A 57,074-nucleotide genomic window follows, 5' to 3' on the forward strand; every position below is an offset into this window, starting at 1 on the left:
GTTCGGGTGGTTCCGGCAGTTCGGGCGGGGCTCGGCCGGCGAGTCGTGGTTCGTCGGGTGGCGGGATGTTCGGTGGCGGTGGTGGTTCGGGTTCGCGTCGCCCGGCCGACGAGCCGACGAGCCGCTCCTCCGAGGCGCCGCCGCTCTGGTTGCCGAGCGGTCGCCGCGGCAGCGGCTCCGGTGGTGACGAGCCGTCCGTGCCGTTCTGGCTCAAGCCCAGCAGCCCGGACAGGGACTGATCATGGCGCAGCCGGGTGACAAGCGGGGAGTCGCCTTCGCCGCCATCGTGGCGGTCATCGCCGCCGTCGGCATCTACCTGACGATGTGGCCGGACTCCGGTGACACGGACGCCGGGCAGCCGTCCGCCGGCCGCACCACGACCGTCTCACCGGCTGCGCCGAGCAAGCCGCTGGCCACCGCCAGCGGCAAGCCGTTCGACATCTACTCCTACCTGCCGATGACGAAGGAGCAACTCGCCGCGGCGGCCGACCTGGCCGAGCGGTTCACCGCCGCGTACGGGACGTTCCGCTACGACGAGGAGCCGTCGGCCTACGCGGATCGGGTCAAGGTGTTCACCACCGCCGACTTCGGCAACGTGCTGGCCAGGACGCGCACCTCACCCGGCACCGTCGACCATGACCGAGCCGACGAGGTCGTGGCCGCGGGGGCGGCCAAGATGAAGGAGATCAGGCAGGTCGAGAAGTCGTCCGTCGTCTTCGTGGTCACCGGGACGCAGCAGATCACCGCCAAGAGCGGCAACAAGCAGCTCGTGGACGACTACGCGGTCACGGTGAGTCAGATGGGCTCCGACTGGCGGGTCTTCGACCTGCAACCCGCCGGCGATGGCCAGGATGGGGACATTCAGGGGTGAACACCTCCCGCGCCCACGTCGCCCTGGCGGTCGGAGTCGCCGGGGTGCTGCTCCTGGCCGTCGTCATCATGTCGCCGATGCTCATGACCTCGATCCCGTCGTTCCTCGGCAGCGGAGGCACCGGCCGTACCGACTGCCTCGACGGCGGCACACCCGCGCAGGAGGTGTCCGACACCGGCGCCGCGGACATCCCGGTCGACTACCTGGAGCTCTACAAGAAGTTCGGCAAGAAGATCGGCGTCCAGTGGAACATCCTGGCCGCCGTCGGCAAACGCGAGACCGACCACGGCCGTTCGAACATGGCGGGCGTCAAGAGCGGCACCAACTATGCGGGCGCGGCCGGGCCGATGCAGTTCCTGATCAGCACGTGGGGCGGCAAGGCGCAGATCGCGATGTCGTCGAAGTTCAGTGGGTACGCCTCCGACGGCAACGGCGACGGCGTCGGTGACGTCTACAACCCCGCCGACGCCATCCTGGGCGCCGCGAAGATGCTCAAGCGCAACGGCGCTCCGGAGAAGGTACGGCAGGCGCTGTTCATCTACAACCGCGCCTGGTGGTACGTCGACCAGGTCGAGCAGATCGCCAAGGGCTACGCCAAGTCCGGTGACGTCGAGGTGCCGCCGCAGGCCGACGACGCCTGCGACGATCCGCTGGTCGAGGCCGCGCCGAGCGATGTGGTGGCCAAGATCCTGGAGTTCGCGCTGGCCCAGCGCGGCAAGCCGTACCTGTGGGGCGGGACCGGCCCCGACGCGTTCGACTGCTCGGGCATCATCTACGCCGCCTACAGGGCGGCGGGGCTGTTGATCCCGCGGACCACGTTCGGGCAGTGGCCGTTCGGCGTGAAGATCTCGCAGGGCGAAGAACAGGCGGGCGACCTGGTGTTCTTCAACGCCGGGCCGGGCACGGGACCCGACAGCCCCGGACACGTCGGGATGGTCGTGTCGAAGGGCAAAATGGTCGAGGCGCGCTGCACGCTGTGCGGGCCGATCAAGGTGACGAGCTACCAGGCGCGCGACAATATTGTGGGTTTCACCCGACCATTACAGAACCCAGATGTGCTCGAGCAGCTTAAGAAGCTGCAGAATGCCGCACTATGACAGTGATCGTGGTTGCGGCGGTGATCGTTTCGTCAGACGGGCGCGTGCTCGCCGCGCAGCGGGCCGAGCCGCCCGCGCTCGCCGGCGGGTGGGAGTTCCCGGGCGGCAAGGTGGATCCCGGCGAGGGTGAGGCCGCGGCGCTGATCCGGGAGTGCCGCGAGGAGCTCGGGGTGACCGTGTCCGTGGGCGCGCGGGTCGGCGGTGACTGGCCGCTGTCCGAGGGATACGTGATGCGGGCCTGGCTGGCCAGGGTGGTCTCGGGTGTGCCGGAGGCCAAGGAGCATCTGGCCCTGCGGTGGCTCGGGCCGGGTGAGTACTACGACGTGGCGTGGCTCCAGGCGGACCTGCCGCTCATGAAGGCCGTGGAAGTTCTGCTCCGGCAGGATTAACCGTCTCCCCTGAGTGACATAACGATTACCGAGAGTAATGTCACTCGACCGGGGGGAGGCGACGTGGTCAGACATGGCTGGATCGTGGCGGGGGCACTGGCCTTCGCCGGGGCGTCGGTTGTGGTGGGCATACAGTGCGAGCCCGTGGCGGCCGGGGTCTTCAGGGCCGCTGGAGCGGCTGGGATGGCGCTGGTGTTCGAGCGGCTGGGCGATCCGGCTGACTTCGGGAAGTGGGTACGGACCGGGGACGCGCTGCGGTTCCGGGTAAGTCTGGACGGGTTCGGGCGTGACGCCCGGCTCGCGGTGGCGACCAGCCCGGCGCGGGCCCTCACGTCGATGACGTGCCCCGGCTTGCCCGCTGCGACCCCGGGGGGATGGGGCGCGGGGCTCGGTGAAAGCGGGCTCCAGGCGGGCGGGCTTCAGACAGGCGGGGTTCAGGCAGGCGGGGTTCAGGCAGGCGGGCTTCAGGCAGGCGGGCTTCAGGTGGGCGGGCGGCCGGTGGGCGGCGAGCCGGCACCAGACGGCGCCCTGGCGGCCCGGACCTCGGCGGTGAACGCGCTCGCCGGTGAGGCGGCTGGCGGACAGGCGATTGACCAGGCGTCAACGGGTGGACAGGTTGACCGGGCGTCAACCGGTGGACAGGTGGTTGGCGGGGCGTCTACGGGTGGGCAGGCGACTGTTGGGGCGGCTGCGGGCGGGCAGGCGGCTGGACAGGGGTTCGGGCCGGTCGGCGCCGGGCCGGCATCGGTCGGTGTCCTGGCGTCTGGGCCATCGTCGAGGATGACCGCGTCGGTGGTCACCGCGCCGGCGGCGACCGCGCCGGGCGGGGTCGGGTCGGAGGTCGTTCCTCAGGCTCGGGTGTGCGCGCTGGGTGACGCGGCGGGGGATCGGTCCGTGGACGTGCTGCTCACCGTGCCGCAGGGGCCGAGGGAGGTCGTGCTCACGGCGGCTGCTCGGGCGCGTGAGGTGGCGGGCGGTGCTGCCACGACCGTCGTAGGCTCCACCGCGACGCCCGTCAAAGCGCCAGTGAGAGCGCCTGCCAAGGCGACCGGCAGGACGGGGGCATCTACCGAGACCCTTTCAAAGGGGGCGAGGGCATCTGTCGAGGGCCTCTCGAACAAGACGCCGACAACCGCTGAGGGCCTCTCGAAGAGAACGCGCGGTGAGGTCGCGGCCCGCGGGAAGTCCGCCGACGACCGCACGGGGACGTTCGTCGAGATCCCGCGCGGTGACCTCGCGCTGAACGGCCGGGCGGTGCGTGTCAGACCCGGGACCGACGATGCTCACCTGGCTGCTGCTGGAAGGCCGAGCCCCGTAAACGGCCATCCGGGCAAGTCCCATCTGCGGACCGTCTCGGCCGGTCGCGGGCACGCGTCTGGCGGAGCCCCGGCGACCGTACGGGCCCAGGTGCTCCCACCGGAGACGCACCGCGAGCCCGCACTGAGGCTGCCTCAGGTCGCTTCCCCCGTGACGCCCGGGACCGTCATCGGCGGCACCCCAGGGCTTGCCACTCCGGGGAGCGGCACCGCAGGGACTTCGGGACTCGGCACTGGCGGTACTCCGAGACCCGGCACCCCAAGGCTCGGCACCCAGGGACTTGGTACTCCCGGTTTCGGTGCCGGCGCGGCAACCGGGTGGGGCGCGATGACTTCGGCCGAAGAAGTTGGGGCGCCACTGCCCCTCGCCATTTCCGGCAACCGCTTTCACCCGGCCGAGCGGGTGAATCCCCTGGCAGGCGTACGAGGACTGCCGTGGGCCGCGGGCGGGATCGCGGTGCTGCTGGGAGGGCTGTGGCTGGTCGCCAGAGCACAACGCTCGCGATTGTGGCGAAAGGTGTTCTAATTCGGCCTTTACTGTGACTTTTACCCGGCTAGTATTCCCTTGACCATGGTTTCGGGACTGCGCGGAGGGCACAGGTGGCACGTACGCGAGCGACGGCCGTGTCCGCACTGATCCTGGCCTTGGGATTGACCGGTGCCGGCGTGGCCCCCTTCGTCATCCAGAGCGCGAGCGCCTCCGCGGTGGCCTACGACCCCGGCGTCGATCCTTGCGATGCCGGGGAAGTGTGCGACACCACGCCGGAGACCACCGTCACCATCACCACGACGATGGGCACTCCCACGCCGGACCCGGAAACGACGATCACCAGGACCGTCACCGCGCCCACGAAGACGACGACGAAGACGGCCACCGCGAAGCAGTCGAAGAAGCCGAGCGCGTCCAGCACCCCCAGCACCCCGAAGACCACGCCTTCGCCGCTGCAGCCGGTCCCGTCGCAGAGCGTGGACGTGCCGTCCGTGAGCGCCTCCGCCACGCCCGAGGACACGGCCCCGGCCGTCATCCTGCCCAGCGTGGCGCCCACCGAGACTCCCCCGACGACGCCATCGCTGACCTCGGCGGAGAGCCCGACGGACGAGTCGATCCCGCTCGAACTGCGTAACGCGGCTCCTGAGTACGACCAGCAGACGGTGGCCCGGCAGCTCAGCATCCCGGCGCTCATCCTGGTGCTGCTCGCGCTGTTCGCGGTGCTCATCTTCGAGGGGCGCCTGCGCCGGATGGCCCACGCGGCGGCCGTGCGCAAGGCGGGCCCGCAGAGCGGCCCGGGCCAGCCCGGCTTCCCGGGAGTCCCCGGTGGGCCGGGAGCCCCTGGTGGGCCGGGCCCGACGGGCTACCCGGCCGGTCCCGGCTATGCCACGGCGGCCTTCCCGGCGCCCGGTTATCCGGGTGGTACGGCGTACGCGCCGATCATCAGCTTTGTCCCCGTACAGACCTATCCGGGCGGACAGGTCCAGTACGGCGCCGTCTACCAGGACCCGAACATGTACGGGCAGCCCGGCTACGGCCCCGAGCAGCCGCCCATGGCGGCGGGCGAGCCTGTGGTGCTGCACCCGGACGAGTTCGACTCGTTCAGCCATGAGCCCGCCAAGCCCGACTTCGATGCCTTCAGCCGCCCCGAGGAGGAGCCGTACCGGGCTCCGTTCGAGGCTCTGGTCCCCGCTGAGCAGCCGCCGGCCGACATCCCTCCCGGAGGCTCCGGTCCGTACGAGGACTCGCCTGAGCGGCCCCTGGGCGCCGCCTCGGCCGCCGAGACCGGCGACGCCGAGCCGTGGGAGGCATTCGGCCCCGCCGTCCCGGTCGACGCGCCACCGGTCGAGGCGCCTCCGGTCGACGACGTGACCGCCATCCAGCCGCTTCCTCCGCAGGAGCCCAAGCGCCGCTGGGGCCGTAGCTCGTAACTCGGTCATACGAGTCCGAAGAAGGCGGCCAAGAACGAGTCGTTACGGCGAGTGCCCCGTGAGCGTTCACGACCGGCGCTGGAATGTCGCGCGCCGACGTCGGTGGTGCGGGTAACCCATGCGAAGCCGTACAGGATGAAAAAAACTAAACGCCTGCGCGAGATCGCCGAGAGCACCGAAGCATAAGTTGGTTATTCGGTCACGTCCGGGTGACGAGTTTGTCGAAGGCGCGGTCGGAGAGGAGCCGGTTGACCCGCAGGAGGAGTTTCGCCAGGTAGCCGACGGCGTAGCGCGGCTTCGGGGACCGGGACTCGATGGCGGCGCGGATGGCCTGGGCGACCACGGCGGGTTCCGAGGCCTTGTTCTTCCCGGCGAAGGCCTGCTCCGCGCGGTCCGCCATCGCTTTCGCCACGGCGGCGTAAGCCCCCTTGCCGGAGACCTCTCTCAGCTCGTGGGGCGTGCTCGACTCGAATTCCGTCTTGATGAGGCCGGGCTCGATGACCACCACATTGATGCCGAACCGGCCGACCTCCTGGCGGAGAGTGTCGGAATACCCTTCCAAGGCGTGTTTCGAGGCGTGATACCAGCCGCCGAGCGGGAGCGAGATCACCCCGGCGATCGAGGAGACGTTGACGATCGTGCCGGAGCCGCGCTCGCGCATCTGAGGCAGGACCAACTGGATCAGCCGGGCGGGCCCGAACAGATTGACCTCGAACTGCCGGCGCCCGCTGTCGATCGGCACGTCCTCGGCGGCGCCGTACACGCCGATGCCGGCGTTGTTCACCAGCACGTCGATGCCGGGCTGCTCGTCGAGGACGGTGTCGACGACGCGCCGCAGGTCCTCCTCCTTGGTGACGTCCATCGCGAGGGTGTGGCCACCGGCCTCGCGGATGTCCTCCATCCGGTCGACGCGCCGGGCCACGCCGTACACCGTGTGGCCAGCGCGCAGCAGTTCGAGCGCGGTAGCGCGGCCGATGCCGGCCGAAGCGCCTGTGACGAGGCAGATCATGAAACGACCTTTCCTTCAGGCATCACCCATGCGGTAGCGGAACAGCGACATGGCGTTCCGCATCCAGGCCATCCTCGTGAGGACCTGGAGGGTGACGCGGTAGTGCGGGGCGGCGATCTGTTCGAGGTCCGACAGGACGGGGACGTGGTCGAGCAGGGTGAGCCTGCCCGTCCAGCGCTCCGGCTCGTGCGGGTCGGCGAGTGACGAGAGCTTCCAGCCCAGCGTTCTGGAGAATGCGGCGAGCCAGGGGGCGATGGCGTCGAAGACGAGCTCGCCGTGCGGGATGCGTTCGGTCAGCCGGACGAGGAGTCGCCTGACGTCCGGCTCCATGAGGTACATCAGCAGTCCCTCGGCGATCACCAGCACGGGACGGTCGGCGTGGATCGACTCCAGCCAGCCGGGCTCCGTCACCGAGGAGGCGATCATCCGGTAGTGGTCGCGCTCGGGGTAGAGGCGCCCACGCAGGTCGATGACCTCGGGAAAGTCGACGTCGATCCACTCGACGCCGGCCGGCGGGTCGATGCGGAAGACCCGGCTGTCCAGGCCGCAGCCCAGGTGCAGGACGGCGGCGTCGGGATGATCGGCGAGGTACTGCCTGGTCCAGGTGTCGAGCCGCTTGGCACGCAGCAGGCCCAGGTAGCGGTCGCCGGTCGCCATCTTGATCTTGAAGCGGTTGTAGTCGAGGCGGTCGAGCGTGTCGGCGGCCCAGGGGTCGTCGAGGATCGGGTGCGCCGAGCGGCTGTCGAGTGCCCTGAAGTACAGCGTGTACAGGAGGGTCTCCTTCGCGCCGGTGAGTTCCACCTTCTCTGTGCGCATCGGTCAGTCCTGTCTGGTGGGGTGCACGCCGTAGAGCAACTCCCGGTAGGGCGGGATCAGGGTGCTGTAGAGGGCGATGATCTCCGCCGCGGCGGCGGCGATCACCTGCGGGCCCGGCGGCACGGCCGGTTCGTACGCGTGCCGGACGATATGCGCGAGCGCCTCGGCCTTGGCCTCCAGGCCCGGCTCGTCGGGCACCGGGGCCACGGTGTCGAGGAGGTAGAAGCCCGCCTGCATCGCGGTCAGGCCGTACCTCAGGTGCTCGACGTCGTCGCGGAACAGGCCGTAACGGAGCATCACCTCGTGGAAGCGCGCGGTGGCGAGCAGCTCGTTGCCGCGCATCGCGCTGTCCGCCATCCTGCCCTGGAGCAGCGGCAGGCTGCCGGTGAGGAGCGCGCGCAGCACCGGCCTGCGGCTGACGACCAGGAACAGCGTGCTGATCATGCGGTGCGGCAGCACCACGGACGGATCGCGGCGCAGCTCGTCGAGCAGCGTCTCGATGTAGATGACGGCCTCGCGCACGAACAGGGCCTCGAAGAGCTGCTGTTTGGTACGCCAGTGCAGGTAGACGGTGCCCTTGCCGATGTCGGCCCGCTGGGCGATGTCGTCGATCGTCACCTTGCGGGAGCCGAGGCGCACGGTCAGCTCGGCCGCCGCGTCGAGGATCCGGTCGGCGCGGTCGGCGGCCTCACTCGGTCTTCCTGGCATCCGGCCTCCCTGGTGACTTGTTGACCAGTTTAGCAAAATCAGTCAACAAGTCATATCCCCGCGACAAGAAAGGCCGGTGAGGGGAGCCCTCACCGGCCTTGGGTTCAGTACGCCGTTACTTGGCGCGCTTGAAGATCTTGTTGCCCAGCCACACGATCGGGTCGTACTTGCGATCCGCCACGCGCTCCTTCATCGGGATGAGCGCGTTGTCGGTGATCTTGATGTGCTCGGGGCAGACCTCGGTGCAGCACTTGGTGATGTTGCAGTAGCCCAGGCCGTGTTCCTCCTGGGCCGACTCCTGCCGGTCCGCCACGTCGTACGGGTGCATGTCGAGCTCCGCGATGCGCATGAGGAAGCGCGGCCCGGCGAAGGCGGGCTTGTTCTCCTCGTGGTCACGGATGACGTGGCAGATGTTGTTGCACATGAAGCACTCGATGCACTTGCGGAACTCCTGGGACCGCTCGACGTCGACCTGCTTCATCCGGTACTCGCCCGGCCGGACACCCGCCGGCGGGGTGAACGACGGGATTTCTCGCGCTTTTTCGTAGTTGAACGAGACGTCGGTGACGAGGTCCTTGATGACGGGGAAAGTCCGCATCGGGGTGACGGTGATCGTCTCGTCCTCGGTGAAGGTGGACATCCGCGTCATACAGCCCAGCCGCGGCTTCCCGTTGATCTCCATCGAGCAGGAGCCGCACTTGCCGGCCTTGCAGTTCCAGCGGACCGCCAGGTCGGGCGCCTGCGTGGCCTGCAGGCGGTGGATGATGTCGAGGACGACCTCGCCCTCGTTCACCTCGACGGTGAAGTCCTCGAGCTTGCCCTCACCGCCCTCACCGCGCCACACCTTGAACTTTGCCTTGTAGCTCATGACTTTGCGATCCCGTCGAACTCGGTCATCTCTTCGTCGGTGAGGTATTTCGTCAGCTCGTCCCGGTCGAACAGCTTGATCAGGTGGTCGGCCATCGAAGGCTGGACCTTCTCCTCGACCGTGACGGACGAGCCGTCCTCCGTCGAGCAGACGAGCAGCTTGCGGCGCCACACCGGGTTCATGCCGGGGAAGTCGTCACGGGTGTGCCCGCCGCGGCTCTCCTCGCGCAGCAGCGCGGCCCGCGCCACGCACTCCGAGACGAGGACCATGTTGCGCAGGTCGATCGCGAGGTGCCAGCCGGGGTTGTAGATGCGTGAGCCGGCCGCGCCGACCAGTTGCACCCGCTCCTTGAGCTTCTCCACGGCCTCCAGGGCCTCGGACACCTCTTCGGCCTTGCGGATGATGCCGACCAGCTCGTTCATCGTCCGCTGGAGCTCGTGGTGCACCTCGTAGGGGTTCTCGCCGGAGCGGCCCAGTGGCGCCAGGGCCTCGGTGTGCGCCTCTTCTACGAGTTCCTGGACCACCTTGGGCCTGGCCGGCAGGGAGTCGATGTACGCGGCGGCGCCGGCGCCCGCGCGGCGGCCGAAGACCAGCAGGTCGGACAGCGAGTTGCCGCCCAGGCGGTTGGAGCCGTGCATGCCGCCCGAGACCTCGCCCGCGGCGAAGAGCCCTGGCACGGCCGCCGCACCGGTGTCGGCGTCGACCTCGACGCCGCCCATGATGTAGTGGCAGGTCGGGCCCACCTGCATGGGCTCGGCGGTGATGTCGACGTCCGCCAGCTCCTTGAACTGGTGGTGCATCGACGGCAGCCGCCGCTTGATCTCCTCGGCCGGGAGCCGGGTGGACACGTCGAGGAAGACGCCGCCCTGGGGCGAGCCGCGTCCCGCCTTCACCTCGGCGTTGATCGCGCGGGCCACCTCGTCACGCGGCAGCAGCTCCGGAGGACGGCGGTTGTTGGCCTGGTCGGTGTACCAGCGGTCGCCCTCCTCCTCGGTGGTGGCGTACTTGTCCTTGAACACCTCGGGGATGTACTTGAACATGAAGCGCTCGCCGTCGGAGTTACGCAGCACGCCGCCGTCGCCGCGGACCGACTCGGTGACGAGGATGCCGCGCACGGACGGCGGCCAGACCATCCCGGTGGGGTGGAACTGGATGAACTCCATGTTGATCAGCTTCGCGCCGGCCAGCAGGGCCAGGGCGTGGCCGTCACCGGTGTACTCCCAGGAGTTGGAGGTCACCACGTAGGACTTGCCGATGCCGCCGGTCGCCAGCACGACCGCGGGCGCATCAAAGACCACGAAATTTCCGGACTCGCGCCAGTAGCCGAAGCCACCCGCGATGCGGTCGCCATCCTTGAGCAGGCGGGTGACCGTACATTCCGCGAAGACCTTGATGTAGGCCTCGTGATCGCCGTGTGTCTCGAAGTCCTCCTGCTGCAGCGCGACGACGCGCTGCTGCAGCGTGCGGATCAGCTCCAGCCCGGTGCGGTCGCCGACGTGGGCCAGCCGGGGGTACTCGTGCCCGCCGAAGTTGCGCTGGCTGATCTTGCCGTCCTTGGTGCGGTCGAACAGCGCACCCCACGCCTCCAGCTCCCAGACCCGATCGGGGGCCTCTTTGGCGTGGAGTTCGGCCATCCGCCAGTTGTTCAGGAACTTGCCGCCCCGCATGGTGTCACGGAAGTGCACCATCCAGTTGTCGTCCGGGTTGACGTTGCCCATCGCGGCGGCCGCGCCGCCCTCGGCCATGACCGTGTGGGCCTTGCCGAACAGCGACTTGCAGACGATCGCCGTCCGCTTGCCCTGCTGGCGGGCCTCGATCGCGGCCCGCAGTCCGGCGCCGCCCGCGCCGATGACGACGACGTCGTATTCGTGACGCTCGATTTCCACAGAATGTCCTAACAGAAGAGGCCTTACGCGTACGGGAAGGCGATGATGCCCTTGGCGACGAGGCGGACGTACAGGTCGGCGCCCATGACGGAGAACATCGAGGCCCACGCGAGGGGCTGGTGCTTGGCGTTGAGCTTGGAGACGAAGGTCCAGGCCCGGTAGCGAAGCGGGTGCCGGGAGAAGTGGTTGAGCCGGCCCGCGGTGATGTGCCGGCAGGAGTGGCACGACAGCGTGTAAGCGACGATCAGGACGGCGTTGGCGATCAGGACCCAGGAGCCGAGGCCCAGCGGCTTGTGGATGACCGCGAGGATCGCGTCGTAGCTCAGGATCGCGCCGATGACGATGGCCGCGTAGAAGAAGTACCGGTGGATGTTCTGCATGATCAGCGGGAAGCGCGTCTCACCGCTGTACTTGCCGTGCGGCTCCTGTACGGCGCACGCGGGCGGCGACAGCCAGAACGACCGGTAGTAGGACTTGCGGTAGTAGTAGCACGTCAGCCGGAACCCGCCGGGAAGGCCGAGAATCAGCAGGCCGGGCGGCAGCGTGTACCAGTCGCCGATCGGCGCCCAGCCGAACAGCCGCGCTCCCTCAGCACACGAGGTCGTGAGGCAGGGCGACGAGAACGGGGCGATGTACGGGTCGAAGTAGTAGCTGCCGTCGATGATCGCCCACACGCCGTAGACGAGGAAGGCGCTGAGCGCCAGGAACGTCAGCAGCGGGGCCAGCCACCATCTGTCGGTGCGCAGCGTACGCACCTTGATCTGCGCACGCTGCCTTCTGACAGGAGCATCGGGCGTCGTCTGGGTCATCGCGGACCTCTCCACCTCCCGCGGACCCTGCTCACAGGGAATCCGGGTCGTTCGGTTGGCGCGTACACGGCGGGGCGGTGCCTCCGCTCGCGGCGCGCGTTTGGTGGGGGATACGTTACGACGACCGCCTCGGGATTTGTGAGGAGGGTCACTCACTTTTTCGATGACTCGCTGTGATTCCTGTCACGTACCCCTGTCACGTGGGCTGCCCTTTGCTCGGCAGCTTAACCACAGTCACGAAAAAATCATCTATTTGCCGGACAACCCGGATAAATTGCTCAAAATCCACCGGCTTGGAGACATAAGCGTTGGCGTGCAGCCGGTAGCTGTGCAGGATGTCCTCTTCCGCCTCCGAGGTCGTCAGGATCACCACCGGGATCGTCCGCAGGTCGGCATCGGCCTTGACCTCGCTGAGCACCTCCAGGCCACCCATTCTGGGCAGGTTCAGGTCGAGCAGCATGAGGTCGGGCCTGGGGGCGTCGTGGTAGGCGTTCTCCCGGCGCAGGAAGGCCATCGCCTGCTCGCCGTCGTTGACCACGTGCAGGCGGTTGCGGACCTTGTTGAAGTCGAACGCCTCCTTGGTGAGGAGCACGTCACCCTGATCGTCCTCGACCAGGAGCACCTCGATCGGCCGCCAGTCAGTCATCATCTTCATCTCCAGCCGCGGGCAGGGTCCACCGGAACGTCGCGCCCGGCCCGTCGGCCTCGCCGTCGAGCCAGAGGTGTCCGCCGTGATATTCGACGATCTTGCGGCAGAGCGCGAGCCCGATGCCAGTCCCTGGATACACGTCTCTCGCATGCAGGCGCTGAAATATCAGGAAGATGCGGTCCGCGTACTTGGCCTCCACCCCGATCCCGTTGTCGGAGCAGCTGAACTCCCACATCGCCCCTGCCCGCTCGACACCGATGTGCACGCGCGGCGGGAGGTCCGAGCGGAACTTGACGGCGTTCTCGATCAGGTTCTGGAAGAGCTGGGTGAGCTGGCCCCGGTTGCCGACGACCTTGGGCATGTCGTCGCGGGTGACGACCGTCCCGGTGTCCTCGATCGCGGCCGAGAGGTTGTCCAGGGCCGTGGAGAGCGCGGCGCCCGTGTCGGTGGTCACCCGTTCGCCGGTGACCCGGCCGACCCTGGAGAAGTCGAGCAGGTCGTTGATGAGCAGCTGCATGCGCTTGGCGCCGTCGACCGCGTAGCGGATGTACTCCTTGGCCCGGTCGTCGAGCCGGTCTCCGTACCGCTGCTCCAGCATCTGCGTGAAGCTGGCGACCTTGCGGAGCGGCTCCTGCAGGTCGTGACTGGCGACGTAGGCGAACTGCTCCAGCTCTCCGTTGGACCTGCGCAGCTCGTCGGCCTGCTCCTCGGCCCGGCGCCAGGCCGTCACGACCCGCCTGCGCATGGAGTCGACGTGGCTCGACAGCTCGGCCAGCTCCGCCGGCCGCTCCACGCTCAGCTCATGGTCGAAGTCGCCCGCCGCGACCTTGCGCACCTGGTCGGTCAGCTGGGCGATGGGCTTCAGTACGGCGAAGCGGATGATGAACACCAGCCCGATCCCCGCCGCGGCCATCACGGCCAGCAGCACGATCAGCGCCAGGTTCAGCCGGTCGAGCTGGGCCGCGACGTTGGGCCGCGGCCCCTGCGCCCGTACGTCGGCGACCAGCATCATGATCAGCGCGGAGCCCATCACGAACGCCACGGCGGTCACCACGCCGATGGCGACGAACCAGCGGGCCATCGGCAGCCTGCCGAGGCCCGTCGCCGGTTTCGGCGGGGGCAGCGGATGGATCCTCACTCCGACCTCCTGCTGACGAGTACCACGGCGAGGTCGTCGCTGAGCGTGCCCACGTGCCTGATGAGCCGGTCGAGGTCGATCGAGCCGTGCTCGCGTACCAGGTCGACCAGTCCGTCCACGCCGAGGAGTTCCTTCTGCTCGCCGACCGCGGCCTCGATCAAGCCGTCGGTGTAGAGCATCATCGACCATTCGTCGCCCAGGGGCACGTCGAGGATGGTCCATTCGGCGTCGGAGAAGATGCCGAGCGGCGGCCCCGAGGGCGCGCCGTCGACCACGCTGACAGCGCCGTCGCGGACCAGGACCGGCGGTGGATGGCCGACCACCCGCATCCTGGCGTGGCGCAGGTCGGGCGTGATCGTCGCCATGCAGAGCGTGGTGAAGATCTCCGGGGCCTGGCGCTCCGCACGCAGCACGGCGTCCATCGTCCGCAGCATCCGCTCGCCGGTCTGCCCGGCCAGCACCAGCGTGCGCCAGGCGATGCGGAGCGCCACGCCGAGCGCGGCCTCGTCGGGGCCGTGCCCGCAGACGTCGCCGACCACGATGTGCACCGAACCGTCGGGCGTCTGCACGGTGTCGAGGAAGTCGCCGGCCAGCAGTGATCCCTGGCTGCCCGGCAGGTAGCGGGTGGTGTGGTCCAGCGCGTCGGTGTGCAGCAGGGCGACGGGGAGCAGGCCGCTCTCCAGCCGGGCGTTCTCCTTGGCGGTCAGCTCGGCCTCGACCAACCGGAGCTGCGCCAGATCGGCCCGCTTGCGTTCCATCGCGTAACGGATGGCCCTGGCCAGCAGCCGCGCGTCGACGTCCTGCTTGACCAGGTAGTCCTGCGCGCCGGCCTTGACCGCGGCGACCCCCACATGGGCGTCGCGCAGTCCGGTGAGCACCAGGACGGCCGCGTGCGGTGCCGCCGCCAGCACCTGCTCCAGCGCTTCCAGGCCGGTGGCGTCGGGGAGCGAGAGGTCGACGAGTACGCACTGGATCCGGGAGTCGAGCTTGGCCTTGCCCTCCTCCAGGCTGCGTACCCAGGTGATCCGCGGTGGGGCCTCTGCCTGCTTGAGGAGCTCCTCGACCAGGAACGCGTCACCGTCGTCGTCCTCGATGAGGAGGAGCGTCAGCGTTTCGTTGAGAGTTGCCGTCACACGCGCCTCTTCATAGAAGTTGGACCTGTTCTGGTTCATTCTGCGATGAGCTCGACCCCTTGTGGAAGCGTGCGCTCGTGACCGGCCTCGACGATGAAGGAGAGCAGCGTCGCCCGGAACGCCTGCGCCGCCCTCGTCGGCTCCACATCCTTGCGGTGGGCCAGCGCGATGGTCCGGCTCAGCCCCGGCGGCGCCAGCGGAGTGCCGGTCAGCCCCGGCCGTCCGTCGAGCACCATGGACGGCACCACGGCCAGCCCCAGCCCCGCCTCCACGAACCGCAGGACGGCGTCCATCTCCCCGCCCTCCACCGCGAACCTGGGCTCGAACCCGGCCTGGCGGCACGCCGCCAGCGTCGCCTCGCGCAGGTCGTAGCCGCGCCTGAACATCACCATCGCCCGGCCGCGCAGATCCTCCATACGCAGGTACGGCTTGCGTTCCGGCTGGTGGGACGGGGTCGCCACGACCAGGTTCTCGCGCAGGATCTCCTCGGTCACCAGGGACGGGTCGTCGCCCTGCAGCGGCGTGATGATGAGCGAAAGGTCGAGCTGCCCGCGGGCCAGCGCTCTGACCAGGTCACGCGAGCCGTCCTCCTCGACCAGCAGCTCGATGCCCGGGTAGGCGCGGTGGAAGCGGGCCAGGGCGTCGGCCAGCAGCCCGGCGCACAGGGACGGCGTGGCGCCCAGCCGTACCCTGCCTCTGCGCAGCCCGGCGAGCTCGGCCACCTCCTGCCTGGCGGTGCCGGCGTCGGCCAGCATCCGGCGGGCGAGCGGCAGCAGCGCCTCTCCCGCCGGGGTCAGCGTGACGTTGCCGCGCGCTCTGGAGAACAGCGGGGCGCCGAGGTCGCTCTCCAGGGCCTTGATCTGCTTGCTGAGTGACGGCTGGGCGACCCGCATCCGCTCGGCGGCCTGGGTGAAGTGCCTGGTCTCCGCAACGGCGACGAAGTAGGAGAGTTGCTGCAACTGCATGTGATTTTCCTCGCACCGGCTGACGGGATTTCCTTACGTCGGCCGTACAAACCAAGCATCATAGCCGAAAGCTATGGAAACCAGGCCCGTCATGACTTGGACGGATCATGGCTGGATATCTAGCGTCAGAAGGCGTGACAGCCACGATTGAGCGAGGCGCCGCTACCGCGCCAGTCTCGAAGCCCGCATCGAAGAAGCCAACGCCCGGAAAGCGCGGCGGGTTCCTGCGCTCGTCGAACGGCAAGAAGGTCATCATGGCCGTGACGGGCGCCGTGATGGTGCTCTTCCTGGTCCTCCACATGCTGGGCAACCTCAAGATCTTCCTGGGCAGGGACTCGTTCAACGAGTACGCCGAGGCGCTGCGCACGCTGCTGGAGCCGATCGCGCCGTACCGGACGGTGCTGACGATCCTGGAGGTCGGCCTCGTCGTGTCGGTGGTCCTGCACATGTGGGCGGCGATCTCGCTCGCTCGGCGGGCCCGCCACGCCCGGCCGGTGAAGTACGTGGCCAAGAAGTCGCAGGCCCAGGGCTACACCACACACATCATGCGGTGGGGCGGCGTCACGATCCTGCTCTTCGTGATCTGGCACCTGCTCGACCTGACCTTCGGCGTGGTGAACCCCAAGGGCTACGACTCCGCGCCGGCCGACCGGATGATCGCCGGGTTCGACCTGTCGCGCTGGTGGGTCACCCTCTTCTACATCGTGGCCGTCGCCATGGTCGGCCTGCACCTGCGGCACGGCATCTGGAGCATGTTCCAGACGCTCGGCTGGGCCACCCGTGTCAAGGCCCTTCGCCCGCTCGCGGCGCTGGTGTCCGCGGTCCTGGTCATCGGCTTTCTCGCGCCGCCGCTCGCCGTCACGTTCGGAGTGATCAAGTGAAGTACACCGAAGGCCCGGAGATCCAGGACACCAAGGCTCCCTCGGGTCCCATCGAGGACCGGTGGGAGAAGCGGAAGTTCGGCGCCAAGCTCGTCAACCCGGCCAACAAGCGCAAGCTCAACGTGATCGTGGTCGGCACCGGCCTGGCCGGCGGTTCGGCTGCGGCGACGCTGGGCGAGCTGGGCTACAACGTCAAGTCGTTCTGCTACCAGGACACGCCGCGCCGCGCGCACTCCATCGCCGCGCAGGGCGGGATCAACGCCGCGAAGAACTACCGCGGCGACGGTGACTCGATTTATCGCCTTTTCTACGACACGGTGAAGGGCGGGGACTTCCGGGCCCGCGAGTCGAACGTCTACCGCCTCGCCCAGGTCTCCGTGAACATCATCGACCAGGCGGTCGCCCAGGGCGTCCCGTTCGCCCGTGAGTACGGCGGGCTGCTGGACACCCGCTCCTTCGGCGGCGCGCAGGTCTCCCGCACCTTCTACGCGCGCGGCCAGACGGGTCAGCAGCTGCTGCTCGGCGCCTACCAGGCCCTGGAGCGGCAGATCGCGGCCGGGACCGTGGAGATGTTCACCCGGCACGAGATGCTCGACCTGATCGTCGCCGACGGGCGGGCGCGCGGGATCATCGTCCGCGACATGGTCACGGGCGAGATCGAGCGGCACGTGGCCGACGCGGTCGTGCTGGCCTCCGGCGGCTACGGGAACGTGTTCTTCCTGTCCACGAACGCCAAGGGGTGCAACACCACGGCGATCTGGCGGGCGCACGAGCGCGGCGCGTACTTCGCCAACCCCTGCTACACGCAGATCCACCCGACCTGCATTCCGGTGTCGGGCGAGTACCAGTCGAAGCTGACGCTGATGTCGGAGTCGCTGCGCAACGACGGCCGCGTCTGGGTGCCGAAGGTCGCGGGTGACTCGCGGCCCGCCGGGGAGATCCCGGAAGCCGACCGCGATTACTACCTGGAGCGGATTTATCCGGCTTTCGGGAACCTCGTCCCTCGGGACATCGCCTCCCGCGCCGCCAAGAACGTCTGCGACGAGGGACGCGGCGTCGGCCCCGGCGGGCTGGGCGTCTACCTGGACTTCGCCGACGCGATCAACCGCCTCGGGCGCGAGGCCGTGGAGAAGAAGTACGGCAACCTCTTCGAGATGTACGAGCGCATCACGGGCGAGAACCCCTATGAGACGCCGATGCGCATCTACCCAGCCGTCCACTACACGATGGGCGGCCTGTGGGTCGACTACGACCTGCAGTCCACGATCCCCGGCCTGTTCGTGATCGGCGAGGCCAACTTCTCCGACCACGGCGCCAACCGCCTCGGCGCCTCCGCGCTGATGCAGGGCCTGGCCGACGGTTACTTCGTGCTGCCCACCACACTCGGCGACTACCTGGCGGCCGGGCCGTTCGGGGAGGTCTCCGACGAGGCCGTGGCCGAGGCCGAGATCAAGGTGCGTACCAGGATCGACAGGCTGATGGCGGTCAACGGCACGCGCACCCCCGACTCCTTCCACCGGGAGCTGGGCAAGCTCATGTGGGACTACTGCGGCATGGAGCGCACCGAGGAGTCGCTGCGCAAGGCGCTGGAGCGCATTCCGGAGCTGCGCGAGGAGTTCTGGCGCGACGTGAAGGTGTCGGGGACCGCCGAGGAGCTGAACCAGGTCCTGGAGAAGGCCGGGCGGGTCGCGGACTTCTTCGACCTGGCCGAGCTCATGTGCCTCGACGCGCTGATCCGTACCGAGTCGTGCGGCGGCCACTTCCGCGCCGAGTCGCAGGACGCCGAGGGCGAGGCCCTGCGCGATGACGAGCACTTCGCCCACGTGTCGGCCTGGGAGTTCTCCGGGGACGGGCCGGTGCTGCACAAGGAATCGCTCGAGTACGAGTACGTCAAGATGACCCAGCGGAGCTACAAGTGAACCTGACCCTTCGCGTCTGGCGCCAGAGCGGCCCCTCGGCACCCGGAAAGATGGTGACTTATCGGGTTGAAGAGGTCTCGCCGGATATGTCGTTCCTGGAGATGCTCGACGTGCTGAACGAGCGCCTCATCCTCTCGGGCGACGACCCGGTGGCCTTCGACCACGACTGCCGCGAGGGCATCTGCGGCATGTGCGGCATGGTCATCAACGGCGTCGCCCACGGCGAGCAGCGCGCCACCACCACCTGCCAGCTCCACATGCGCCACTTCGAAGACGGCGCCACCATCACCATCGAACCGTGGCGCGCGGCGCCGTTCCCGGTGGTGAAGGACCTGGTGGTGGACCGGTCGGCGTTCGACCGCATCATCCAGGCCGGCGGCTTCGTCTCGGTCCCGGCGGGTTCGGCCCCTGACGCCCACAGCATCCCGGTCCGCAAGGAGGACGCCGACGACGCCTTCGACGCCGCCACCTGCATCGGGTGCGGCGCCTGCGTGGCGGCCTGCCCCAACGGGTCGGCGTCCCTCTTCACGGCCGCGAAGATCACCCACCTGTCACTCCTTCCCCAGGGCCAGCCGGAACGGCTGACGCGGGCCAAGGCGATGGTGGACCAGATGGACGCGGAGGGGTTCGGCGGGTGTACGAACACGGGTGAATGCACCGCCGTCTGCCCTAAGGGGATTCCGCTGGACACGATTGCCCAGATGAACAGCGACTACCTCAAGGCCAACTAGGCCGGTTTGTCGCGTGACCCTGGGGGCGGAGACCTCCGTCCCCAGGGCGTGGCGCCTTGGGGGGTGAGATCGCTCCCGTCCCGGCCGCATCCCGAACCACACTTCTGGACGGCGACGCTCGAGCCGCGTTCTGAGACCGGCAGAGACTCGCTCCACGACCTGGGCCGGCCTTCCTGGGCACCCGGATGCCCACCTTCACCGTCATGGACACTCCAGCACTCCACGACGCCCTGCGCCCCCTCGCCGACCGCTATGGGGCCGCTGCGGCTCGATGAGCGACGTCTCGCGACGCACGCGACCGATCACAGCGACGTGTGGTGAGCCCAGCAGACTTCGCGCGACCTCCTGCGCGCACTGCCTGCCGAGGTCCGCCACCGGCCCGGCTTCGGTCACCCGCCCAGTCCGGCCACCGGTTCGACCCGGCCCCGCCCGGCCCCGCCCGGCCCTCCGGCCCCTGTCGGGCCCCTGCCCAGTCTGGGAACCGATTCGGTCCGACCCCCGCTCGGTCCGACACCCGCCCCGCCCGATCCACCCGCCCGGTCCACCCGCCCGGTCCACCCGCCCGGTTAGGTCCGGCCACCCGTCCGGTCCGGGCACCGGTTCAGTCGCGGGGCAGAGTCGCCGCCGTCCCTGGGGTGTCGTTGGGGTGGGTGTCGGTGGAGCCGGGTGTCAAGGGCGGGCAGCGTCAAGGGGCGTCGGCCACCACCATGAACAGCGTGCAACTGACCACGAACGGTGCCGAGCCGATGTCGGCGGGGGCCAGGTAGCCCGCGTCCACCGCCCTGGAGAGGGTCCGGCGGAGGCCGAAGAGTTGTTCGGCCGTCTCCAGGTCCCGGATCACCGGGCTGAACACCACCGCGGTCCGCACCGTCAGCCCGGTCTGTTCGGCGAGGCGGACGAGGCTGCGGCCGATGGCCGGGTTCCGGATGACTTCGTGGTGATGTGCCGGACGAGGCCCTCGCTTGCCGGCGAGTCGATCAGCAGGCCGTGCCAGTCGGGTTCGGCCATGGCGATGACGGCGCCCGGTCGGGCCACGCGGCGGAACTCCGCCAGCACTCGCCCCGGATCTGGCACATGCTGCAGCATCCTATCCGTGCGAGCCCGGTCGACGCTGCCGTCGGCGAGCGGCATCCCTTGGGCGTCGCCGACGAGGATCTCGACGTTGGTACGGTCGGCGAGCCGTACCCGGGCCTGGTCCGCCATGACCGGATCATGGTCGAGGCCGATCACCGTACCGGAAGAGCCGACGCCGTCGGAGAGGCCGGCCAGGTCGGTGCCGGGCCCGCAACCGATGTCGAGCACGGTCTGGCCAGGCCGCAGGTCCATCATGGTCAGCAAATCCGCTTGTACGCGCGACCCGGGGCGCTGGCGGCAAGTTGGTCAAGATACGCGATGGTCGTCATGACCTGAGCCAAGCAGGTGAGTGTGCGGTTTCCGAGGAGAGAACGACAAGATCCAGCGCATTGTCGTACTGCCTAGTTGCAGACCTGCAAGACGTCAGGTGATTCCGAATGATGGACACCACGTCCGGTGAGCTCTGCTCCTCTGGGTCTCCTTACCTCCACGTCACAGGCGGCGGCCGATGGTGAGGACGACCGACCAGTGGCGGGTAAGTCGTCCGTCCGGGCGTGCGGCGAGGCGGCGGCGGATCTCCTGGTAGAGGTGTTCGTTCTTGGCCGGCTCCATGGCGATGTGGCCGGAGAACGTGTTGAGCAGGGCGATGTATTCGTCTGCCGTGTAGCGCAGAGCCCATACGTAGAGCCTCGTCCCGACCACCGTGAAATGCCCGGAGGCCTCGAACTCGGCGGCGATGGGGTTGGGCAGGTCCTCGGGCGGCGGCCCTGGCCACGGGCCGTCATGGCCTTCGCCGATCTCCTCGTAAACCTGCTGGATCTCGGTGAAGAACGGGTCGAAGTCGGCCGGCATCGCGTGGTCGGCGTTCCACACGGCCAAGTGCCCGCCCTGGGTGAGCAGCTTGGCGGCTTTCGCGTACTTGACCTCCGGGTCCACCCACTTCCACGCCGTGGCCGCGTAGGCGAGATCGAAGCGGACCCCTGTCGGCGGCTCCCAGTCTTCGAATGATGAGGTGATCACGGAAGCGTCGGCGAATTCGGCGAGGCGGTGCCGTGCCTCCGCCGCCAGGGCGGCACCGAGTTCGATCGCGGTGATCCGAAAGCCCATCCGTGCCAGTGGCAGCGTGGCTTTCCCCGGACCGCATCCGACTTCGAGCAGGTGCGCGGGCGGCGTGATCGCCGTGATGGCAAGCAGGTCGGAATACAGCTCGGCCGGGTAGTCGGGCCGTGCGTTTTGATAGGAGCTGGCCGCGCTGTCGAAGGTGGCTCGCAGCCGAAGATCGCGGGACATGTTCCGATCCTGACAGTGTGGCAACACCGCTGTCACCGGGCGCACCCTGCTCGGCTCTGATCGGACGCTCGGTTGGCAGCCTTGATCCGGACGCTGCGACCCGGCCGGCAGGGTGAGCCCGAAGTTCGCACGGTTCACCCGTACAGGACAGCATCATGGTTGTCAGACTCGTTGAGTACCATCCGCGGGATGGAGATACCTTTTGTCCGGCTTGAGCCCTGGTCGCAGGGTGACCTCGAGCTACTGCGCCGCCTCAACGACCCCGAGATGACCGAGCACCTGGGCGGTCCCGAAACCGAGGATCAGGTGGTCGCGCGGCACGAGCGCTATCTCAAGCTGGATGCTCCGGGTCTGGGTGCCATGTTCAGCGTGGTCGTGGAGCCTGAGCTGGAGTCGGCCGGGTCTATCGGCTACTGGGAGCGGGAATGGCAGGGCGAGACCGTGTATGAGACGGGCTGGGGGGTGTTGCCGGAGTTTCAGGGGCGGGGCATCGCGACGGCCGCCGCCGTCGCCGTGGCGGCCAAGGCTCGGGCGGAGGGTAGGAACAGGCATCTGCACGCCTACCCGTCTGTGGGGCATCCGGCGTCCAATGCGATCTGCCGCAAGGCCGGGTTCACGTTCGTCGGGGAGGTCGACTTCGAATACCCGGCCGGTCATCCGATCCGCTGCAACGACTGGCGACTGCAGTTGCTGCCCTGATCTCCTGGCTCGGGCCGGGTGTGTCAGGCGGTCCAGGAGGCGGTGATGTCGAGGCGCTCGCGCCACAGCTTCTCGCCGTCGCCGCCCGGCTCCCACCGGCCGGTGAAGTCGAGCAGGGCACGGCAGCGCGCCAGCATGGCGGCGTGACGGTCCGGCCAGGACGGCACCGGCCCACCGTACGCGTCGAAGAAGGACGGCAGGCGCGGTACGTGTTCCGGGTGGTGCATGCGCACGATCCACTCGCACCATGCGAGGTCCTCGATCGGCTCGCCCGGGTGCGCCCATTCCCAGTCGAGGATCGCCGCCGTCTCGAACGTGGCCGGGTCGAACAGCAGGTTCTGCGGCCCGTAGTCGCCGTGCACGATCCCCAGCTTGTGGATGCGGGCGAGCGTCTGCCCGCACCCGGCCAGGACCTCGATCACGCGGCCTTCGTCGAGCAGGTCCTGGCCGTGCGCGCCACGTACGTAGCGGGTGGTCACGCTCGTGAGGGTCACCTGATGTACGGCGGGCACAGGCAGCCGCCCGCGCAACCGGCGCAGGAACCTGCTCTCGGTCCTGAGACGGATCGCCGCGTCAGGACCCTCGTAACACTTGACGACCCATGTGTCGTCGCCGACCGTGCTGTTGGTGTACCCGTGCTTCACAGGGACCGATTCTGGCGCACCGCGGAGGTCCCCGGAATCACCTGAGCCGCCCTCGATACACGGTGTAAGACCGGGCCCTCCGTAGAACGGCGCGGAAACCGCAGGCACCGGGCGGCTGAACGGCGAAAGCACTACGAAGTGTCATCCCGATGCGAACATGCGCCCTGTAAAGCGCTTCGGCGTGTCCCGCGCCGCGGCATTTGATCGGAAGCCGTCCGAACGAGTGATCGGGTAGTAGATCACTTCGCCGGAACGCTCCGACCCCGGTGGAGGATGCCGGTCGGGCCGCTGGGGTGAGGCGGGTGGCGCTGCCGGCCGAGGCAGGATCACCGCTCTCGGCCGAGGCGGTGACGGGTGATCCGTGGTGGGGCCGAGGCGGGCGATTGGAGGTCGGGCGGGGGCGATCCGCCCGAAGCGGGGAGGGGCAATCCCGTTCGAAGCGGGCACGGGCGATCCCGCCCGAAACGGGAACGGGAACTGAACGGGGGGTCTCGGCCGGAGCGTTGGCGGGTGGTTTGGGGTGGGGCGGGTGATGGGTTGGAATGCTGCGATTGCGGGTGGAGGGGTGTCGACGCCTGAGCGGACCGGCGGTCTCGGATGGGCGTGGAGTTCACCGTGGTCAGGTCGTATGTGTGGAGGTTGGGTGTCAAGGGTGACGGGCTCCGGTGGGCCTGGTCGGTGGGCGTTGGCGTGGTCGTCAGTCGGAAAATGGTTTGCCGGGTAAGCAGGCGTCTTGTCAACCTTGTTGAGCTATGCGCTCCCTTCCTGAAGCCGATCCCGGCATGCCCGACATCCGCAGCCCGCTCCGGTACCTGTGGTGGAACGCGCGTATGCAAACGCCGGCACTGCTGACGGGCATCGGCTTCGCCACCGTCTGGTGGCTGGTGCAGGCGCTGGTCCCTGCCGTGCTCGGTAACGGCATCGACGCCGTCACGGCCAAGGACACCCGGGCGCTGCTGACCTGGTCGGCGATCATGTTCGGGCTCGGCCTGATCCAGGCGTACACCGGGATCATGCGGCACCGGATGGCGGTCTACAACTGGCTGGCCGCCGCCTACCGCACCGTACAGGTCACCACCAGGCAGGCCACCCGGCTCGGCGCCACGCTGCCCAAGCGGGTGTCGACCGGTGAGGTCGTCAGCGTCGGCAACTCCGACATCTCCCACATCGGCAACTCGATGGACATCCTGCTGCGTGGCACCGGCTCTGTCGTGGCGATCATCGCGGTCACCGTGATCCTCATCTCCACCTCGCTGCCGCTGGGCCTGCTGGTGATGTTCGGGGTGCCGCTGATGGCCGTCGCGGTCGGGCCCCTGCTCAGGCCGCTGCACAAGCGGCAGAAGATCCAGCGCGATCTGGCGGGCGACCTGTCCACCCGGTCGGCCGACATCGTGGCGGGCCTGCGGGTGCTGCGCGGTATCGGCGGCGAGCAGGTGTTCGCCGCGCGCTACCGCGAAGAGTCCCAGCGAGTACGGCACGCGGGCGTCAGTGTGTCGAAGGTCGAGTCGCTGCTCGAAGGCGCGCAGATCCTGCTGCCCGGAGTGCTCATCGCGGTCGTCACCGGGATCGGCGCGTCGTTCGCGATCGGCGGCGAGATCACCACTGGACAGCTCGTCGCCTTCTATGGCTACGCGGTCTTCCTGATCGGCCCGATGCGCACGCTCACCGAGGTCGCCGACAAGCTGACCAAGGGGCATGTCGCGGCCCGCCGGGTGGTGCGCATCCTGTCCATCGAGCCCGAGGTGTCGGGGGGCACCGGCACCAGCGAGGGTGGCGTGCTGCGCGACTCCTACAGCGGCGTCACCGTACAGCCGGGCGTCCTGACCGCGATCGCGGCCGGCGCGCCGGAGGACGCCATCGCCATCGCCGACCGGCTGGGCCGTTACTCCGACGGCGACGTCACCTTCGGCGGGGCCGACCTGGCGACGCTGCCGATGGCCGAGGTCCGTACGCGCATCCTGGTCGCCGACAACGGCGCCCGCCTGTTCGCCGGCAGGCTCCGCGACGAGCTTGACGTCCGTGGCGACTCCTCTCACGAGCGGGTACGGCAGGCGTTGTACGCCGCCTGCGCCGAGGACATCATCGAGGCCCTGCCCGATGGGCTGGACGCCGTGGTGGCCGAGGCGGGCCGGGAGTTCTCCGGCGGGCAGCAGCAACGCCTCCGGCTGGTCAGGGCACTGCTCGCCGATCCGGAGGTGCTCATCCTGGTCGAGCCGACCAGCGCCGTCGACGCGCACAGCGAAGCCCGCATCGGCGAGCGGTTGGCCAAGGCCCGCGCCGGCAAGACCACCCTGGTCTGCACGACCAGCCCGCTGGTGCTCGACCGCACCGACCATGTGATCTACGTCGAGAACGGCAGGGTGCTTGCCGAAGGCACGCACCGTGACCTGCTGGCGACCTCGCCGGAATACACCGCGACCGTGACGAGAGGGGAGGACTGACGATGGCCCGCGAGATCCTGCCGGTCGCCGACCAGAAACAGGTGCGCGCCTACGCCAGGCGGCTGACGCTCAAGTATCCGCGCCGGCTCGCCATCGTCCTGGCCCTGCACGGGCTCGCGGCGATCGTCGGGCTGGCCGTGCCCTGGCAGCTCGGCAAGCTGGTGCAGAACGTCCAGGACGGCAGCCACGTCAATGTGCTGCTCGTTGCCGTCGGCATCGGAGTGTTCCTGTTCGGGCAGAGCGCGCTGGTACGTTACGCGGTGCTCGCCTCGGCCAAGCTCGGCGAGAAGGTCCTCGCCGAACTGCGCGAGGACTTCGTCGACCGGGTGCTCGGCCTGCCGCTGTCGACGGTCGAGCGGGCCGGCTCGGGGGACCTGATCACCAGGACCTCCCGCGACGTCGACTCCCTTTCCCGGACCGTCCGGCACGCCGTACCCGAGACGCTGATCGCGATCGTCACCTTCGCGATCACCGTGGGCGCGGTGGTGCTGGTCAGCCCGCTGCTCATGCTGCCGATGCTGATCGCGGCGCCGCTGCTCTGGATCTCCACCCGCTGGTATCTCAACCGGGCCCGCGACGGCTACCTGCGCGAGAACGCCGCCTACGCGGAGATGACCGAGGGGCTCGCCGAGACCGTCGAGGGCGCCAGGGCCGTGGAGGCGCTCGGTCTCCAGCGGCGGCGCGAGGCGCGGACCGCGCGCGACATCGGCGGCTCGTGGGCCGCCGAACGCTACACGCTGGGGCTGCGCACCGTCTGGTTTCCCATGGTCGAGCTCGGCTACGTGATCCCGATCGTCTCGACGTTGCTGGTCGGCGGACTGTTCTACACCAATGGCTGGGTCTCGCTGGCCCAGGTCACCGCCGCCACCCTGTACGCGCAGCAGCTCATCGACCCGCTCGACCGGTTCCTCATGTGGATCGACGAGTTGCAGGTGGGCGGCGCCGCCATGGCCCGGCTGCTCGGCGTGGCGAACGTGCCCGACGACCGGACGGCCTCCACCGCGCAGCCCGCGGGCGAACTGCTGGAGGCCGACGACGTCCGTTACGCCTACCGCGAGGGTCGCGACGTGCTGCATGGCGTGTCGCTGACCGTCCGGCCGGGGGAGCGGCTGGCCATGGTCGGCCCCTCCGGCGCGGGCAAGTCGACGCTGGGCAGGCTGCTGGCCGGCATCCACGGCCCGCGCACCGGCTCGGTGTCGGTGGGTGGCGTGCCCCTGGTCGAGCTGCCCATCGACGATCTGCGCGGCCACGTCGCGCTGGTCACCCAGGAGCACCACATCTTCAAGGGCACGCTCCGCGACAACCTGCTGATCGCCCGCCCGGACGCCGACGACACCGCCGTGCGCACGGCGCTCACCGCGGTCGACTCGCTCGACTGGGTGCTCGCCCTGCCCGACGGGCTCGACACGGTCGTCGGGTCCGGTGGGCTGGCCGTCTCTCCCGCCCAGGCCCAGCAGTTGGCGCTGGCCCGCCTGGTGCTGGCGGACCCGCACACGCTCGTGCTGGACGAGGCCACCTCGCTCATCGACCCCCGCGCGGCCCGGAACCTGGAGCGGTCGCTGGCGGCAGTGCTCGACGGGCGTACGGTGATCGCCATCGCCCACCGCCTCTACACGGCGCACGACGCGGACCGGGTGGCAGTGGTGGAGGATGGGCGGATCAGCGAGCTGGGCTCGCATGAAGAACTGGTCGCCGAGGGCGGCTCGTACGCGGCCCTGTGGAGTAGCTGGCATGGCGTTCCGGCCGTCACTCGCTCCTGACCTCGTGAGGGGGAGGGTTGGTGGTGGGTGGTTAGTGTGCGGCCAGCGCTTCGGCTGGAGGTGAGGAGGCTTTCAGGGGTCAGCACTTCGTTGATTCGGATGGCAGGGTGCGGTCCGTGAAGTAGCGGATGATGTGGGTGCGGGCGCATTCGTTGGAGGCGTAGAGCGTGTGTCCTGGGCCGTCGTGGTGGATGGTGGCGCTGCCTGGGACTTGCGTGAGGATGCGGGCGACCGCGTCCGACTCGCGCCAGGCACCCGCGCCGAGCATCGGCGGCAGGCCCTTGGGGAGGGGTGCGGGCGGGTTGGTCACCGACACTGGCCAGCCGACGCAGCCGAGCGTGCCTGTCGCCAGTGTGTTGGCTGTGCCCGTGTTGGGGGCGATTTTGCGGAGGCGGGCGATCATCTTGTTGAGCTCGGCGCGGCTGGCTGGGCGCGGCCAGTCGGTGCATTCGGTGACGCCCGTTGACTGGTCGGGGTAGCGGGCGCCGCGGGCAGGGACGAAGCCGGAGGCGTCACCGTGTACGGCCTTGCGGATGGCGTCCGTCAGCTTGGGGTAGCCGTCGGCGCCCTGCTGGGCGATCCCCAGGGCGAGGGATTGCAGGTCGCGGCCTGTATAGGCGATGCCGGCCGACTTGGCGGGGATCGGGGAGCGGTCGGCCTTGGCGACCAGGCCGCGCCACTGGGCGGGCACTTCCTGGCACTTGCCGGCACCTGCGCACCAGGTGGAGAAGCGGGTGAAGGACGTCTCGTTGTCTTTGGCCATGTCGGCCGTGTCGGTGGTCCAGTCGGTGCCGCTGTGGCTGATCGTGCCGTCGAGCACCATGGTGCGCACCTGGCCGGGGAAGAGCCGGGCGTAGTCCTGTGCGTAGATCCCGGCGTAGGAGGCGCCGTAGAAGTTGAGTTTGGCCTCGCCCAGGGCCTTCCTGATGGCCTCCATGTCTCTGGCGTTGTCGGCCGAGCTCATGTTGGCGAACAGCTCGGGGTCCTTGTTGCGGCAGGCTTCGGCGTAGCCGCGGTTGGTGTCGGACAGCCGCCCGAAGTCGGCGTCGTCTTCAGGGAAGTCCGGCAGTGGGACGCGGGTCCAGGTGCAGGCCAGCCCGGTGCTGAGGCCGCCGAACTGCTCGCCGTAGCCGCGGGTGTCCCAGGTGACGACGTCCATTCGTTCGCGGAGCTTGGCCCAGAGGTTGGCGTAGGTCTGGGTCAAGGCGATGCCCGGACCGCCAGGGCCGCCGTAGGCGATCAGGACCGATCCTTCGGAGGACGTGCCGGTGGCCTTCAGTCGGCCCAGTTTGAGAGTGATCTTGCGGCCGTCGGGTTTCTGCCAGTCGGCGGGGACCTGGAGGTCGGCGCACGTCATCCCGACCTTGTCGTTTGGGCAAGTGGTCCAGGTGAGGGTGGGCGTTTGTTGTGCGGCGAGGGCAGGTGCCGCCTGCTGCGTTAGGAGGCCGGAGGTGAGGAGGGTGAGGGCGAGAGGGAAGACGATGGGCTTGAACATGGGCACGACGATCCCGCAGAGGGGGCTTCGGCCACATCGGACCACGGGCTGGTCTGCGGGGAGGCAGATCAGCCCGTGGCATGTCATGCCACGGGCTGATGACACCTACCGCCCGGGGAATCAGCTCACGGTCATCCTGCTGGGTCGGTGAGGGTCGCGCTCGCCTGTTTGCGGTTCGGGTGGTTCGTGGTGGGTGGGTGAGGTTTGCGTCGCTTGCCTGAGGATTCAGGTGGTCACCGGTCAGCGGATGGAAGTCGCTCCGAGGGTCCAAGGAGCCTCGTCGGCAGGTGAACCCGCGTCACCCGCCCAGGGACCGCTTCAAGAACTCGACCTGCAGCAGCAGCAGGTTCTCCGCCACCACCTCCTGCGGCGTCATATGGGTGACGCCGGACAACGGGAGCACGCTGTGCTGGCGCCCGGCCGCCAGGAGCGCGGACGACAGGCGCAGCGTGTGCGCGGCCACGACGTTGTCGTCAGCCAGCCCATGGATCAGCAACAACGGCCGCTCCAGTTTGGCCGCGTCACCGAAGAGCGAGGAGTTGTCGTACACATCGGGCTGCTCGTCCGGATGGCCCAGGTATCGCTCGGTGTAACACGTGTCGTACAACCGCCAGTCCGTAACGGGCGCCCCCGCCACCGCGGCGTGGAACACGTCGGGCCTGCGCAGCACGGCCAGCGCCGCCAGGAAGCCGCCGAACGACCAGCCCCTGATGGCCACCTTCGTCAGGTCGAGGTCGTTGGGATACTGCTCGGCCACCCCCTGCAGGGCGTCGATCTGGTCCTCCAGCGCGGGAGTGGCCAGGTCGTTCAGCACGGAACGTTCGAAGGCGGGCCCCCTGCCAGGGGTGCCGCGGCCGTCGGCCACGATGACGGCGAAGCCCTGCTCGGCGAACCACTGGCTCTCCAGGTAGCCGCCGCGACGGTTGAGCACCCGCTGCGCGTGCGGCCCGCCGTACGGATCCATCAGGACCGGGAGCTTCCGGGAGCCCTGCTCGTGCCAGGAGGGCAGCACCACGGCGGTGGCGAGCTCGCGGCGGCCGGAACGGCCGAGCGAGACCCGGAGGTCGAGGCCGGGGGGTTCGGCCATGGACGGGATCGGGATCGCCATGCCGTCGCGCCGTACAACCGTGGTGGACACGCCCTCGGCGTCGAGGCTCTGCTCGGTCAGTACGCCGACGCCGCCGGACATCCGCCCGGAGAACACGCCGGAACGGGTCGACACGGGCAGCAGCGAGTGGCCGTCCCAGGTCCACAACTGGATCTCGGTGGGGTCGCCGCTCGCGCTGAACAGCACGCTGTCGTGGTCGACGTCGAGCACCGCGCGTACCTGCAGCGTGGGCGGGGTGACGGCGCGGTCGCCCACGAACAGCCGGTGGCCGCCGTCGGCGGATGCCACCCAGACCAGCGAGCCGTCGTCGAGGTGCGCGGGCACGCCGGTGACGATGTCGACCCAGGCCGGATCGGTGTCCTCGCGGACCAGCGTGGACCGGCCGGTCGCCGGGTCGACCGAGTGCAGGCGCAACCTCTTCTGATCACGTGACATGGTGACGATCGACAGCGCGTGGGAGCTCCAGGCGGCCGTCGTGAGGTATTCGTCCTCGTACGGCACCGCCACCCGCGACCCGTCGAGGCCGAGCACGAACAACTGCGTCACCGCGTTGGGCGTGCCGGCGGCCGGATAGCGCTGAGCCGTCGGGGGCCGGTCCGGGTTGGCCGGGTCGGCGATGTGCCAGGTCTGGACCGGAGCCTCGTCGGCCCGCTCGACCAGGAGCGCGTCGCTCGACGGCGACCACCAGTGGCCGCGCATCCGGTCCATCTCCTCGGCGGCGATGAACTCGGCCAGGCCGTACGTGACGGTCTCCGACTCGGGCTCCGCGAGCGCGCGGTCGGCACCCGTCACGAGGTCGTGCACCCGCAGGGCGCCCGCGCTGACGTAGGCGACGTGCTGCCCGTCGGGGGAGATGCGGGGGTCGATGACCGAGCCCGGCGTCTCCAGCCGCCGCGTGTCGCCGCCGGGCAGGTCGGTGACGTACAGGCTGCCGGACAGCGCGAAGGCGGCCCTGGACGCGGTGGAGTCGGTGGTGTAGCCGACCACACCGCCCGCCTGCTCGCGGCTGCGTTCGCGCCGGGCGCGCTCCTCGGGCGGGAGGTCGCCGTCGTCGGCGTCGAGCGTGCGCGGGTCGACCACGAGGCGCTCGACATGCGTCTCGGTGTCGAGCTCCCACAGGCACGTCACCGGGTCGGTGCCGGACTTCGTCCGCAGGAACACGACCTTGCCGCCGTCGGGGGAGATCGTGAAGCCCCTGGGCACTCCGAGGGTGAACCGGCGGGTCCTGGCCGACAGGCGAGGGAAGCTCTCACTCATGGCCCTAATCCTGCCAGTACGCTCGAACTCATGACTGACCGACGGCTGCTGCTCGTGCACGCCCATCCCGACGACGAGTCGATCGGCACCGGCGCGACGATGGCCAAGTACGCGGCGGAAGGCGCGCACGTCACGCTCGTGACCTGCACACTCGGCGAGGAGGGGGAGGTCATCCCCCAGGAGCTCGCCCACCTGGCCGCCGACCGCGACGACACGCTGGGCCGACACCGCATCACCGAACTCACGGCGGCCTGCGAGGCGCTCGGCGTCGAGGACCACCGCTTCCTCGGCGTGCCGGGCCGTTGGCGCGATTCGGGCATGATGGGCGTCGCCTCCAACGACCGGTCCACCGCGTTCTGGCAGGCCGACCTCGACGAGGCGGCGGGCGAGCTGGTCAAGGTCATCCGCGAGGTACGGCCCCAGGTCCTCGTCACGTACGACGACAACGGCTTTTACGGGCATCCCGACCACATCCAGGCACACCGCGTTTCGCGGCGGGCGTACGAGCTCGCCTCCGACCCGCGCTTCGGCGAGGGGGAGCCGTGGCGGATCGCGAAGTTCTACCACACGGCCGTCGCCAGGTCGGTGATGCGCCGCGCGGCCGAGGCGCTGCGCGCGGCCGACGTCGACTTTCTCGTCGAGGACGTCGATGACATGCCGTTCGGCAGCCCCGACGACGTGATCACCACGGAGATCGACGCGCGGCCGTGGGTCGGCAACAAGCTGGACGCCATGCGCGCGCACGCCACGCAGATCAGCGTCGACGACCCCTGGTTCGCGCTGTCGAACAACATCGGCCAGGAGGCGCTGGGCGTCGAGCACTACATCCTGGCGATCGGGGTGCCCGGCCACGCGATGCCCGGCGCGCCGATCGAGTCGGGCGGCATAGGAGCCCCGCACCACCGCGAGAACGATCTCTTCGCGGGCATCCACTAACCTCGTGCTTCATGGAGCAACGCAGCCAGGCCGAGTCGGCGTTGGGTGGAGCCGCCTACGGCATGCTGTTCGTGCTGGGGCTGGTCATGGGCGTCGTGGGCGGGTTCACGCAGGCGTCGTGGCACGTCGGTCCTGTCGCGTTCGTCGGGGTGATTCCGGGCTCGGCGATCGGCTGGCTGCTCGCGCTCTTCGTCGTCTGCCTCGGGGCGGGCAAGCTCATGGGTTCGCGCCTCGGGGTGTCGGTGACGGCGCTCGGGTGGCTGCTGGTGTCGATGCCGTTCTCGGTCAAGCTTTCGCAGGGCGACCTGGTGATCTCCGGCAATCCCGCCGGGTACGTCTACCTCTACGGGGGCATGGCGGCGGTGATCGTGGCCTTCTTCCTGGCGCCCTCGTCGAGCGGCGGCTCGTGGTTGCTGCACGGCCAGCAGCCAGGGAACCCGACGTAGCGGCATAAAGTAGCGACCGTGCACCATGGTTCCACAGAACGGCATGTCGAGCGGAACGCCTACCGCGAGGTGGTCGGCCGGTTCGCCACCGGAGTCGCGATCGTCACGACCAGGCTCGACGGGATCGATCACGCGATGACCGTGAACTCGTTCACGTCGGTCTCACTGGAGCCGCTGCTCGTGCTGTTCTGCGCGGAGAAGGTGGCCCGGTTCCACGACGCCGTCCTGGAGGCGGGGGTGTGGGGGGTGTCGGTGCTGCCGGAGTCCATGGAGGACGCGTCGCGGTTCTTCGCGCATCGGGGGCGCGAGCTCGACGGGCAACTGGATCGGTGGGCGCACCATCGGGGCGAGTCGGGCGTGGCGCTCTTCACCGACGCCCTGGCGACCCTGGAGGCCCGTACGACCTCCGTCCATGAGGGCGGTGACCACTCGATCGTGGTGGGTGGGGTGACTGCCCTCGGCGGGCCGGCTGACGGCCGTCCGCTTCTCTACCATCAGGGCCGCTACAAAACCTTATAAGCAGTTTTACGGCCAGCCCACTCCCTTTTTTGATCTTGTACGGCCAGCCCAGTGGGCCCCACCCGCCATACGGAGCCGAGCTCTGTCCAGGGACACGCTCCTCCGGTGGAGATCGCTGGCCGCCGTGACGTGCGCGTTCTTGACCCCGGCCGTGGTCGTTCGCAGGCCGGTGCTTGTGGAGCCCGGGGAGACCGCCGACCCGGCGCCGGAGGGGAGCCAGGTCGGCGGAGCCATGGGTTACTGGGCCTCGGCAGTAGGGACCGTGACTGTCGGCGTCGGTGTTCCTGACGTCGTGGCGGTCTCCGGCGGCGTTTCAGACGGTGCCGGGCAGGTGGGCACCGAGGCCACGGAGGGCTCGGTCGGTGTCACTGTGTCCGCCGGCGTCTGAACGAGGGTGTCCGTCGGGGTCGTGGTCGGGGTGGGTTCCGGGATTTCCGAGGTCGATGGGATCGCGGTGGGAGCCACCGGTGCTTCGGTACTTGGTTGGCAGGTGAAGGTGGCTGTGGCGGTGACCGTCGCCGCCGGGGCCGTTTCGGTGACCGTGACCGTGGCCGCCTGGGTGACCGTGATGGTTGCCGTGGCCGTTTGGGTCACCGTCGCGGTTGCCGTATCGGTCGCCGAATCGGCAGGGTCAGCGGTGTCGGTAATCGTGGCCGTGGCCGTCGCCGTCGGGGAGGCTGTCACGGTGCGGGTGGGCCAGGGCAGGACTTTGACCTTGATGCTGGGTTTGCCCTTGACCTTGTAGCTGCCTTTGCCGATCTTCTTGCTGCTCTGGCCGGCGCCGGTGGTCACGGGGAGGTCGGTGGTCGTCGTCTTGCACGACTTGGTCTTGCAGACCTTCTGCTTCACGCTGAACCGGGCCGCGCCGTCGTACTTGATGGATACATCCAGATACGAGACGCCCTTCTTCTTGACGACCTTCGTCTTCGCGGTGTACTTCCCGACTTTAGGAGTGGGAGTCGTCGTCGGGGTGGTGGCTGGTAACGCCACTTCGACGCGGAGAGGAGGGCCAGTTGAGTTGAGGGGATCTGACGCTGACGTCTGGGTGATGGCGACGCCGCCGACTCCGGCCAAGGCCATGGTGCCGACCAGCGCACCCACGATGGTGAATCTCATAATCCTGCTCTTGGGGGAGATTTCAGGACGCGGATCATTATTCCGGCTTGTCAAGATTGGTCAAGGCTGACGCATGAACAAGCGCTACCGGTTCCGGCGGGTGGTGAACTACGTCAACCTCTCCACCCCGCTCGGTCTGCTGATCTCGGTCTTCGGCGGTGCCTCGAGGCAGCACGGGCCCAACGGCCTCGTCCTCGCGTTCGGCTACCGCTATCGCTTCCCCATCGCCGGGGCCTTCACCGTCGGGAACGTCGTGCTGACCAGTAGCGACTCGCTCGACGACCAGCTCATCCTGCACGAGGGCCGGCACGCCACCCAGTGGGCCTGGTGCGCGGGCCTGCCGATGCTGCCGCTCTACCTGGTGGCCATGCTCGTCTCCGTACTGGTCTGCGGGCACCAGGCCTCGTACAACGTCTTCGAGCGGCTGGCCGGGCTCGACGACGGCGGATACCCGCGCGCACCCCTGTGGTGGAGAAGGGGCGCAGGTCGCGATCGGTCCGGGTGACTGATCCGCTACTTAGGGCAGAGGGCGCGCATGACGCAGACGATCGACGTTCCGCACTGGCCGGACAGTTTCAAAGACCGCCTCACCGCGCCCCTTCCCGAGTTTCGCGAGCTGCTGAGCGTCACCTGGCACGGCGCGTTCCGTCCGGACATCGGTGACGCCGACCAGATCCCGGTGCTGCGCAACGGCGGTCTCCCTCAGGCCGCCACCGGCGAGACCATGGTCACCTGGGTGGGACACTCCACCTTCGTTCTGCAGATCAACGGCATGACGATCCTGACCGATCCGGTGTGGTCGCGCAGGATTCCCGGTGTGCGGCAGCGGCTGACGCCTCCGGGTGTCGCCTGGAGCGACCTGCCGAGGATCGACGCCGTGGTGATCAGCCACAACCACTACGACCACCTGGACGCGCCCACCATGCGCAAGCTGCCGAGGGACACGCCGATCCTCGTGCCCGCCCGGTTGAAGTCCTGGTTCGACCGGCGCGGCTTCACCCGGGTGACCGAGCTGGACTGGTGGGGGTCCACGTCGGTCGGGGACGTCACGTTCGACTTCGTGCCCGCCCACCACTGGAGCCGGCGGACGGTCTGGGACACCTGCAAGACGCTCTGGGGCGGGTGGGTGATCGACGGTTCGGTCTACTTCGCGGGTGACACCGGCTATGGGGACCGGCTGGCGCAGATCGGGGAGCGGTTTGGCGGGTTAGATCTGGCGCTCATGCCGGTGGGGGCGTACGAGCCGCACTGGTTCATGAAGGCGGCGCACGTCAACCCGGAGGAGGCGGTGCGGGGCTGCCTGGACGTGGGGGCGCGACGGATGGCCACCATGCACTGGGGCACGTTCGTGCTGTCGGGGGAGCCGCTGCTCGCACCGATCGAGACCGCACGATCGGCCTGGCGGGCCCAGGGACTGCCCCGAGAGGGCCTGTGGGACCTGGCGATCGGAGAGTCGCGCTCTTTCCTGCCCTGATATTTGGGGGTGCTGTGGGTCTACGGGTGCGCCTGCGAGCCCGTGAGGCCGTGGGGGCGTGCCGCTGCGTCCGGAGGTCTGTGCCGCTGGGTGCGGGGGAGGAGGGTGCCCAGGGTCAGGGCGCCGATGGCCAGGCCCGAGATCGCGCCCGCGCAGAGCACCGAGGCGGTGGACGGGCTGACGATGGTGATGCCGAAGAGGGCCAGGCCCGAGACGATCGCGGAGACGGTGATGTATATCCAGATCGCCAGCCGTACGACACGCAGGCGGGTCTGTTCGGATGGTTGGGTGCGGGAGAGGAGCCAGGCCAGGGCGGGCAGGAGCAGCACACCGTGCATGAGGATGGCGTGGGCGGGCTTGAGCGAGCCGGCGACCGTGTAGGCGAGCTGCTGGGAGCCGGTGATGACCTCGACCACCCCACGGGCGATCATGATGCCCCCGAAGGCCATCGCGGCCAGGAACGTACCGAACCCGGCCTGGACGGCCAGCCGCATGCTGGGCGGCCGAGCTGGGGTTGGCTCGGGACTCCGGCTGGTCGGCACGGTGGGGTCGCGGCGGAAGGCGGAGAGGGTCATGAAGACCGCTACGGCGATCAGGGCGAAGCCGCCGGCGGCCAGTGTCCTGGCGATGAGTGAGTCCACGTCGGTGGACATGTTGAAGTGCGAGGGCACGCCGCGCCAAGCCTGCACGGTGATGAGCGCGACCTCCACGACCGACGCCACGGCGAAGACGCCCAGCAGCACGTCGCGACCGCGTAGCCGGACGAACTGCGACACCCAGGTGAGCGAGAGCACGCTCAGCCCGAACGAGACCCCGAACGTGAACGGCTTGCGCCACGACACAGGGCCGTCCCACGGGCCGCCGTCGACCACGAACACGCCCAGATGGACGAGCCCGGAGACGACCAGGAGCAGCCCGATCAAGTACCAGAGGCGAGTCATGTCCGCCATGCTGACGGGGAAAGGGGACGTCCGCGTCAGCCCAGGGTCTTGAATCCAAGTACGGCCGTGGTCGTAGACAAAAAGGTCAGGGGGTGAGGCGCAGGGTGTGGACGGCGGCCTTCTGGACGGACGACGGCTTCGAGTACATCGGCAGCAGCTCCCCCTTCGCCCACAGCGGCGCCTGGTCCCAGTAGTTGTCGTGGAACGCGTGCCCCGAAGCCCCCGTCAGGTTGATCCACCCTGACTTGTCCAGATCCCCCAGATCGACGACCATCCGCATGGACGGCACCGACGTGACCGTGTAGTCGCGCTGCGCGTTCCAACCGGTGGCGTTCGGCGCGTCCTTGCTGCCCGGCACCTCGAACGGCCCCCGGTTGAACAGGGCCTCGATGGGCGCGATGCCCGACGTGCCGAGCGAGCCGTTGGTGAGCGTCAGTTGGTGCAGATCGCCCCAGCGCCAGGCCGTCAGGTCGGTGCCGAGCCGGTCGGCCACCTCCTGGTACGCCGCGGCCAGCGCCTGCTGGATGATGTCGTCGCGGGTCTCGGTACGGCCCTTGGTGGTGGTGTCGTCCCAGAACGGGTCGTCGGGGGCGTCAAGCAGGCGCTTGACCACCTCGTACCAACGGTCGCCGCCGTTCGGCCGGGCCCCGGCGGGCAGGTCGTCGTCGAACGTCAGCTTGAGCAGGTGCCGCCAGACCGCGTTGAAGTACGCCGCGGGAGTCGAGTTGGCGCCCTGCGAGCCGTCCCAGTCCTGCAACAGCTTCCTGGCCTGTACGGCGGGCCCGGCCAGAGGCACCCGCATCAGCGCCGGGACCACGTCCTTGGCCAGGCCGTTGTAGGTGTCCTGCTGGATCTTGGACATGGTCGCGGCGTCGACCTTGCCCTTCGCGATCTCCTGTTCGATCCGGTCGATGATGCGCTGGGAACGGTAGCCGTACGCCCAGTCCTTGGTCAGGAGCGGCCGGTAGCGCTTGGGGTCGATGACGGCGTTGTTCGCCGTCACGATGTAGCCGTCGGCGGGGTCCTCCACGGAGGGCAACTGGTCGTAGGGGATGGGGGCGGTGCGCCAGTCGTACTCGCCCGTCCAGCCGGGCACCGGCCACGTGCCGTCGCCCTTCTCGCGTACGGGGATCCGGCCGGGCGCCTGGTAGCCGATGTGGCCCTCGGTGTCGGCGTACACCAGGTTCTGCGCGGGCACGTCGAAGAGCGAGGCCGCGGCGCGGAACTCCGGCCAGTCGGTGGCCGCGTTCATCGCGAAGATCGCGTCGACGGTGGTGCCGGGGGTCAGGGCGGTCCACTGGAGGGCCACCGCGTTGGCGCCGTCGCTCGGTTTGACGTCGCCTATCACCTCGTTGATCAGCGGGCCGTGCCGGGTGCTCCTGACGTTCAGGGTGACCGTGCCGCTCCCGGCCACCTTGATCTTTTCCTGCCGGGTCTCCAGCTTCACCGACTCGCCCTTGTACAGGTACGTGTCGCCTTCCACCCGCTCCAGGAACAGGTCGGCCACGTCGGGCCCCAGGTTGGTGAAGCCCCAGGCGATCTTGTTCGTATGGCCGATGATCACGCCGGGCAGGCCGGAGAAGCTGAACCCGGTCACGTCATAGGAGCAGGCTTCGGTGATCTTCCGGCAGTGCAGCCCGACCTGGTACCAGACGGACGGCATCTGCGCCGACAGGTGCGGGTCGTTCGCCAGCAGCGGCTTGCCGCCGGCCGTGTGCTCACCCGAGACCACCCACGAGTTCGACCCGATGCCCTCGCGGTCCTCGGCGCCCATCGTGCTGGGCACCGCGTCGAGCGTCTTCGCGGCCTGGGCGAGCGCTCCGGTGGTGCCCTGGCCGCGGGTCGTGGTGCCGCGTGCGCCCAGCCGGGCGCGTTCGTCGAAGCGGTCGTCGGCGATCGTGCCCCGTGTGACGATCGGCGCGTGGCTGTCGTACGGGTACTCCGGGTACAGCTGCTCGACCCGCTCGCGGGGCAGTTTGGTGAGCGCCAGGGCGCGGTCGATCTCGTCTTCCATGTTGGAACGCAGGTCCCACGCCATGGCCTTGAGCCAGGCCACCGAGTCGAGTGCGGTCCACGGCTCGGGCCGGTAGGCGCCGTTCTGCACCTTGAGCACCGAGTATTCGAGGCTCCGGTCGGAGGCGTTGGGGTTGGCCTGGAGCCAGGCGTTCACGCCCTTGGCGTACGAGTCGAGGTAGCGGCGCGTACGGTCGCTCAGCTCGGGCAGCTCCTGCTCGGCCACCTTGCGCCAGCCCATGGTCCTGATGGCCTTGTCGTTGTCGAGCGTCGCCTTGCCGAACAGCTCCGACAGCCGCCCGGAGGTCACATGCCGCCGGAAGTCCATCTCCCAGAACCGGTCCTGCGCGTGAACGAACCCCTGCGCCATGAACAGGTCCTCGGAGCTGTCAGCGTAGATCTGCGCGATTCCCGCTTTATCACGATAAATCTCCACATTCCCGGCTAAACCGGGCAGGCGGACCGTTCCGTCCACCTGGGGAAACGACCGCCGGACGGTGTAGACGAGCACACCGGCGAGCACCAGCGCGAGCACGAGGACCACGGTCAATATCCGAGCCACCCACCGAAACGGCCAGGGCAACCAGGCATAGGGCCGCAACCTCACAAATACCTCCTTCTCTCGCGCAGCCCCTCAAGTCTGACAGCCCACGATCACTACTCCCGCCCCACGAACCCCACCGGAAACCCCGCCGCACACGGCATTCCAGCACGCCAGGAGGCGGCCGACCGACCGGGAAAGAAAGATCACCTGTGTCGTGAAAAGCCCGGAGAAAGCGACTACCCCCACACCTGACCGGAAGGGGAGTCGGACACCCGGACCCCCATGGCGGCGAGCGACTCGCGCAGCCGATCCGACGCCGCCCAGTCCCCGGCCTCCCGAGCCCGCGCCCGTTCGGACAGCAGCTCCGCCGCCCCCGGCGGCAGCGCCGTCCCCCGAGACCGCCCGATCTCGATGGCCAGATCCAGCCCCAGCACCTGATCCAGATGCAGGAACGACTCGAACTTCGCCCCCGGTGCCACCGACTCGTCCCGCTCCAGCTCGCGCAGCACCCGCAGCGCGGCCGGCGTGTCGAGGTCGTCGTCGAAGGCCGACTCCACCCGCCGTACGTGGTCGGCCGCCATCGGCGCGCTGGGCGACTCCGACCACTCCGCCACCCGGGCCCGCCACCGCCGTAGGGTCCGGTCGGCGGCGTGCAGGGTGTCCCAGGTGAGGTTGAGCTGCTGCCGGTAGCGATGTTCAAGGAACGCCAGCCGCACGGCCAGCGGATCCAGGCCCGCCTCGGTCACGTCCGACAGCAGGACCGCGTTCCCGGTGGACTTGGCCATCTTCCGCCCGTCGAACAGCAGGTGCTCCCCATGCACCCAGTGACGCACCACCTCGTGGCCGGCCGCCGAGTCGGACTGGGCGCGTTCGTCCTCGTGGTGGGGGAAGCGCAGGTCGATGCCGGCGGTGTGGAGGTCGATGCGGTCGCCGAGGTAATGCAGCGACATGGCCGAGCACTCGATGTGCCAGCCGGGGAAGCCGCGGCCCCAGGGGGCGTCCCAGGACAGTTCGCCGTCGGAGGGCTTCCACAGGGCCCAGTCGGCGTGGAAGTGCTTGCGGGGGTCGGTGGTGTCGGGGCGGAGGGCATCGAGCCGGTTGCCGGAGATCTCGCCGTACGTCGGGAAGGAGGTGGCGTCGAAGTAGACCGCCCCGTCCGGCAGCGCGTACGCGTGTCCCCGCTCGATCAGCTTGGCGATCAGCTCGATCATCAGCTCGATCGACTCGCTCGCGCGGGGCATGTGCTCCGGCGGGCGCAGGTTCAGGGCGGCGGTGTCCTGCTTGAAGGCGTCCTCGTAATAGCGGGCCAGGTCTCGCGCCGAGCGTCCCTCGGCCCGCGCCCGCATGAGCACCTTGTCCTCGCCGGCCTCCGAGTCGTCGGCCAGGTGGCCCACGTCGGTGATGTTCTGGCAGACCACCATGCGGACCCGCTGCCGCTCCAGCACCCGCCGGATCAGGTCGGACAGTAGCTGAGAGCGCAGGTTGCCGACGTGCGCGTGGCGATAGACCGTCGGCCCGCAGGTGTACATGCGCATCGCGCGGGCGGGGGCGATCTGCTCGACCTGCCTGGCGCGCGTGTCGTAGATCCGCAACATCCCCCGAGCCTAGCCCCCGGACTCCGGGAAGCCCGAAAGCGGCGAAGAGCCCAAGGGAACGGTCAGCCGCCCAGGAAGCCGATGATGTCCCGGTCGCCGCGCTCCCGCAGCCGCGCCAGCACCTCTTCGCGGATCGCCGTGTCCGGCAGCCCGATGCGCGCCCCGATCAGCCGCAGCCCCTCGATCTCCGAGGTGACCGGAGCGGTGTAGCCGATCAGGTAGAGCGCCCGGTTCAGCGGCGGCATCCCCGGCGCGGCCGCGGGGAGGTAGCGGGTCAGCAGCTCGCCCCCGTCGGACACGGTGAGGAAGACGTGGTCGCCCTCCCCGGCCTTGAAGTCCGCCAGCACGTTCCTGATCGACCCCATCGTCGGCTGGTTGTGCCAGCTGACCACCACGTCTCCGGACGGCGTCGAGGCCGTGAGCTGCCCGCCGGGCGCCATCCCCAGGTACGCCGCGAAGCCCGTCGGCAGCGGCGACCCCGACCCGCGCAGGTGCTCGGCGTTGACGTCGACGCGGTGCCACCACCGGCCGTCGCGGCTGCGGAAGCTGCGCCGGGTCTCCGACACGTCCTTGCGCGGCTGGTACGGCTCGGCCTCCCCGGTCGGCGAGGTGCCCGCCACCCGGATCCAGCCCCGCTGTGTCCGCTCGAACCCGGGACCGCCCGAGTAGGCGCGGACCGAGCTCTCACTGACGTCGTAGCGGGAGGTGAGGCTCGAGACGATCGTGCTGACCGACGCCTCGCCGCCGGCCCGTTCGATCTCCCTGGCGATCATCTCCCTGATCCCCAGGTACTCGTCGCCGCCCCATCGGGTCAGCCCGTACTTGTTCCGGTCCACGCGGCGGAACCGCTCGTCGGCGGTGAGCTGGTTGCGGATGCCGACCAGGCTGTAGTCCTCGCCGATGCGCTCCTGGATCTCCTCCGGCGTCAACGGCCGCTCGGCCACCGCCAGGACCGCCTCCGCCTTCTCGTTGATGCTGCGCGGCCACGGCACCACGTACTGGTCCAGCACGCGTAGCTGCGGCACGGCCAGGATCCACCGCTCGGCCACGTCCTCGCGGATGCCAAGCTGCGTGACCATGCCGACGGCCTCGGCGAGCGGCCGCGGCCCGTCGGTGAACAACTGGCGCGTCTTCTCCCTCAGCTCATCCGCGCCGCCCGCGATCAGCCAACCGTCGGCCTGCTCGTACCCGGTCAGCAGCGTGCGCACGAACCGCCAGGCGGGGATGCCCAGCGTGCGCAGCTCGCCGCGGTGCCACGGCACCGCCGCGGCCAGATCGTCGGCGGGTACGGCCGAGCCCAGCCGGCCGCGCAGCCAGGTGACGTGCGCGACGAGCGCGACCGCCTCCGGACCGCCCAGCCAGGCTTCCACATGGTCGCGCAGATCGCGCTCGATCTGCCTGATCCGCTCCCGGGTCACCGAGAAGCGCTGCGCAAGCTCGTCGAGCGTGGCCCGCTGCGAGGCGTACAGCCGGTCGCGGGCGATCGCCCGCTGCCGCTCGTCCAACGCCGCGAACAGGCCGTCGATCAATTCGGGCAGTGGCTTGTCCGGCCGCGCGACGGGCGCGGGGAGCGTCTCAGAGGGAGGTTCGAGCAGCCGCTCGAACACCCCGCTGAACAGCTTCTGCACCACGTCCTTGCCGAGCATCTCCGGCGTCCGCTCGGCCTCGGCCGGGTCGGAGAAGCGCAGCAGCGGCAGGATGTCGCCGACCAGCAGGTGACCCCAGCAGGTCACGGCGAGATCGGCGAGATGGCCCGCCACGGTCTGCGTGGTGATCACGGCGCATGCGCGGTCAAGAGGGATCGCCTGCCACCACGCCTCGGGCAGCTGGGACTCCTCCAAGATCGGCGCGATCTGCACAGGAGAAGTCCAGCGCAGCGGTGGCGCTAGGTCGCTCAGGCTGAGGTTCATTGGGGTCCAACCGGCAAAGGGAAGATATCCGCAGTTCAGACTATGTGATCAGAGCGACAGAAAGGGGCTACCTCTTCCGGAATGGGAGATATAGAGCATAGATCGGGCCCGTGTGCAAGCCACGAACAGCATGCTCCGTTCCCGCTGCAGAGCTCTCGCCCGAGCGCCCGGATCGTCGGGCGGCGGTTCGGGCACCACGCCCTCCGCCACGCCGATGAGCGCGACCCGCTCGAACTCCAGCCCTTTCAGATTCTGGAACGCCGCCACCCGTACGTCTGCCCGCCCGAGCGCCTTTCGTGCCTCACGGACCAATTTGGTGGTACGCGCGCCGACGGCGATCTCGCCGGCCGGGACACCGTCCTCCAGCCAGGCGGCGATCGTGGCCACCAGCCCGGCCAGCTCCGCCTCCGGCGAGTCGTACATCCTGACGATCGGCCGCTCTCCGTTGCGCATCGCGCGGTACCCGTACAGCGGGGACATGCCCTTGACCAGCCCGTCGACGGGCCCGCCGCCGCGCAGCCGGACCGCGAACGACAGCAGCTCCTGCGGCAGCCGGTAGGACACCTTGAGCGTGTGCTGCAGGGCCGGGATGCCCACCGAGCTGAGCGTCACGCGCGTGTCGGTGATCCGCTGGTGCGGGTCGCCGACGATGAACATGTCGTCGTGCGCCCTGGGCGCCACCGCGCGCAGCAGCCGCCACTGCGCCGGGCTGATGTCCTGCGCCTCGTCCACCACGACGTGCCGGTACGGCTTGCGCCCCGGCTCGATGTCGTCGAGCAGGTCGCCCGTGGTCCTCGACAGCAGCCGGAGCGCCTCGTCGGTCAGCTCGGCCAGTGTGCGCGCGCCGGGGCCCATCAGCGCGGGGCGCTGGCCCTCCGCGCTGGCCACGATGCGCATGGCCAGCCGCTCGGCGTTGTCCACGTCGACCCGCTTGCGCGTCACGCCGTCGTCGATCAGCTGGTCGAGCCGGGCGGACAGGTCGTCGCCCAGCCCCTGCGAGTACGTCACCAGCAGCACCGGGCCGCTCCCGTGCGCGGCCAGATGAGCCGCCCGGTGCAGCGCGATGATCGTCTTGCCGGTGCCCGCCCCGCCGATCAGCAGCACCGGGTGCTCGTAGCGCGTGGCGCGGGCCAGCCGGTGTTGTTCGGGGCGCGGGAACGCGCACCACTCCGGCGCCGCCAGCACCCGTTCCAGCTCCACCTTGTCGGCGGCGAACACCGCCCGGTCCGGGCTGCGCCGCAGCGCCGCGTGGAGATCGTCCACGTCGATCCGGTCGATGGCCTCGTCGGAGGCGCGGCAGGCGTCCAGCTCCCGCCAGGCTTCGGACAGCGAGCCGCCCCGGGCCAGCACCGCGAGCGGCAGGTGCTGGGTCGGGGGGAGCAAGGGTCCGAGCGCCTCCACGTCGGCCTCGTTGCTGATGAGCCGCACCAGCGGCAGGGCACGCACGTCGATGCCCAGCGCGAGCAGATCACCATCGCACACCGGGTCGAACAGCCCCGTGGCGCCCGCCGATCGGCGTAATGCGGGCTCGACCCGTTCGAGGGCCTCGGCGTCCCACTCCTCGACGACGCCGATCACCGGGTTGATGCCGTACCTGTACCGCTGCGCGTACGACCACGCCTCGGGATTCGGGAGCACGGTACGCAGCCAGTACACGTCCCGCTGACGCACCACCACGCCCCGGTGGCCCGGAGTGAGGCGGAGCGTCGCGACCCGGGTGTCCCTGGCGCCCCTGACCCGCTCGGGGTGCGGTGCGCCGGAGACGTTCAGCAGCAGGCGGCGGAGCGCGACCACGGCGTCCCTGCGCACCGGCTGTGCCAGTGCGCTGAGGTCCCTGGGGAAGTCAGGGGCGATCGCGAGCCGCGGCACGGCTCAGTCCAGGAGTTGCAGCAGATCGCGGTCCCCGCGTTCGCGGAGCCTGGTGAGCAGGTCGGGCAGTCCGACAGGTCCGGTCATCCCGATCCTGGTGGCGATCACCCTGGCGGCCTGGTCGCGGGTCCCGCCGGGGGCGGTGTAACCGACCAGGCGGAGCGCCTTGGTGATCTTCTCGGCCCCCTGCGCGGCCACCGGCAGGTGCCTGGCCCGCAACACGCCCTCGTCCGACAGCGTGAGGAACAGGTGCCCGCCTTCCTTGGCGCCGACGTCCGCCAGCAGCCGTTCGACGGATTCGAGCACCGGTCTGCCGTGCCAGGTCATGGTCAGCTCGCCGGCCGCGCTCCGCACGGTCCTGCTCTCCCCGGGCGACAGGCCCAGGTACGTGGCGAACCCCGTGGGCAGCGCGCACTCGCCTCCGGTGAGCTGCTCGGCCGTCACGTCGATCCGCAGCCACCACCGGCCGTCCGGCTGACGGAAGCAGCGCCTGGTCTGCGAGACGTCCTTCAGCGGCTGGTACGGCTTGGGGTGCTCGCCCGACGCCCCGTTGCCCTCGCCCGCGATGACCTCGACGGCCGGGGCGAACGCCTGGAACTGCGGCGTCCCGGGCGGCGGCGACGGGATCGGCGGCACCTGGGCGAACGCGGACACGGGCCGCTCGACGGCCTCCACGACCTGCGGCTCCGGAGCGGGCGGCGCCGCGGCCGGTGGCTCCGACGGCAGCGTGGCCAGCACGAACTGCCAGGCGGGGACCTCCAGCGCGCGGATCTCCCGGGCATGCCAGTCGGCCGCGCCGATCAGCCGCTCCTTGGGGGCGGCCGGGCCTATCGTCCGGCGGAGTTCGTCGAGATGCGCCCGGTACGGGGCGGCCTCCTCGCTGGCCAGCCATTGGCCGAGGCGGGCCCGGAACTCGGTCTCGGTGGCGGAGATCTCGGCGGCGGGCACCGCGAACAGCTTGGCGAGCTGGTCCACGGCGGACGGCTGGTCGGTGAAGACCCGGTTCTGGGCGACGGCCCAGCTCTTGTCGTCCAGACCGGCGAACGCGGCCTCGATGAGCTCAGGCAGCTCGTGGCCGCCGCGCTCGTCCGGCTGCTGCTCCGGCGCGGCCCCGGACTCCTGGTCTTCGGATTCGGCTGCCTCGAAGTCCGCCGGTGTGTCGTATCTGGGCTTCGCGTCCTCGGCGACGGGCTCGGATTCCGGTACGGCTTCGACAGCCTCCGGTTCGGGAGCCGCTTCCGGCTCCGCGCCCTCGGCTTCGAGGGCGGCGGCCTCTTCGGCGGCGGGCTCCGGCGCGGGCTCGTCGGCGGCGTCCAGGACGGGCTCGGGCTCCGGCTCGGCGGCCTCCTCGACGACCGGCTCGGCGTCGGCGTCCAGCACCGGCTCGTCGGCCGCCGCAGCCTCCTCGCCGGCCGCGACCTCCTCCGCCGCCTCCTCGGTCTCCGGCACTTCCTCAGCGGGCGGAGCCTCCCCACCCGCCGACGCCTCCACCGGCGGGGCCTGCTCGGCAAAGGGGGCACGCTCGGCAACCGGGGCCTCTGCGGCGACCGGGACCTGCTCGGCGACCGGCGCCTCTGCGGCGACCGGGGCCTGGCCGGCGACCGGAGCAGCTGCGGCGAACGCGGCGAACGGGGTGAGCTCGGCGAACGGGGCCGGGCGTTGGAGCTGGGGTGCGAGCCGTACCAGGACCGCGGAGAACAGCGTGTTGAGCACCGGACGCGCCTGGATGAACGGCTGGTCCACCAGCTCCCTGCCGGTCAGCGCGAGCAGCCCCGTCCACGACCCGGCGCGGTCGAGCGCGATCGCCACCTGCGGCTCGTCGGCCTCGTCCGGGTCCAGTACGTGCAGCGCCGGCAGCACATCACCCACGGCGGCGGCCGGCCAGTGCTCAAGCGCGATCTCCGTGAGCAGCTCCCCGAGCGACTCGGGGCCGATGGCCGCGAGCACGCGCGGCATGGGCAGGCTGCGCCACCAGGCGTCCGGAAGCTCCGGCTGCCCGGTGAGCAGCGTGATCGTGGACGCGTCGCTCCACCTCAACGGTGGTACGAGGTCGCTCAGGCAGAAATTCATCCCGTTCCGTTCACCAGCCCCTCACGCCGCCGTGTCGTCGCAAGGCTCCTCAACTTCGTCAGCGGTGCAGCCTTACTCTCTCCGCCCCCCACGGAACAGACCATAGTCCGGCAAAACTCCCCTACGCATCATCCCCTACGGATCAGCGCCGGACAGCGGCGAAGCGTAGACGGACGTAGTCGGCCATCCAGCCGGTCTCCCTGCGCAGAGCGGGCGCGGCGAGCTCGTTGACCCGCTGGAGCAGCGGCTCGACGATGTCCGGCGGCAACCCTTCGACCACCGAGGAGGCGAACATACGTACCCAGTCGGCGGCCCCCTGCGGACATTCGGCGAGGGGGGTCGGCCGGTCGAAGTACTCGAGCAGCCGGACCACGAAGCCCTCCTGCTCCAGTCGCCGGGCGTACTCGGCCGGGGTGGGGAAGTACCAGGGCAGGTCGGGCTCGCGCAGGCCGTACTCGCGCCAGGCGGTCAGCATGGCGGCGGTGAGCTCCGCGCAGTTGCCCGCGCCGCCCATCTCGGCCACGAACCGGCCACCGGGCGCGAGCGCCTCGTGCACGTTGGCGATGACGGAGACGGGGTCGCGGGTCATCCAGTGCAGCGCGGCGTTGGAGAAGACGGCGTCATAGGCCAGCGCCACGCTGAAGTCGTGCCCGTCGCCCACGATGAAGTCGACACCCGGATGCTCGGCGAGGGCCTTCTCGATCATCGCGGGTGAGCCGTCGATCCCGAGGACGTCGGCGCCCCGCGAGGCGATCTGGGCGGTCAGCACTCCGGTGCCGCAGCCGAGGTCGAGCACGCGCTCTCCCGGCCGCGGATCGAGCAGGTCCACCAGAGGTGCGCCCTGCGTCGAGACGTAGCCGAAACTGCCGTCGTAGGCGCGACTGCTCCACCGGTCCAAGCTCGGTGTGTCGTATCGCAAGACGATCAGCTCTCATTCGTCAGACATCGGGCCCCCTGCGGCCGTGCTGTCTGTTCACTTTAGAGGCTGAATGTCTCCGCGACATATCAAGTCACAATGGTCTCATCGCATACTTTGCGTCCATCGCTTCTTCAGATAGGACTTTGCTGCGTCTGTCTGCGGAATCGTGAGCAATACCGGCGGTCCGGGCGCCACGGGGAGCTTGGCGGCCTGCTCCTTGTCGAGCGTGCCCCGCATCAGCATCGCCTCCTCGCGGGCGGGGCGGGCCCAGCCCTTCTGCAGCAGGTTCTGGCCCTCGTCGGAGAGCAGGAACTCCTCCCAGAGGCGGGCCGCCGCGGGATGCGGCGCGTCCTTGCTGATCGCCTGCACGTGATAGTCGCCGAGCGGCGCGTCACGCGGGATCGTCACCTTCCACGCCTCTGGGTCGTGGGCGCTGCGGGCGGCGTTGAGGTGGTCCCAGTCCACGATCGCGTTGGCCTTGGCGGGATCGGTGAGCCGGCCCGTCTGCTTGAGCTTGGCGAACAACTCGACGCCACGCTGCGGCTGCGGCGCGCCCGAGACCAGCGAGGCGGCCATGACGCCGCCGAAGGCCGCCGCCGAGTGCAGCGGATCGCCGTCGAGCGCGACCAGGTAGCCGGGCTTGGCGGCCAGATCGGCGAAGGAGGTGGGGGCGGGGACCTTGCGCGGGTCGTACCCGATCGACATGTAGCCGCCGTAGACGCCGTACCAGGCGCCGGTGGGGTCCTTGATGTGATCGGGCAGGTCCTGCCAGCCCTGCACCTTGTACGGCGCGAACTTGCCGGCCTGGGCCACCGCCACGTCGAGGGTGAGGTCGAACACGTCGGGTTTGAGCTGGGCGGCGCTGTCGATCTCGCGCCGGCTGCTGGCGCCGGGTTCGAGCTCGTTGACCTTGATGTCGTACTTGTCGGTGAAGGTGTCGATGATCTCGCCGTAGTTCACCCAGTCCCGGGGAAGCGCGATCACGGTGAGCGCGCCTTCCCCCTTGGCTGACTCGACGAGGCGGTCCAGGGTCGTGAAGCCCTGTTTCATGGAGGCGCCCTTGACGTTCACCGGCGGAAGCGGCTTGGCGGCCGGAGGCGGCGACGCGCCGCATCCGGCGCTGGCGAGAAGGACGGCTGCGGCGGCGCAGGTACGTACGGTCACAGAACGAATACTTACCGTTACTTCGGTCCAGGTCGAGGAGGCGCGGCCGGAACGACCTTGGCCGCCACCAGCATCTCTTCGGCGATCTCCACCAGGGTGCCGTCCCTCTTGCGGACCCGCAGCACGCCGCCGTCCCAGGATTCGAGGATCCCGACGGCGTCCCGGAAGCCCTCCGGGTCTCGTCTGCGGGTGGTGATCCGGGCGCCGATGTCCGCGGTTGTGATCGCGATTACCAGGCGAGCCGCCACGAGTTTGCCACCCTCCGTTCCGGCCAGTTGGCAAGCACGGCAATACTAGGGCTAGCAGACCGCGGTCAGAGTCATGCCATGGTGCGGAGAAGAAGGAGCTCGAGGTGACCTACGTCATCGCGCAGCCTTGCGTGGACGTCCTGGACAAGGCGTGCATCGAGGAGTGCCCCGTTGATTGCATCTACGAGGGCGAGCGCATGCTTTACATCCACCCCGACGAGTGCGTGGACTGCGGCGCGTGCGAGCCAGTGTGCCCCGTCGAGGCCATTTTCTATGAGGACGACCTTCCGGAGCAGTGGAAGGACTACTACAAGGCGAACGTCGACTTCTTCGAGGACCTGGGCTCGCCGGGCGGCGCCTCGAAGGTGGGCAAGATCGACAAGGATCACCCCCTCATCGCCGCGCTGCCGCCCCAGGCCGAGGAACACTAGGTCGCATCCCGCAGCCGGGGCGCCCCATTGGCGCGCCCCGCTGCCGGGTGTACGGCGCGCCCGACCGATACCTGGAGAACCGTGAACAACCTGCCCGACTTCCCCTGGGACCGGCTGGAGCCGTACAAGGCGCGTGCCATGGCACACCCCGACGGCATCGTCGATCTCTCGGTCGGCACGCCCGTCGACCCGGTGCCGTCGCTCGTCCAGAGCGCGCTCGTCGAGGCCGCCAACAGCCCCGGCTACCCGCTCACCCACGGGACGGCGGCGCTGCGCGAGGCCGCAGCCGGCTGGCTGCGCCGCAGGCACGAGGTCACCGTCGATCCGCGTGACGTGCTGCCGCTGATCGGTTCGAAGGAGTTCGTCGCCTGGCTGCCCACCTATCTGGGCGCCAAGACGGTCGTCTTCCCCGAGCTGGCCTATCCCACCTACGACGTGGGCGCCCGGCTGGCCGGCGCGGCGGCGACGGCCTCCGACGGCCTGCTCGCGCTGGGGCCCCAGCAGGTGGACCTCGTCTGGGTCAACTCGCCGGGCAATCCCACGGGCCGGGTGCTGCCCGTCGAGCACCTGCGCAAGGTGGTGGCCTGGGCGCGCGAGCGCGGCACGGTCGTCGCCTCCGACGAGTGCTACATCGAGCTGGGCTGGGAGGAGCAACCTGTCTCCATCCTGCATCCCGACGTCTGCGGGGGCTCCCACGAGGGGCTGCTGGCGGTCCACTCGCTGTCCAAGCGCTCCAACCTGGCCGGCTACCGCGCCGGGTTCGTGACCGGCGATCGGGCTCTGGTCAAGCGGCTCCTGGAGATCCGCAAGCACGCGGGGATGCTCATGCCGGCTCCCGTACAGGCCGCGATGACGGCCGCGCTGGGCGACGACGCGCACGCCGACGAGCAGCGCGAACGCTATGCCGCGCGGCGCGCCGAGCTGCGGCCGGTGCTGGAGAAGTCGGGCTGGCGCATCGAGCACTCGACCGCGGGCCTGTATTTCTGGGCGACGGACGGGACCAGTTCTTGGGAACAGGTCAGTAAACTCTCCGAAATCGGTATTTTGGTGGCCCCCGGGGAATTCTACGGATCGGCTGGTGGGCGGTATATCCGCATCGCCCTGACCGCCACTGATGAACGCATCAGTGCGGCAGTGCGCCGCCTCCAGTAGGATCCCCGCGAAGCAGGGCACGCATAAGTTGATAACGGCGTTTGCTGAGGCAGACCGCGAGTGGAGCGAGCTGATCGATGAGCATGACCTCCGTGGTCGTACTCGGGCTGAGCGTCGCCACCGTCCTCCTGCTGCTGGGTGCCTTCCTGGCGACCATGCGCCAGGACCGGAAGGGCCGCACGACCGCGCAGCCGGTCGAAGTCGCGTCCATCGAGGCCCCGCTGCCGGCACCGGTGAGCATGCCCGGGTACGCCGGATCCGACTACGCCGATCCCCGCACCATCAAGGTCGGTGACCGGATAGAGGTGCACGGATCGCCCGCGCGGGTGCTGGGCGCCATGTACATCTCGTGGCAGGGCATGCAGTGGACCGAATTCCGGCTGCGCGACGGCTCCCGCCGCCTGCAGTGGCTGTCGGTGGAGGTGCTTCAGGGCACGGCCGAGGGCGAGCCGTCGCACCTGGAGGTGCTGGTCTGGACCGAGGTGCCCACCGAGGGCATGATCCCGGCCAAGAGCATGCTGATCATGGAGGGCGTCGAGTTCTTCCCGCTGGAGCGTGGCACGGCCGCCTTCCGGTCGGAAGGCAACACCGGCTATCCCGAGCGGGGGCTGCTCGACTTCGCCGACTACCGCGCCTCCGACGGGCGGCTGCTCTCCTTCGAACGAGTCCAGGGCAGCAGGTGGACGGCCAGCTACGCCAGGCCGCTGCCGCCCGGCTCGATCAGCATCGTCAGCCGCGCCGCGCCTTAGACCCGTCAGACCCGCTCAGGAGATGTCCACCTCGCTGTCGGACGCTTTGCCGCCCGACTGCCAGCCGTCCACCCGCATATCGTTGGTCCAGATGGCGCCGTTGAACCCGACGTGCTTCAGGCCGTACTTCTGCGCGTGGGCGACCGACCAGGCGGCGACCAGCCAGCCGCGCTTCCGCGTGGAGATGGCCGGGTCGCCGAGCGCCCGCGCGAGCTGGCGCCGCGCCTCGGCGGTCTTGGCCTGCGGCGCGGGCGTGCTCGCCTTGGGGGGTGGGTACCAGCAGTGCACGGATTTCGGGACCCGGCCGGTGAACGCCGAGGCGAGGAGCTTGGCGTCCTCCTCGTGCTGGGCGTAGGCGTAGCCGCCCGCCGACCGTTGCACGGCCTGGGCGGCGTCCGCCAGTGCGATCTTCCGGTAGTTCTTCACCTTGACCAGCGCGGCGAAGAACCTGTTGCTCGCGTAGACGGGGTCGAGGAGTTGCTTGCGCTTGCCCCACCCCTGCGACTCGCGCTGCTGGAACACGCCGACGGAGTCGCGGTCGCCGTAGGCGAGGTTCTGCAGCTTGGACTCCTGCAGCGCGGTCGCGTAGGCGATCACCACCGCCCGTTCGGGCAGCTTGCGGCGCTCCGCGACGGCCGCGATGGTGGCTGATATCTGGGCCTGCTCGATGTCGAGAGCCAGCTCTCCTTTGGTGGTCTTGACGCTGCAGTAGGCCTCGGGGATGGCCAGCGGCTGCGTCTTTTTCAGCAGTTGGTAGAGACCTACGGAGATTGCCACCGCGAGTAGAAGAACTATGACCGCGATGGTGATGACTCCGCGAGAGAAGCGCAGGCGCACGCTGAAAAACCTACCCGGCCAGATAAGCTCCCTGGCCATGAAGCACGTGAGCAGTCTGTCACCGATCGACTCCGAGGTGGACGAGCTGTGGGAGCGGCGCGGGGAGTTGTCACCCCGCGACCTCGACGCGCGCAACGTGGTGGTGAGCGCGATCGACCTGCTCGACAGGGGACAGGCGCGGGCCGCCCGGTTGTCGGACGGCGAGGTGGTCGTGGACGAGCGGGCCAAGCGGGCGATCCTGCTCAGCTTCCAGGTGCTCGGCATGGCCAGGTCGCAGGTGGGCGATTTCCAGCACCATGACCGGCATCCGCTGAAGACCACGTTCGACGGGGTGCGGGTGGTTCCGGGAGCGATCGCGCGCTGGGGCTCCTACCTGGCGCCCGGTGTGGTGCTGATGCCGTCGTTCACGAACGTCGGCGCGTACGTCGACGAGGGCACGATGGTCGACACCTGGGCCACGGTCGGCTCTTGCGCCCAGATCGGGAAGAACGTTCATCTGTCGGGTGGCGTGGGCATCGGCGGCGTGCTGGAGCCGCCCAATGCCGTGCCGGTGGTGGTGGAGGACGACGCGCTCATCGGCAGCCGTACGATGCTCGTCGAAGGCGCCCGGGTGGGGCGCGGCGCCGTCGTCGGGGCGGGCACGATCCTGTCGGCCTCCATCCCGGTGATCGATGTGCGGACCGGCGAGGAGCTGGCCCGCGGCCGCGTCCCCGACTGGTGCGTCGCCGTCGGCGGCACCCGCCAGAAGGAGTTCCCCGGCGGCACGTTCGGGCTGCCCTGCGTGCTGGTGATCAAGCGCCTGGAGCCGGGGCAGCGCCATGACAAGGCAGCGCTCAACGAGGTGCTGCGCGAACACGGAGTGAACACCTGATGCTGGACCTGACACAGGACGTGCGGACGCTGACCGCCGCCATCGTGGACATCGAGTCGGTGAGCGGGAACGAGCGGGCGCTGGCCGACCTGGTCGAGCAGGCGCTGGGGGCGTTGCCGCACCTCAAGGTCGACAGATCCGGCGAGACGCTCGTCGCGCGTACGGAGCTGGGGCGCGGCGAGCGGGTGCTGATCGCCGGGCACCTCGACACGGTGCCGGTCGCCGCCAACCTGCCCAGCCGCGTCGAAGGCGACCTGCTCTTCGGCTGCGGCACCACCGACATGAAGGCGGGGGTGGCGGTCGCGCTCAAGCTGGCCGCCACCGTGCCCGCACCGAACCGCGACGTCACCTACGTCTTCTACGACTGCGAGGAGATCGAGGCCGAGCGCAACGGGCTGACCAGGGTGGCGCGCGAGCACCCCGACTGGCTGGCGGCCGACTTCGCGGTGCTCATGGAGCCCACCGACGGCGTGATCGAGGGCGGCTGCCAGGGCACCCTGCGGGCCGAGATCACGGTGGCCGGCAAGCGCGCGCACAGTGCAAGGTCGTGGTTCGGGGTCAACGCCATCCACGGCATCGAGCCGGTCCTGGCCCGGCTCAACGCCTACGAGGCCCGGCAGCCGGTGGTCGACGGCCTCGCCTACCACGAGGGGCTCAACGCGGTCGGCGTACGCGGCGGCGTGGCCGGGAACGTGATCCCGGACGAGTGCGTGGTCACGGTCAACTACCGGTTCGCGCCCGACCTGTCGATCGAAGAGGCGCAGGAGCACGTACGCGAGGTGTTCGACGGGTTCGAGGTCCTGTTCACCGACGGCGCCCCGGCCGCGCGGCCCGGCCTCACCCATCCGGTGGCGGCGGCCTTCACCGCCGCGGTCGGCGGCACGCCGCGGGCCAAGCTGGGGTGGACGGATGTCGCGCGCTTCTCCACACTGGGGGTTCCGGCCGTGAACTACGGTCCCGGTGACCCGAACCTGGCGCATCAGCAGGGAGAATACGTGTCGCTCACGAAGATCGTGGAGAGCGAGCGGGCCCTGCTGGACTGGCTGACAAAGTGAAAGTGGCTTTCCTCGCCGGCCATTTGGCGGGGAAAGCCACTTTCAGTCCCGAGCAGCACCCTCGGCAGTTAGACGCAGAGAGGTCGAAATCTGGTTCCTGCTTCTTACAAGATTTTTTACTCGGCTTCTTCGGGGCATCTACCAGGGCTTTTGCCGCGAAGACCGTCTGACGGGTGACTGGCTCTCGGTGCGCGCAGGGGCGAGTGGCGTTCGCTAGCGTGACCGGCATGAAACAGAAGCGCCCGGAACGCCGTCAGGGGCAGGCCGTGATCCGCGGCAGCCTCGCGCCCAGCACCACCCATGATCAACGCCTGCTCGACCGCCAGGGCCCCGCCGACTGGGTGCACATGGACCCGTGGCGGGTGCTGCGCATCCAGGCCGAGTTCGTGGAGGGGTTCGGGCAACTGGCCGAGCTGCCCCGGGCGGTCACCGTCTTCGGCTCCGCACGCACCCGCGAGGACTCCCCGGACTACGGCATGGGCCGCGAGCTCGGCCGGTCGCTGGCCCGCGCCGGCTACGCGGTGATCACCGGCGGCGGCCCCGGGATCATGGAGGCGGCCAACCGGGGGGCCGTCGACGTCGACGGCGCGGTGTCGGTGGGGCTCGGCATCGAGCTGCCCTTCGAGCAGAAGATGAACGACTACGTGGACCTCGGCATCGAGTTCCGCTACTTCTTCGTGCGCAAGACGATGTTCGTCAAATACTCGTGCGGGTTCATCGCGCTGCCCGGCGGGTTCGGCACGCTCGACGAGCTGTTCGAGGCGCTCACGCTGGTGCAGACGCAGAAGGTCACGTCCTTCCCCGTCGTGCTGATGGGTTCGGAGTTCTGGGGCGGACTGCTCGACTGGATCAAGAACGCGCTGCTCGGCACCGGCAAGATCGCCGAGCAGGATCTCGACCTCATCACCGTGACCGACGACGTGGAAGAGGCCGTACGCATCATCGCCGACGCGGACCTCGCGCGGTCCAAGCAGCTCCAGGAGGAGCATGAGGCCGCCGCCGTCCAGACCGCCGAGCCCCAATAGGCTCCAATGCGTGAATATCTGCGTCTTTTGCGCCTCAAGTCTGAAAATTGAGGATAAATACCTGGAGCTCGCCACAGAGGTCGGCGCCGAGCTCGCCCAGCGTGGGCACACGCTGGTGAGCGGAGGCGCCACCGTCTCGTGCATGGGCGCCGTCAGCACCGCCACCCGCGCCTCCGGCGGCCGGACCATCGGCGTGATCCCGCAGGTCCTGGTGGACATCGAGATCGCCGACACGGAGTCGGACGAGCTGATCGTCACCAGCGGCATGCGCGAGCGCAAGGCCGTCATGGACGAACGCTCCGACGCCTTCCTCGTGCTGCCCGGCGGCATCGGCACGCTGGAGGAGCTCTTCGAGATCTGGACCGCCCGCGTGCTCGGCATCCACGACCGCCCCCTGGTGATCCTCGACCCATGGGGTCTGTACGCGCCGCTGCGGCAGCTTGTTGAGAACATGTACGAGGCGGGCTTTACCCGCGCCAACGTCTTCGACGCCATCTCCTGGACCAGCACGGTCGAGGAGGCGTTCGCGCACCTAGAGGCCACGGCCAAGCATGTGCGGCCCAGCGTCGAGGAGCTCGGGGAGTCCACCGGCTGACCCGCCGTGGAGAGTCCCAAGAGGTAACAGGCGCGGCAAGTGCGAGACTCGTGCCTCGATCGTATGAGTACGATGCCAATGTGCTGGTCGTACTCGCCATTGCCGCGCTCGCCATTCTGGCCTGCGTGGTCCTGGTCTCCCTCGGAAGGGGCGGGGAGCTGACCGAGTTCCCGCCGGACGTCCCGCCTCTCGATCTGCCCGAGCCTGGGCAGCTCACGGCGGTCGACTTCATGGCGCTGCAGCTGCCGGTGAACCTGGTCGGCTATCACACGCAGAGCGTCGACGAGACCCTGCGAAGGGCGGCGACCGCGATCAGTGCGCGTGACACCAGGATCGCGGTTCTCGAACAGCGGGTCTCCGAGCTGCTGTCGAGCCGGTTGCACGCCCGCCAGGAGGTCTACGCGGCTCCGGGCGGCGCGCTACGCACCGACCACGAGCCGCCGGCCGCGCCCCGGGACCTCTCCCAGAAGGGGGACTCGGCCGCCGAATCGCACGAGCTGGGAGACCAGCACGCCTGGCCGTACGTGTACGGGCCTCAGGACGCGGACAGACCTGAGGACGCGGACGGGCCTCAGGACGCGGCGGTAGAGCCGGACGCGGCGGCAGAGCCGAGCGTGGCAGTAGAGCCGGAAGGCGACGCCACGCCAGTCGGCGCCCAGCCCCATGCCGAGGTCCACGCCCAGCCCGGCTCCCAGCCTGACGCCGAACCCGACGCCCACCCCGGCTTCCATCTCGGCGGGGCAGACGTGCGGGTGGAGGCTCACCCCGATGCGACGGCCGCGTTCGACGTCGCGGCCGACGAGGACGGGCGCGAGGCGGAGCCGGTGCAGGCCCGGCCGACTGAGAACAGGCAGGAGCGCGACGCTGAGCCGGTCCGGGTTCTGGCCGGTGAGGACGCGGAGAAGCGCGAGAGTGAGCCGGTGCGGGTCCTGTCTGGGGAAGACGGGGAGCACGGTGCGGAGCCGGTGCGGGTCGCGCCGGGCGAGGACGGGGACGAGCGCAAGTGACGGAAGTGATCCGCTGCTCCTGGGCGGGCATGGCGGACCCGCTCTACATCACCTACCACGACGAGGAATGGGGCCGCCCGGTCCGCGGCGACGACGGCGTCTTCGAGCGGGTCGCCCTGGAAGCCTTCCAGTCGGGCCTGTCGTGGCTGACGATCCTGCGCAAGCGGGAGAACTTCCGCGCGGCCTTCGACCAGTTCTCCATCCCCAAGGTCGCCGCCTACACCGAGCAGGACGTGACCCGGCTCCTGGGCGACCCCGGCATCGTGCGTAACCGCGCCAAGGTGGCGGCGACCATCAACAACGCGCGGGCCGCGCTCGACCTCCCCGGCGGCCTGTCCGACCTGGTCTGGCAGTACGCCGACGCCGAGGCCCCGATCCCCAGGTCGATGGCCGACGTCCCGGCCATCACCCCGGCCTCCAAGGCACTGGCCAAGGAGCTCAAGAAGCACGGTTTCAGCTTCGTCGGCCCGACCACCGCGTACGCCCTCATGCAGGCCATCGGCCTGGTCAACGACCACATCGAGGGCTGCGTCGCCCGGCAGGCATAAACCAAGGGTCAGCGGCCGTGGAACGACGGCTGCTCCTTGACCAGGAAGGCCCGGGTGGCGTCGAGATGGTCCTGGGTGCCCACGCACGCGTCCTGCAGGTCGGCCTCCAAGGCCAGGGTCTCGGGCAGCGAGTGCGTCGTGGCGTAGGCCAGCGCTTGTTTCGTGGC

General features: G+C 69.5%; 55 protein-coding genes (2 of these 55 only partly in view). 26 read left to right on the forward strand and 29 right to left on the reverse strand.

Going from position 1 to position 57,074, the window contains the following annotated elements; genetic code table 11:
* From KLK06_RS34085 to KLK06_RS34105, 5 genes are all read left to right on the forward strand, one after another.
* Window positions 1-239, forward strand: the end of a protein-coding gene (locus tag KLK06_RS34085) for a type IV secretion system protein (protein WP_214639706.1). 2,056 nt of this gene lie to the left of the window's left edge; only the last 239 of its 2,295 coding nucleotides appear in the window; its start codon lies beyond the left edge, outside the window; the stop codon is at window positions 237-239.
* Window positions 240-241: 2 nt separating this feature from the next.
* Complete coding sequence (locus KLK06_RS34090) at window positions 242-871, forward strand: hypothetical protein (protein ID WP_214639707.1); 630 nt, start codon at window positions 242-244, stop codon at window positions 869-871.
* Entirely contained in the window at window positions 868-1,968 is a 1,101-nt protein-coding gene (locus tag KLK06_RS34095) for a bifunctional lytic transglycosylase/C40 family peptidase (RefSeq protein WP_308168567.1), read from the forward strand. The genes KLK06_RS34090 and KLK06_RS34095 overlap by 4 nt, the downstream gene beginning before the upstream one ends.
* Entirely contained in the window at window positions 1,965-2,357 is a 393-nt protein-coding gene (locus KLK06_RS34100; RefSeq protein ID WP_214639708.1) for a (deoxy)nucleoside triphosphate pyrophosphohydrolase, read from the forward strand. The genes KLK06_RS34095 and KLK06_RS34100 overlap by 4 nt, the downstream gene beginning before the upstream one ends.
* 63 nt (window positions 2,358-2,420) lie before the next feature.
* Window positions 2,421-4,199 (forward strand): hypothetical protein, encoded by a 1,779-nt coding sequence (locus KLK06_RS34105; RefSeq protein WP_214639709.1) that lies wholly within the window; start codon window positions 2,421-2,423, stop codon window positions 4,197-4,199.
* 184 nt (window positions 4,200-4,383) lie between these two features.
* Here KLK06_RS34105 and KLK06_RS34110 read toward each other — a convergent pair whose 3' ends face one another.
* Window positions 4,384-4,719 carry a hypothetical protein gene (locus tag KLK06_RS34110; RefSeq protein WP_214639710.1) on the reverse strand — a complete coding sequence of 112 codons (336 nt, stop codon included), beginning with the start codon at window positions 4,717-4,719 and terminating at the stop codon, window positions 4,384-4,386.
* On the opposite strand from KLK06_RS34110, the gene KLK06_RS34115 reads away from it, so the two are divergent.
* Complete coding sequence (locus KLK06_RS34115; protein ID WP_214639711.1) at window positions 4,709-5,593, forward strand: hypothetical protein; 885 nt, start codon at window positions 4,709-4,711, stop codon at window positions 5,591-5,593. The genes KLK06_RS34110 and KLK06_RS34115 overlap by 11 nt on opposite strands.
* Window positions 5,594-5,792: 199 nt before the next feature.
* Here KLK06_RS34115 and KLK06_RS34120 read toward each other — a convergent pair whose 3' ends face one another.
* The 10 genes from KLK06_RS34120 to KLK06_RS34165 form a co-directional block, all read right to left on the reverse strand.
* Complete coding sequence (locus KLK06_RS34120) at window positions 5,793-6,602, reverse strand: oxidoreductase (protein ID WP_214639712.1); 810 nt, start codon at window positions 6,600-6,602, stop codon at window positions 5,793-5,795.
* Window positions 6,603-6,617: 15 nt separating this feature from the next.
* On the reverse strand, window positions 6,618-7,418 hold the full coding sequence (locus tag KLK06_RS34125; RefSeq protein ID WP_214639713.1) for a class I SAM-dependent methyltransferase: 801 nt from the start codon (window positions 7,416-7,418) through the stop codon (window positions 6,618-6,620).
* Between the two features lie 3 nt (window positions 7,419-7,421).
* Window positions 7,422-8,126 carry a TetR/AcrR family transcriptional regulator gene (locus KLK06_RS34130; protein ID WP_214639714.1) on the reverse strand — a complete coding sequence of 235 codons (705 nt, stop codon included), beginning with the start codon at window positions 8,124-8,126 and terminating at the stop codon, window positions 7,422-7,424.
* A gap of 115 nt (window positions 8,127-8,241) precedes the next feature.
* On the reverse strand, window positions 8,242-8,994 hold the full coding sequence (locus KLK06_RS34135; protein WP_214639715.1) for a succinate dehydrogenase/fumarate reductase iron-sulfur subunit: 753 nt from the start codon (window positions 8,992-8,994) through the stop codon (window positions 8,242-8,244).
* Window positions 8,991-10,880: a fumarate reductase/succinate dehydrogenase flavoprotein subunit gene (locus tag KLK06_RS34140; RefSeq protein ID WP_214639716.1), complete on the reverse strand. Its 1,890-nt coding sequence runs from the start codon at window positions 10,878-10,880 to the stop codon at window positions 8,991-8,993. The genes KLK06_RS34135 and KLK06_RS34140 overlap by 4 nt, the downstream gene beginning before the upstream one ends.
* Before the next feature lie 23 nt (window positions 10,881-10,903).
* Window positions 10,904-11,689, reverse strand: a complete 786-nt coding sequence (locus tag KLK06_RS34145; protein ID WP_214639717.1) for a hypothetical protein — start codon at window positions 11,687-11,689, stop codon at window positions 10,904-10,906.
* 196 nt (window positions 11,690-11,885) lie between these two features.
* Window positions 11,886-12,335: a response regulator gene (locus tag KLK06_RS34150; protein WP_214639874.1), complete on the reverse strand. Its 450-nt coding sequence runs from the start codon at window positions 12,333-12,335 to the stop codon at window positions 11,886-11,888.
* Window positions 12,328-13,476, reverse strand: coding sequence for an ATP-binding protein (locus tag KLK06_RS34155; RefSeq protein WP_308168568.1), 1,149 nt, complete (start codon window positions 13,474-13,476; stop codon window positions 12,328-12,330). Before KLK06_RS34155 ends, KLK06_RS34150 begins: the two co-directional genes overlap by 8 nt.
* Window positions 13,473-14,609 carry a PP2C family protein-serine/threonine phosphatase gene (locus tag KLK06_RS34160; protein WP_214639718.1) on the reverse strand — a complete coding sequence of 379 codons (1,137 nt, stop codon included), beginning with the start codon at window positions 14,607-14,609 and terminating at the stop codon, window positions 13,473-13,475. Before KLK06_RS34160 ends, KLK06_RS34155 begins: the two co-directional genes overlap by 4 nt.
* Before the next feature lie 35 nt (window positions 14,610-14,644).
* Complete coding sequence (locus KLK06_RS34165; protein WP_214639719.1) at window positions 14,645-15,574, reverse strand: LysR family transcriptional regulator; 930 nt, start codon at window positions 15,572-15,574, stop codon at window positions 14,645-14,647.
* A 134-nt stretch (window positions 15,575-15,708) separates the two neighbouring features.
* Between KLK06_RS34165 and KLK06_RS34170 the strand changes: the two genes are divergently transcribed.
* Genes KLK06_RS34170 through KLK06_RS34180 form a run of 3 tightly spaced genes read left to right on the forward strand, consistent with a single transcriptional unit; the run spans window position 15,709 to window position 19,105 of the window.
* Window positions 15,709-16,455 (forward strand): succinate dehydrogenase cytochrome b subunit, encoded by a 747-nt coding sequence (locus KLK06_RS34170; RefSeq protein WP_308168569.1) that lies wholly within the window; start codon window positions 15,709-15,711, stop codon window positions 16,453-16,455.
* Window positions 16,452-18,374: a fumarate reductase/succinate dehydrogenase flavoprotein subunit gene (locus KLK06_RS34175; RefSeq protein WP_214639721.1), complete on the forward strand. Its 1,923-nt coding sequence runs from the start codon at window positions 16,452-16,454 to the stop codon at window positions 18,372-18,374. Before KLK06_RS34170 ends, KLK06_RS34175 begins: the two co-directional genes overlap by 4 nt.
* Window positions 18,371-19,105, forward strand: coding sequence for a succinate dehydrogenase/fumarate reductase iron-sulfur subunit (locus KLK06_RS34180; protein ID WP_214639722.1), 735 nt, complete (start codon window positions 18,371-18,373; stop codon window positions 19,103-19,105). Before KLK06_RS34175 ends, KLK06_RS34180 begins: the two co-directional genes overlap by 4 nt.
* A gap of 685 nt (window positions 19,106-19,790) precedes the next feature.
* On the opposite strand, the gene KLK06_RS34185 is transcribed toward KLK06_RS34180, so the two are convergent.
* The 3 genes from KLK06_RS34185 to KLK06_RS34195 form a co-directional block, all read right to left on the reverse strand.
* The gene (locus KLK06_RS34185) at window positions 19,791-19,973 is read right to left on the reverse strand and encodes a hypothetical protein (RefSeq protein ID WP_214639723.1); all 183 of its coding nucleotides are present in this window, start codon (window positions 19,971-19,973) and stop codon (window positions 19,791-19,793) included.
* A gap of 2 nt (window positions 19,974-19,975) precedes the next feature.
* A complete protein-coding gene (locus KLK06_RS34190) occupies window positions 19,976-20,443 on the reverse strand; it encodes a methyltransferase domain-containing protein (RefSeq protein ID WP_284735212.1) in 468 nt (155 codons plus the stop codon).
* Window positions 20,444-20,671: 228 nt separating this feature from the next.
* A complete protein-coding gene (locus KLK06_RS34195; RefSeq protein WP_214639725.1) occupies window positions 20,672-21,469 on the reverse strand; it encodes a trans-aconitate 2-methyltransferase in 798 nt (265 codons plus the stop codon).
* A 189-nt stretch (window positions 21,470-21,658) separates the two neighbouring features.
* Between KLK06_RS34195 and KLK06_RS34200 the strand changes: the two genes are divergently transcribed.
* Window positions 21,659-22,168, forward strand: coding sequence for a GNAT family N-acetyltransferase (locus tag KLK06_RS34200; protein ID WP_250906416.1), 510 nt, complete (start codon window positions 21,659-21,661; stop codon window positions 22,166-22,168).
* A 23-nt stretch (window positions 22,169-22,191) separates the two neighbouring features.
* Here KLK06_RS34200 and KLK06_RS34205 read toward each other — a convergent pair whose 3' ends face one another.
* Window positions 22,192-22,812, reverse strand: a complete 621-nt coding sequence (locus KLK06_RS34205) for a phosphotransferase (RefSeq protein ID WP_214639726.1) — start codon at window positions 22,810-22,812, stop codon at window positions 22,192-22,194.
* A 752-nt stretch (window positions 22,813-23,564) separates the two neighbouring features.
* Between KLK06_RS34205 and KLK06_RS34210 the strand changes: the two genes are divergently transcribed.
* Window positions 23,565-25,253, forward strand: a complete 1,689-nt coding sequence (locus tag KLK06_RS34210; protein WP_250906417.1) for an ABC transporter ATP-binding protein — start codon at window positions 23,565-23,567, stop codon at window positions 25,251-25,253.
* Window positions 25,254-25,255: 2 nt separating this feature from the next.
* Window positions 25,256-27,013 (forward strand): ABC transporter ATP-binding protein, encoded by a 1,758-nt coding sequence (locus KLK06_RS34215; RefSeq protein WP_214639727.1) that lies wholly within the window; start codon window positions 25,256-25,258, stop codon window positions 27,011-27,013.
* Window positions 27,014-27,092: 79 nt separating this feature from the next.
* Here KLK06_RS34215 and KLK06_RS34220 read toward each other — a convergent pair whose 3' ends face one another.
* Together KLK06_RS34220 and KLK06_RS34225 are read right to left on the reverse strand one after the other, a co-directional pair.
* Window positions 27,093-28,508: an alpha/beta fold hydrolase gene (locus KLK06_RS34220; RefSeq protein WP_214639728.1), complete on the reverse strand. Its 1,416-nt coding sequence runs from the start codon at window positions 28,506-28,508 to the stop codon at window positions 27,093-27,095.
* A gap of 298 nt (window positions 28,509-28,806) precedes the next feature.
* A complete protein-coding gene (locus tag KLK06_RS34225; RefSeq protein ID WP_214639729.1) occupies window positions 28,807-30,873 on the reverse strand; it encodes a S9 family peptidase in 2,067 nt (688 codons plus the stop codon).
* A gap of 30 nt (window positions 30,874-30,903) precedes the next feature.
* Between KLK06_RS34225 and mshB the strand changes: the two genes are divergently transcribed.
* The 3 genes from mshB to KLK06_RS34240 are packed head-to-tail and all read left to right on the forward strand — an operon-like array spanning window position 30,904 to window position 32,774.
* Window positions 30,904-31,809, forward strand: coding sequence for an N-acetyl-1-D-myo-inositol-2-amino-2-deoxy-alpha-D-glucopyranoside deacetylase (mshB, locus tag KLK06_RS34230; protein ID WP_214639730.1), 906 nt, complete (start codon window positions 30,904-30,906; stop codon window positions 31,807-31,809).
* Between the two features lie 11 nt (window positions 31,810-31,820).
* Window positions 31,821-32,255 (forward strand): DUF6113 family protein, encoded by a 435-nt coding sequence (locus tag KLK06_RS34235; protein ID WP_214639731.1) that lies wholly within the window; start codon window positions 31,821-31,823, stop codon window positions 32,253-32,255.
* An 18-nt stretch (window positions 32,256-32,273) separates the two neighbouring features.
* A complete protein-coding gene (locus KLK06_RS34240) occupies window positions 32,274-32,774 on the forward strand; it encodes a flavin reductase family protein (RefSeq protein ID WP_214639732.1) in 501 nt (166 codons plus the stop codon).
* Between the two features lie 237 nt (window positions 32,775-33,011).
* Here KLK06_RS34240 and KLK06_RS34245 read toward each other — a convergent pair whose 3' ends face one another.
* Window positions 33,012-33,875 (reverse strand): hypothetical protein, encoded by an 864-nt coding sequence (locus KLK06_RS34245; RefSeq protein ID WP_214639733.1) that lies wholly within the window; start codon window positions 33,873-33,875, stop codon window positions 33,012-33,014.
* Between the two features lie 88 nt (window positions 33,876-33,963).
* Here KLK06_RS34245 and KLK06_RS34250 point away from each other — a divergent pair, with 88 nt between their 5' ends.
* Together KLK06_RS34250 and KLK06_RS34255 are read left to right on the forward strand one after the other, a co-directional pair.
* Window positions 33,964-34,395 (forward strand): hypothetical protein, encoded by a 432-nt coding sequence (locus KLK06_RS34250; RefSeq protein ID WP_214639734.1) that lies wholly within the window; start codon window positions 33,964-33,966, stop codon window positions 34,393-34,395.
* Window positions 34,396-34,425: 30 nt separating this feature from the next.
* Window positions 34,426-35,364, forward strand: a complete 939-nt coding sequence (locus tag KLK06_RS34255; RefSeq protein WP_214639735.1) for an MBL fold metallo-hydrolase — start codon at window positions 34,426-34,428, stop codon at window positions 35,362-35,364.
* A 20-nt stretch (window positions 35,365-35,384) separates the two neighbouring features.
* On the opposite strand, the gene KLK06_RS34260 is transcribed toward KLK06_RS34255, so the two are convergent.
* The 9 genes from KLK06_RS34260 to KLK06_RS34300 all read right to left on the reverse strand — a co-directional run bounded on the left by KLK06_RS34260 (window position 35,385) and on the right by KLK06_RS34300 (window position 48,637).
* Window positions 35,385-36,305, reverse strand: coding sequence for a hypothetical protein (locus KLK06_RS34260; protein ID WP_214639736.1), 921 nt, complete (start codon window positions 36,303-36,305; stop codon window positions 35,385-35,387).
* Window positions 36,306-36,390: 85 nt separating this feature from the next.
* Window positions 36,391-38,853, reverse strand: a complete 2,463-nt coding sequence (locus tag KLK06_RS34265; protein WP_214639878.1) for a penicillin acylase family protein — start codon at window positions 38,851-38,853, stop codon at window positions 36,391-36,393.
* 245 nt (window positions 38,854-39,098) lie between these two features.
* Entirely contained in the window at window positions 39,099-40,457 is a 1,359-nt protein-coding gene (gene cysS / locus KLK06_RS34270) for a cysteine--tRNA ligase (RefSeq protein ID WP_214639737.1), read from the reverse strand.
* 62 nt (window positions 40,458-40,519) lie between these two features.
* The gene (locus KLK06_RS34275) at window positions 40,520-42,316 is read right to left on the reverse strand and encodes a sigma factor-like helix-turn-helix DNA-binding protein (RefSeq protein WP_308168571.1); all 1,797 of its coding nucleotides are present in this window, start codon (window positions 42,314-42,316) and stop codon (window positions 40,520-40,522) included.
* Window positions 42,317-42,415: 99 nt separating this feature from the next.
* Window positions 42,416-44,236, reverse strand: coding sequence for a UvrD-helicase domain-containing protein (locus tag KLK06_RS34280; RefSeq protein WP_214639739.1), 1,821 nt, complete (start codon window positions 44,234-44,236; stop codon window positions 42,416-42,418).
* Between the two features lie 3 nt (window positions 44,237-44,239).
* Window positions 44,240-46,306, reverse strand: a complete 2,067-nt coding sequence (locus tag KLK06_RS34285) for a hypothetical protein (RefSeq protein WP_214639740.1) — start codon at window positions 46,304-46,306, stop codon at window positions 44,240-44,242.
* Window positions 46,307-46,448: 142 nt separating this feature from the next.
* The gene (locus KLK06_RS34290) at window positions 46,449-47,225 is read right to left on the reverse strand and encodes a trans-aconitate 2-methyltransferase (RefSeq protein WP_214639741.1); all 777 of its coding nucleotides are present in this window, start codon (window positions 47,223-47,225) and stop codon (window positions 46,449-46,451) included.
* A 102-nt stretch (window positions 47,226-47,327) separates the two neighbouring features.
* Complete coding sequence (locus KLK06_RS34295) at window positions 47,328-48,389, reverse strand: ABC transporter substrate-binding protein (RefSeq protein WP_308168572.1); 1,062 nt, start codon at window positions 48,387-48,389, stop codon at window positions 47,328-47,330.
* Between the two features lie 17 nt (window positions 48,390-48,406).
* Window positions 48,407-48,637, reverse strand: coding sequence for a hypothetical protein (locus KLK06_RS34300; protein WP_214639742.1), 231 nt, complete (start codon window positions 48,635-48,637; stop codon window positions 48,407-48,409).
* Window positions 48,638-48,741: 104 nt separating this feature from the next.
* Here KLK06_RS34300 and fdxA point away from each other — a divergent pair, with 104 nt between their 5' ends.
* The 3 genes from fdxA (at window position 48,742) to KLK06_RS34315 (ending at window position 50,969) form a co-directional block, all read left to right on the forward strand.
* On the forward strand, window positions 48,742-49,068 hold the full coding sequence (fdxA, locus tag KLK06_RS34305) for a ferredoxin (protein WP_214639743.1): 327 nt from the start codon (window positions 48,742-48,744) through the stop codon (window positions 49,066-49,068).
* Between the two features lie 81 nt (window positions 49,069-49,149).
* Window positions 49,150-50,220, forward strand: coding sequence for a succinyldiaminopimelate transaminase (gene dapC, locus KLK06_RS34310; RefSeq protein WP_214639744.1), 1,071 nt, complete (start codon window positions 49,150-49,152; stop codon window positions 50,218-50,220).
* A 77-nt stretch (window positions 50,221-50,297) separates the two neighbouring features.
* Entirely contained in the window at window positions 50,298-50,969 is a 672-nt protein-coding gene (locus KLK06_RS34315; RefSeq protein WP_250906419.1) for a DUF4178 domain-containing protein, read from the forward strand.
* 15 nt (window positions 50,970-50,984) lie between these two features.
* On the opposite strand, the gene KLK06_RS34320 is transcribed toward KLK06_RS34315, so the two are convergent.
* Window positions 50,985-51,746 (reverse strand): hypothetical protein, encoded by a 762-nt coding sequence (locus tag KLK06_RS34320; protein ID WP_308168573.1) that lies wholly within the window; start codon window positions 51,744-51,746, stop codon window positions 50,985-50,987.
* Between the two features lie 97 nt (window positions 51,747-51,843).
* On the opposite strand from KLK06_RS34320, the gene KLK06_RS34325 reads away from it, so the two are divergent.
* The 6 genes from KLK06_RS34325 (at window position 51,844) to KLK06_RS34350 (ending at window position 56,907) form a co-directional block, all read left to right on the forward strand.
* On the forward strand, window positions 51,844-52,677 hold the full coding sequence (locus KLK06_RS34325) for a 2,3,4,5-tetrahydropyridine-2,6-dicarboxylate N-succinyltransferase (RefSeq protein WP_214639745.1): 834 nt from the start codon (window positions 51,844-51,846) through the stop codon (window positions 52,675-52,677).
* A complete protein-coding gene (gene dapE / locus KLK06_RS34330) occupies window positions 52,677-53,732 on the forward strand; it encodes a succinyl-diaminopimelate desuccinylase (protein ID WP_214639746.1) in 1,056 nt (351 codons plus the stop codon). The genes KLK06_RS34325 and dapE overlap by 1 nt, the downstream gene beginning before the upstream one ends.
* Window positions 53,733-53,959: 227 nt before the next feature.
* Window positions 53,960-54,757 (forward strand): TIGR00730 family Rossman fold protein, encoded by a 798-nt coding sequence (locus KLK06_RS34335; RefSeq protein ID WP_214639747.1) that lies wholly within the window; start codon window positions 53,960-53,962, stop codon window positions 54,755-54,757.
* Between the two features lie 10 nt (window positions 54,758-54,767).
* Window positions 54,768-55,352, forward strand: coding sequence for a TIGR00730 family Rossman fold protein (locus KLK06_RS34340; protein WP_214639748.1), 585 nt, complete (start codon window positions 54,768-54,770; stop codon window positions 55,350-55,352).
* Between the two features lie 80 nt (window positions 55,353-55,432).
* Complete coding sequence (locus KLK06_RS34345; protein WP_214639749.1) at window positions 55,433-56,359, forward strand: hypothetical protein; 927 nt, start codon at window positions 55,433-55,435, stop codon at window positions 56,357-56,359.
* Window positions 56,356-56,907, forward strand: coding sequence for a DNA-3-methyladenine glycosylase I (locus KLK06_RS34350; protein ID WP_214639750.1), 552 nt, complete (start codon window positions 56,356-56,358; stop codon window positions 56,905-56,907). The genes KLK06_RS34345 and KLK06_RS34350 overlap by 4 nt, the downstream gene beginning before the upstream one ends.
* An 8-nt stretch (window positions 56,908-56,915) precedes the next feature.
* Here the strand turns inward: KLK06_RS34350 and KLK06_RS34355 are convergent, their stop codons facing one another.
* On the reverse strand, window positions 56,916-57,074 hold the end of the coding sequence (locus KLK06_RS34355; RefSeq protein WP_214639751.1) for an enoyl-CoA hydratase-related protein. Its footprint extends 618 nt past the window's final position; 159 of the gene's 777 nt are visible here — the last part of the coding sequence; its start codon lies beyond the right edge, outside the window; its stop codon occupies window positions 56,916-56,918.

Source organism: Nonomuraea sp. NEAU-A123, assembly GCF_018603905.1.
Lineage (GTDB): Bacteria > Actinomycetota > Actinomycetes > Streptosporangiales > Streptosporangiaceae > Nonomuraea.

Excerpts from the sequence above, each read along its gene's own strand:
- KLK06_RS34285 (WP_214639740.1), bottom strand. The coding sequence starts at position 46,306 with ATGAATTTCTGCCTGAGCGACCTCGTACCACCGTTGAGGTGGAGCGAC.
- KLK06_RS34235 (WP_214639731.1), top strand. The coding sequence starts at position 31,821 with ATGGAGCAACGCAGCCAGGCCGAGTCGGCGTTGGGTGGAGCCGCCTAC.
- KLK06_RS34130 (WP_214639714.1), bottom strand. The coding sequence starts at position 8,126 with ATGCCAGGAAGACCGAGTGAGGCCGCCGACCGCGCCGACCGGATCCTC.
- mshB (WP_214639730.1), top strand. The coding sequence starts at position 30,904 with ATGACTGACCGACGGCTGCTGCTCGTGCACGCCCATCCCGACGACGAG.
- KLK06_RS34315 (WP_250906419.1), top strand. The coding sequence starts at position 50,298 with ATGAGCATGACCTCCGTGGTCGTACTCGGGCTGAGCGTCGCCACCGTC.
- KLK06_RS34200 (WP_250906416.1), top strand. The coding sequence starts at position 21,659 with ATGGAGATACCTTTTGTCCGGCTTGAGCCCTGGTCGCAGGGTGACCTC.
- KLK06_RS34145 (WP_214639717.1), bottom strand. The coding sequence starts at position 11,689 with ATGACCCAGACGACGCCCGATGCTCCTGTCAGAAGGCAGCGTGCGCAG.
- KLK06_RS34100 (WP_214639708.1), top strand. The coding sequence starts at position 1,965 with ATGACAGTGATCGTGGTTGCGGCGGTGATCGTTTCGTCAGACGGGCGC.
- KLK06_RS34165 (WP_214639719.1), bottom strand. The coding sequence starts at position 15,574 with ATGCAGTTGCAGCAACTCTCCTACTTCGTCGCCGTTGCGGAGACCAGG.
- cysS (WP_214639737.1), bottom strand. The coding sequence starts at position 40,457 with ATGTTGCGGATCTACGACACGCGCGCCAGGCAGGTCGAGCAGATCGCC.
- KLK06_RS34125 (WP_214639713.1), bottom strand. The coding sequence starts at position 7,418 with ATGCGCACAGAGAAGGTGGAACTCACCGGCGCGAAGGAGACCCTCCTG.
- KLK06_RS34135 (WP_214639715.1), bottom strand. The coding sequence starts at position 8,994 with ATGAGCTACAAGGCAAAGTTCAAGGTGTGGCGCGGTGAGGGCGGTGAG.
- KLK06_RS34335 (WP_214639747.1), top strand. The coding sequence starts at position 53,960 with ATGAAACAGAAGCGCCCGGAACGCCGTCAGGGGCAGGCCGTGATCCGC.
- KLK06_RS34260 (WP_214639736.1), bottom strand. The coding sequence starts at position 36,305 with ATGACTCGCCTCTGGTACTTGATCGGGCTGCTCCTGGTCGTCTCCGGG.
- KLK06_RS34225 (WP_214639729.1), bottom strand. The coding sequence starts at position 30,873 with ATGAGTGAGAGCTTCCCTCGCCTGTCGGCCAGGACCCGCCGGTTCACC.
- KLK06_RS34150 (WP_214639874.1), bottom strand. The coding sequence starts at position 12,335 with ATGACTGACTGGCGGCCGATCGAGGTGCTCCTGGTCGAGGACGATCAG.
- KLK06_RS34215 (WP_214639727.1), top strand. The coding sequence starts at position 25,256 with ATGGCCCGCGAGATCCTGCCGGTCGCCGACCAGAAACAGGTGCGCGCC.
- KLK06_RS34210 (WP_250906417.1), top strand. The coding sequence starts at position 23,565 with ATGCGCTCCCTTCCTGAAGCCGATCCCGGCATGCCCGACATCCGCAGC.
- KLK06_RS34120 (WP_214639712.1), bottom strand. The coding sequence starts at position 6,602 with ATGATCTGCCTCGTCACAGGCGCTTCGGCCGGCATCGGCCGCGCTACC.
- KLK06_RS34220 (WP_214639728.1), bottom strand. The coding sequence starts at position 28,508 with ATGTTCAAGCCCATCGTCTTCCCTCTCGCCCTCACCCTCCTCACCTCC.
- KLK06_RS34255 (WP_214639735.1), top strand. The coding sequence starts at position 34,426 with ATGACGCAGACGATCGACGTTCCGCACTGGCCGGACAGTTTCAAAGAC.
- KLK06_RS34325 (WP_214639745.1), top strand. The coding sequence starts at position 51,844 with ATGAAGCACGTGAGCAGTCTGTCACCGATCGACTCCGAGGTGGACGAG.
- KLK06_RS34250 (WP_214639734.1), top strand. The coding sequence starts at position 33,964 with ATGAACAAGCGCTACCGGTTCCGGCGGGTGGTGAACTACGTCAACCTC.
- dapE (WP_214639746.1), top strand. The coding sequence starts at position 52,677 with ATGCTGGACCTGACACAGGACGTGCGGACGCTGACCGCCGCCATCGTG.
- KLK06_RS34195 (WP_214639725.1), bottom strand. The coding sequence starts at position 21,469 with ATGTCCCGCGATCTTCGGCTGCGAGCCACCTTCGACAGCGCGGCCAGC.
- KLK06_RS34090 (WP_214639707.1), top strand. The coding sequence starts at position 242 with ATGGCGCAGCCGGGTGACAAGCGGGGAGTCGCCTTCGCCGCCATCGTG.